41 protein-coding genes, 1 tRNA gene and 2 pseudogenes (2 of these 44 only partly in view) are annotated in these 57671 nt (G+C 53.9%); 32 read left to right on the top strand and 12 right to left on the bottom strand.

The features are described 5' to 3' along the window. From AC0V61_RS09960 to AC0V61_RS09975, 4 genes are all read left to right on the top strand, one after another. On the top strand, nucleotides 1–440 hold the 3' portion of the coding sequence (locus AC0V61_RS09960; protein ID WP_486157118.1) for an RES family NAD+ phosphorylase. It extends 43 nt beyond the left edge of the window; the window shows 440 of its 483 coding nt (coding positions 44–483); the start codon falls outside the window, past its left edge; its stop codon occupies nucleotides 438–440. Nucleotides 441–718: 278 nt separating this feature from the next. Next, a complete protein-coding gene (locus AC0V61_RS09965; protein ID WP_486157120.1) occupies nucleotides 719–1663 on the top strand; it encodes a DUF2493 domain-containing protein in 945 nt (314 codons plus the stop codon). Between the two features lie 216 nt (nucleotides 1664–1879). Further along, nucleotides 1880–2149, top strand: a complete 270-nt coding sequence (locus AC0V61_RS09970) for a hypothetical protein (RefSeq protein WP_486157122.1) — start codon at nucleotides 1880–1882, stop codon at nucleotides 2147–2149. Nucleotides 2150–2472: 323 nt separating this feature from the next. Further along, nucleotides 2473–2883 carry a single-stranded DNA-binding protein gene (locus AC0V61_RS09975; protein ID WP_486157124.1) on the top strand — a complete coding sequence of 137 codons (411 nt, stop codon included), beginning with the start codon at nucleotides 2473–2475 and terminating at the stop codon, nucleotides 2881–2883. A gap of 63 nt (nucleotides 2884–2946) precedes the next feature. On the opposite strand, the gene AC0V61_RS09980 is transcribed toward AC0V61_RS09975, so the two are convergent. Beyond that, on the bottom strand, nucleotides 2947–3213 hold the full coding sequence (locus AC0V61_RS09980; RefSeq protein WP_486157126.1) for a DUF6437 family protein: 267 nt from the start codon (nucleotides 3211–3213) through the stop codon (nucleotides 2947–2949). 343 nt (nucleotides 3214–3556) lie between these two features. Between AC0V61_RS09980 and AC0V61_RS09985 the strand changes: the two genes are divergently transcribed. The 3 genes and pseudogenes from AC0V61_RS09985 to AC0V61_RS09995 form a co-directional block, all read left to right on the top strand. After that, complete coding sequence (locus tag AC0V61_RS09985; protein ID WP_486157128.1) at nucleotides 3557–3778, top strand: hypothetical protein; 222 nt, start codon at nucleotides 3557–3559, stop codon at nucleotides 3776–3778. Nucleotides 3779–4471: 693 nt separating this feature from the next. Next, nucleotides 4472–4801 (top strand): hypothetical protein, encoded by a 330-nt coding sequence (locus tag AC0V61_RS09990; RefSeq protein WP_486157130.1) that lies wholly within the window; start codon nucleotides 4472–4474, stop codon nucleotides 4799–4801. Next, nucleotides 4791–6536: pseudogene (locus AC0V61_RS09995) on the top strand (type IV secretion system DNA-binding domain-containing protein); the annotation flags it as partial. The gene AC0V61_RS09990 and the pseudogene AC0V61_RS09995, both read left to right, overlap by 11 nt. Before the next feature lie 69 nt (nucleotides 6537–6605). On the opposite strand, the gene AC0V61_RS10000 reads toward AC0V61_RS09995, so the two are convergent. Next, nucleotides 6606–7874: an IS110 family RNA-guided transposase gene (locus AC0V61_RS10000; RefSeq protein WP_486157132.1), complete on the bottom strand. Its 1269-nt coding sequence runs from the start codon at nucleotides 7872–7874 to the stop codon at nucleotides 6606–6608. A gap of 66 nt (nucleotides 7875–7940) precedes the next feature. On the opposite strand from AC0V61_RS10000, the pseudogene AC0V61_RS10005 reads away from it, so the two are divergent. After that, a pseudogene (locus AC0V61_RS10005) lies at nucleotides 7941–8627 on the top strand (AAA family ATPase); the annotation flags it as partial. Between the two features lie 43 nt (nucleotides 8628–8670). Further along, entirely contained in the window at nucleotides 8671–9969 is a 1299-nt protein-coding gene (locus tag AC0V61_RS10010; RefSeq protein ID WP_486157134.1) for an AAA family ATPase, read from the top strand. A 150-nt stretch (nucleotides 9970–10119) separates the two neighbouring features. Here AC0V61_RS10010 and AC0V61_RS10015 read toward each other — a convergent pair whose 3' ends face one another. Beyond that, entirely contained in the window at nucleotides 10120–12498 is a 2379-nt protein-coding gene (locus AC0V61_RS10015) for an ATP-binding protein (RefSeq protein ID WP_486157136.1), read from the bottom strand. A gap of 353 nt (nucleotides 12499–12851) precedes the next feature. Between AC0V61_RS10015 and AC0V61_RS10020 the strand changes: the two genes are divergently transcribed. The 6 genes from AC0V61_RS10020 (at nucleotide 12852) to AC0V61_RS10045 (ending at nucleotide 25678) form a co-directional block, all read left to right on the top strand. Beyond that, the gene (locus tag AC0V61_RS10020) at nucleotides 12852–14738 is read left to right on the top strand and encodes an ATP-dependent nuclease (RefSeq protein ID WP_486157138.1); all 1887 of its coding nucleotides are present in this window, start codon (nucleotides 12852–12854) and stop codon (nucleotides 14736–14738) included. After that, complete coding sequence (locus AC0V61_RS10025) at nucleotides 14725–16542, top strand: UvrD-helicase domain-containing protein (protein ID WP_486157140.1); 1818 nt, start codon at nucleotides 14725–14727, stop codon at nucleotides 16540–16542. Before AC0V61_RS10020 ends, AC0V61_RS10025 begins: the two co-directional genes overlap by 14 nt. 119 nt (nucleotides 16543–16661) lie before the next feature. Beyond that, a complete protein-coding gene (locus tag AC0V61_RS10030) occupies nucleotides 16662–19898 on the top strand; it encodes a helicase-related protein (protein ID WP_486157142.1) in 3237 nt (1078 codons plus the stop codon). Beyond that, complete coding sequence (locus tag AC0V61_RS10035) at nucleotides 19895–20575, top strand: DUF4391 domain-containing protein (RefSeq protein ID WP_486157144.1); 681 nt, start codon at nucleotides 19895–19897, stop codon at nucleotides 20573–20575. The genes AC0V61_RS10030 and AC0V61_RS10035 overlap by 4 nt, the downstream gene beginning before the upstream one ends. 10 nt (nucleotides 20576–20585) lie before the next feature. Then, on the top strand, nucleotides 20586–22550 hold the full coding sequence (locus tag AC0V61_RS10040; protein WP_486157146.1) for a site-specific DNA-methyltransferase: 1965 nt from the start codon (nucleotides 20586–20588) through the stop codon (nucleotides 22548–22550). 5 nt (nucleotides 22551–22555) lie between these two features. Then, entirely contained in the window at nucleotides 22556–25678 is a 3123-nt protein-coding gene (locus AC0V61_RS10045; RefSeq protein ID WP_486157148.1) for a restriction endonuclease, read from the top strand. 67 nt (nucleotides 25679–25745) lie between these two features. Here AC0V61_RS10045 and AC0V61_RS10050 read toward each other — a convergent pair whose 3' ends face one another. Next, on the bottom strand, nucleotides 25746–26381 hold the full coding sequence (locus AC0V61_RS10050; protein WP_486157149.1) for a S24 family peptidase: 636 nt from the start codon (nucleotides 26379–26381) through the stop codon (nucleotides 25746–25748). Nucleotides 26382–26475: 94 nt separating this feature from the next. Here AC0V61_RS10050 and AC0V61_RS10055 point away from each other — a divergent pair, with 94 nt between their 5' ends. From AC0V61_RS10055 to AC0V61_RS10090, 8 genes are all read left to right on the top strand, one after another. Continuing rightward, nucleotides 26476–26967, top strand: a complete 492-nt coding sequence (locus AC0V61_RS10055) for a hypothetical protein (RefSeq protein WP_486157151.1) — start codon at nucleotides 26476–26478, stop codon at nucleotides 26965–26967. Further along, nucleotides 26960–27196: a helix-turn-helix transcriptional regulator gene (locus tag AC0V61_RS10060; RefSeq protein WP_486157153.1), complete on the top strand. Its 237-nt coding sequence runs from the start codon at nucleotides 26960–26962 to the stop codon at nucleotides 27194–27196. The genes AC0V61_RS10055 and AC0V61_RS10060 overlap by 8 nt, the downstream gene beginning before the upstream one ends. Before the next feature lie 174 nt (nucleotides 27197–27370). Continuing rightward, nucleotides 27371–28870, top strand: coding sequence for a B12-binding domain-containing radical SAM protein (locus tag AC0V61_RS10065; protein WP_486157155.1), 1500 nt, complete (start codon nucleotides 27371–27373; stop codon nucleotides 28868–28870). Then, complete coding sequence (locus AC0V61_RS10070) at nucleotides 28867–29841, top strand: ABC transporter substrate-binding protein (protein WP_486157157.1); 975 nt, start codon at nucleotides 28867–28869, stop codon at nucleotides 29839–29841. The genes AC0V61_RS10065 and AC0V61_RS10070 overlap by 4 nt, the downstream gene beginning before the upstream one ends. A gap of 1 nt (nucleotide 29842) precedes the next feature. After that, entirely contained in the window at nucleotides 29843–30724 is an 882-nt protein-coding gene (locus AC0V61_RS10075) for an ABC transporter permease subunit (protein WP_486157159.1), read from the top strand. Next, nucleotides 30721–31416: an ATP-binding cassette domain-containing protein gene (locus tag AC0V61_RS10080; protein ID WP_486157161.1), complete on the top strand. Its 696-nt coding sequence runs from the start codon at nucleotides 30721–30723 to the stop codon at nucleotides 31414–31416. Before AC0V61_RS10075 ends, AC0V61_RS10080 begins: the two co-directional genes overlap by 4 nt. Continuing rightward, nucleotides 31409–33874, top strand: coding sequence for a hypothetical protein (locus AC0V61_RS10085; RefSeq protein ID WP_486157163.1), 2466 nt, complete (start codon nucleotides 31409–31411; stop codon nucleotides 33872–33874). The genes AC0V61_RS10080 and AC0V61_RS10085 overlap by 8 nt, the downstream gene beginning before the upstream one ends. Next, nucleotides 33867–35339 (top strand): hypothetical protein, encoded by a 1473-nt coding sequence (locus AC0V61_RS10090; RefSeq protein ID WP_486157165.1) that lies wholly within the window; start codon nucleotides 33867–33869, stop codon nucleotides 35337–35339. Before AC0V61_RS10085 ends, AC0V61_RS10090 begins: the two co-directional genes overlap by 8 nt. On the opposite strand, the gene AC0V61_RS10095 is transcribed toward AC0V61_RS10090, so the two are convergent. Together AC0V61_RS10095 and AC0V61_RS10100 are read right to left on the bottom strand one after the other, a co-directional pair. Then, entirely contained in the window at nucleotides 35320–35514 is a 195-nt protein-coding gene (locus tag AC0V61_RS10095; protein ID WP_486157167.1) for a hypothetical protein, read from the bottom strand. The genes AC0V61_RS10090 and AC0V61_RS10095 overlap by 20 nt on opposite strands. A 288-nt stretch (nucleotides 35515–35802) precedes the next feature. Further along, a complete protein-coding gene (locus tag AC0V61_RS10100; RefSeq protein WP_486157169.1) occupies nucleotides 35803–36870 on the bottom strand; it encodes a hypothetical protein in 1068 nt (355 codons plus the stop codon). A gap of 753 nt (nucleotides 36871–37623) precedes the next feature. Between AC0V61_RS10100 and AC0V61_RS10105 the strand changes: the two genes are divergently transcribed. Beyond that, nucleotides 37624–38010: a hypothetical protein gene (locus AC0V61_RS10105; protein WP_486157171.1), complete on the top strand. Its 387-nt coding sequence runs from the start codon at nucleotides 37624–37626 to the stop codon at nucleotides 38008–38010. A 562-nt stretch (nucleotides 38011–38572) separates the two neighbouring features. Here the strand turns inward: AC0V61_RS10105 and AC0V61_RS10110 are convergent. The 6 genes from AC0V61_RS10110 to AC0V61_RS10135 form a co-directional block, all read right to left on the bottom strand. Next, entirely contained in the window at nucleotides 38573–40705 is a 2133-nt protein-coding gene (locus tag AC0V61_RS10110; RefSeq protein WP_486157172.1) for a GmrSD restriction endonuclease domain-containing protein, read from the bottom strand. A gap of 15 nt (nucleotides 40706–40720) precedes the next feature. Further along, entirely contained in the window at nucleotides 40721–45676 is a 4956-nt protein-coding gene (locus AC0V61_RS10115; protein WP_486157174.1) for a DUF3320 domain-containing protein, read from the bottom strand. Next, a complete protein-coding gene (locus AC0V61_RS10120) occupies nucleotides 45673–46251 on the bottom strand; it encodes a hypothetical protein (RefSeq protein ID WP_486157176.1) in 579 nt (192 codons plus the stop codon). Before AC0V61_RS10120 ends, AC0V61_RS10115 begins: the two co-directional genes overlap by 4 nt. A gap of 999 nt (nucleotides 46252–47250) precedes the next feature. After that, nucleotides 47251–47484, bottom strand: coding sequence for a GntR family transcriptional regulator (locus AC0V61_RS10125; protein WP_486157178.1), 234 nt, complete (start codon nucleotides 47482–47484; stop codon nucleotides 47251–47253). A 72-nt stretch (nucleotides 47485–47556) separates the two neighbouring features. After that, a complete protein-coding gene (locus tag AC0V61_RS10130; RefSeq protein ID WP_486157180.1) occupies nucleotides 47557–48363 on the bottom strand; it encodes an alpha/beta hydrolase in 807 nt (268 codons plus the stop codon). Nucleotides 48364–48496: 133 nt separating this feature from the next. Continuing rightward, nucleotides 48497–51082, bottom strand: a complete 2586-nt coding sequence (locus tag AC0V61_RS10135; RefSeq protein ID WP_486157182.1) for a TonB-dependent receptor — start codon at nucleotides 51080–51082, stop codon at nucleotides 48497–48499. Between the two features lie 97 nt (nucleotides 51083–51179). On the opposite strand from AC0V61_RS10135, the gene AC0V61_RS10140 reads away from it, so the two are divergent. From AC0V61_RS10140 to AC0V61_RS10175, 8 genes are all read left to right on the top strand, one after another. Then, nucleotides 51180–52118, top strand: a complete 939-nt coding sequence (locus AC0V61_RS10140) for a helix-turn-helix domain-containing protein (protein WP_486157184.1) — start codon at nucleotides 51180–51182, stop codon at nucleotides 52116–52118. Between the two features lie 349 nt (nucleotides 52119–52467). Further along, nucleotides 52468–52541, top strand: a tRNA-Gly gene (locus tag AC0V61_RS10145). A 50-nt stretch (nucleotides 52542–52591) separates the two neighbouring features. Beyond that, entirely contained in the window at nucleotides 52592–53743 is a 1152-nt protein-coding gene (argE, locus tag AC0V61_RS10150) for an acetylornithine deacetylase (RefSeq protein ID WP_486157185.1), read from the top strand. Nucleotides 53744–53801: 58 nt separating this feature from the next. After that, a complete protein-coding gene (locus AC0V61_RS10155) occupies nucleotides 53802–55454 on the top strand; it encodes a M1 family metallopeptidase (RefSeq protein ID WP_486157187.1) in 1653 nt (550 codons plus the stop codon). After that, nucleotides 55432–56253 carry a hypothetical protein gene (locus tag AC0V61_RS10160; protein WP_486157189.1) on the top strand — a complete coding sequence of 274 codons (822 nt, stop codon included), beginning with the start codon at nucleotides 55432–55434 and terminating at the stop codon, nucleotides 56251–56253. The genes AC0V61_RS10155 and AC0V61_RS10160 overlap by 23 nt, the downstream gene beginning before the upstream one ends. Then, complete coding sequence (locus tag AC0V61_RS10165) at nucleotides 56253–56741, top strand: DUF6702 family protein (RefSeq protein ID WP_486157191.1); 489 nt, start codon at nucleotides 56253–56255, stop codon at nucleotides 56739–56741. Before AC0V61_RS10160 ends, AC0V61_RS10165 begins: the two co-directional genes overlap by 1 nt. Beyond that, a complete protein-coding gene (locus AC0V61_RS10170) occupies nucleotides 56742–57593 on the top strand; it encodes a purine-nucleoside phosphorylase (RefSeq protein ID WP_486157193.1) in 852 nt (283 codons plus the stop codon). Beyond that, nucleotides 57590–57671, top strand: partial view of an amidohydrolase family protein gene (locus tag AC0V61_RS10175; protein WP_486157195.1) — the 5' portion only. It continues 1262 nt past the right edge of the window; the window shows 82 of its 1344 coding nt (coding positions 1–82); its start codon is at nucleotides 57590–57592; the stop codon falls past the right edge of the window. The genes AC0V61_RS10170 and AC0V61_RS10175 overlap by 4 nt, the downstream gene beginning before the upstream one ends.

The raw sequence follows: 57671 nt of genomic DNA on the forward strand, positions 1-57671 counted from the left end.
CGGCCATCGCCGAGACCGCCTATTGGCGGCTGCGCTTCTTTAGTCGGTCACCCGGTTTTGCGCCGGGCAATCGAACGAGCGAGCATCTCAGTTTCTCTGTCCCCGTTTCTTTGACGCTACTGGTCGACACAACCAAACCGCCGCTCGTTCGGAACGCCAAACTCTGGCTCGATCCTGACGATTATTCGCACTGCCAAGAGCTTGCTGCCTCTGTCCGTGAGGCAAAAGGGCAGGCTATCCGCGCACGCTCAGCGCGTGATCCGGAAGGTATCAATCTCGCCCTTCTTGACCCTTCCTGCTTCGCTAAGGCTGAGCCTGATCACGGCCGCAATTGGCATTTGCGGCATGAAGGTGACCGGCTCACTGCCATTGCTGCCTTTCCTCATGGCGAAGTGCTCAGCTTTACCCCTGATCAGTTTGACCTTGCTGGTCCGACCTGATCGGCTCACTGCTCCTCTCCATATCTCTTCGCACCCTCGTGCCTCTTCCCGCGAAGGGCCTATTCGCTAGTCCTTCGTGCCCTTGGACCGGTCAGGCATCATCGCAACCCGCGCAAGGCTGCGGCCCGTGTGGCCCGCGCCAGCCTTGCCTTGCGAGGTTTCCCGCTGACGCGGTGCGATGCTGCCTTATCCCGGATCCTCTTGGGGCACGGCGAACAGGCCCTTTGCGGAAAAGATCTTCTGTGAGGCTTGGCGCCTCATTTCAGGAGAACAATCCCATGTACGACAATCTTGCGTCCCAGCTGGCCGGACTAGACCCGTCGGGTTTCAGCATCGCTCCCGCACCCTTCAACAATGCAGATTTTCCATCAGAGGCTGCCTCGCAGCAAGTGCTCGAAGCCGTGTGGTCCGATCTCTTTGCTCTGTTTGCAGATACGGCGCTCGAGGCGGATGCAGAGGATTTGGCCTGGGGTTTTGTGAATGTGTTTCACCGGGCCGCTATGCGCAAGTCATCACAGCTCGACCGTGCGTCTGATGAAATCCGGGCCTTGATTGCATCCGCGGATGGATCGGAGGTTCACTCTTCCAATCTCGAAGAACAGGTGCTGCGCGCGCAATCCGCCGATGCAAGCATGCAGGCGTTCGAGTGTATGCGCGAAGTCGCCGCATGCCTCTACCGCGATGAAACCGGGTCATCATGGAAGCCTGTGGCAGGGTCGCGAGCCATGCATTCGAAAGCTCTTACATCAGCCGTCATCGATGGGCGGGATTTCTTACGCGCGCGCAATGAACGCCGAATATCCGCGCATTCACTGGAAGGTACTCCGGTCGTGTTTGCGGGTGGCCGCAATCGCTTTGATAGCGATGTCGAGGCCAAGACTTATGCTTCCAATATCTGGGCAACGCTCGACAAGGTTCGGGACGTCGTTCCTGATCTTTATCTCATTTACGGCGGTGATAGTAAGGGCGCCGATCGCCTTGCTGCATCATGGGCTGAACGCCATGAAGTCCAGCAACTCACCTTCTCCCTCGATCGCAAATTGGGAGCGCGTGCAGGCTTTAAACGCAACGAGCAAATGCTTGCGATTGGGCCTCGGTACGTCATTGCGTTCCCTGGAAATGGTGTGACCGAGCGTCTCGTGATCGAAGCCAAGAAGCAGCGCGTTACGGTCGTTGATCGTCGCGGCCCTCTGGGTACTTCGCTCAAGCGGTCAAGCCAATGAGGCTTGCCTCTCGAGACCTCGGGCTTTAGCCACGGATTGCTATCACGCGCGAGCCAAGTGCGCTGAAGCCCGGGAACTCTTTGCAACGCTGCCTGCAGCCAGACTCTCTGCGGATGCAGCCTGAGTTGCGCTCCAATGCCTTTGTGGAATTGGCGAACGAAGGTGTTATGAGGCAAAGGCTTTCCCGCCCAGTCGTTTGAGCTTAGAGTTCACCTCATGCAACTCTATGATCTTCTGCAGCGCTACTTCGCCACGCACGACATCTCTTCGATTTCCCCTGACGCTTTGTCCGCTGGCATCGAGCATTGCCGGGTCGATTTTGGCCTGACGAAGGATCGCGGCAAGCGCTTTGCTCTCTGGGCGCTTTTGCACATGCTCGGGGCCGCGCCCGACCTTGATGTGGCATTCGAGAACGAAGAAGACCGGGAAGCGGCGCGCAACTTTATGGATCTCCTAGCCGAGCCAGCAGACCACAACAGTGAGTAGCGCGGAGGTTAGTCTAACTGCCTCCACCATTGACGCCAAAACCATCCCGGCTTTTTGGCGCGAACATCCTTTAAATCAGGTCAGCTGAGCCCAGCAACCCGTTCCTTTCCGGCCGTGTTGGCGTGACCCTTTGCGCGATTGCGGACGCAAAAGCGGTTCCCACTTTTGCTGCAATCGCTTGGGCACGCCTGCCCGCACCACCCGTCATAAACAGGTTCCCCTTGAAGCTTCGCTCCTGCGGTGCAGTTCTCCCATGCCCTGCTTCTTTGGTTGTCTCGCAAGCCGGAGATGGTCTTCGGCTCAAGCAACTGAAGGACCTTATCATGACCAATATCGCAATCCTTACTGGCCGCATCGCCCGCGATCCTGAAGCCCGTGAGACCAAAGGTGGCACCAATGTTACCGGCATCACAGTCGTCACCGATCACCCCGCTCGGGACAATGACGGCAAGACCTACAAGGATGGAAATGACTACACCGCCAAGGAAAACGAATTCCACCGCGTCACTTGCTTCAACGGACTTGCCAAAACGGTCGAGCAATATTGCTCTAAGGGGCAGCTGGTCAGTGTGCAGGGTCGCATACATTACACCCAATGGGATGATAAGGATGGGGTCACGCGCTACGGCACCGAGATCCTCGCCGACAAGGTTGATTTCCTCTCGCGCGGTAATGGCCAAAGCGACGAAGCCGGCGAGAACGATGACAACAAGGATGCCCCCGAGATCGACTGATCTCGATCATTCCACTCCTCACGAAAGGGCTCTGTCCTAACCGGACAGGGCCCTTTCTCGTATTCACTGTGATTGGCTTTGAACTTTGCGTGATGCGGAGGCTGGCTTTTGAACCAGCCGCTTTATGGCTTCCTCTTCACCGAGTTTCCCGAGCTCGCTTGCATTTTTCGAGAGGCCCTTTTTTGAGAAGGCCTCTAACCCTGTTCCAAGGATAATCCGGCCCAGTTCGAGAGAGGCTTGCTCTTCAAGTTCTTGCTTGCGTTTGTCCAAGGCAAGCCGGTCAGCTTCAAGCTTCTTGAGAGCGGCTACAGCGTTTCGTTTGGATGGCATTGGGGTACTTCCTTCGTCCCCAATTCTGCTCCTCCCAGCGGAAGTAATGCATTCAAAAGGTGCCTGTAGGAAAGTCCAATCGACTCTCGAAACTGGCGCTCTTGGCAACGAGCGGGAGACGGTTTGCTCACGAACCTTCCAAGGGTGATGGGAGCGCAGTGTGCGGGTCAAGGACGGCAGGGTCCCACCATTTTGCCTTTCTCTTCGCTGACGCTTCGCTTCGACAAAATCGTTGCCCCTACCGCCGCCTTGCGGCCGCTCTTTGAGCGGTCCTGTGACCCACAATCTGCGCGCCCATCCGCCTTCCACCTGTCGTTTCACAGACACGCATCAGGAGGATACCATGACCGGATTTACTAGCGCTCATACGAACTCGAACAGCTACTTCGAAGCTCTTGCGCTTGCCGAGCAGCGCGCGCTTCACAGCTTCTTTGACCAGCACATCATTGCCGATGACGAGCTTGGTTACATTGCTCTGGATGAAGGCGACTACAACGCGCTGCCAGATCACTTGGCAGGCCGGGTCGTGCACACAGTTCACGGGGCTATGCTCGATGAGTTTTAGGCCCCGCTCCAGGGCAGGAGCCCTTATCGGCTCCTGCCCATTCGTCTACTCGCATGAGGTAGGTAGAGTAGATAAACGGAGCGGCGCTTGTAGACGCGCTCGGTCCCGCATCGCATTTAGCGATGCTCCTGCGGGCGCGGCATTCTTCGATCTGGGCACCGCATGCACTCCTGAGCGCCGACGGGTCGAAGCGGCGCGAGGCTGACGGGAGCGACAGATCCCGCTCCCTTGCCTAGCACGCGCTTCTTAGCCGTCAGCTTATCAGGGGTGCGTCTTGTTGGGGGATGCTTGTCATTGAGCCGGCTTTCGCAGATCAGTTCGGCGGCCTGATCTGTTGCTCTCGCTCCAACGGTTTAGGTCAGGCGATGACCCGTCGAAGTCAGTCTCCGTCGGCACTGGACTTGGACCTCGCAGTGGGAAAACGGTAGCACACCGTACGCAGCGGGTGCTGCAAGGGAAGAGCTCAAAAGCATAGAAATTGCAGTGGATTAGAAGTCACTTTCTCGAAGTGGAACTTCTGAGTGAGGAGCAACTCGGTCGAGGATTTGGCTGAGTTGATTCGTGTCGGATTTCGATAGTCAGCTGAAAAGCTTCGAGAAAATCCTGCTTTCCTACACCCTTGTGACCGACTTAGAGTGGCTCTCGCCTTCCGCAGGGTGAGCCAGGTCCTTTCGTGAAAAGGAACTTGGATTCATGTATAGAGACATTCGTCTTCAAACCTACGTTACACCTCTCATCGCCGAGTGGATTAGGTCCCAGGCTGACGAGCGTCGGGTTAGCACAAGCATCGTCATTGGCGATTGCATCTTCGATGCGTGGCAGCGCGATACCGAGACCGATCTAAAGACACCGGCGAGTGATCCGGTGCGCCAGAATATCTTCATCACCGTCGCGTTGGATGCGCTGCTCACGCACCATGCTGTGCCCGATTTACGTGAGCAGACGGTCGCAGCCTACCAACGTCGCTTGGAGCGTTTGGGGCTTGTTGCGCCGCGCCCACAAGGGGGCAGCGATGAAGCATAACCTCGTCAACTTCACTCGCGGAAGCCAGCTGCTTGGCCACTTTGGTTTTATGTTTGCAGCGGGCCTTAAAGGCCCTCTCATCATCACCGTGCTGGTCATTCTAGGACTGATCTATTGGGAGGTCATAAGCAGCCTCACTGACCACCAAACCTACCTAGTTTGGATGCATATCTACTCCTCCTTCTATGCCTTTATGGAGTTCGATCCTGATAAGCTTGTGAACCTCACCTTGGCGGACGGAAGCCTTGTCGCATTCCCGATTGGCGTGGTCACAGACTACCCGCCGATGAAGGAGGCGATGACTGCTTTTGAGGCAGCTGTGAAAGCCGCGCTCGTCACATCGGTTTGGGTGCTTTTACCCGCCTTCATCGCCTTTTGGTGGGTGGCCGAACACTTCGGTTGGCGCTCGAAACAAAGGAAGCATGTGCGCGGCGCATCGCTTGCCAGTCTGGCGGAACTGGAACGCGAAATCGACGATTACAATCGGAGCGAGCGCGCACGCGAATACGGGCAAAATCTGGGTTGGAAGTGGCGGCTTGCAGGCAGCAGCGCGCTCGCTTCGGCCGGGCTCTATAGCCCCGCGCATCTGGCGGGCGTAAGCTGGCCTTGGCGCAAAGAGCAAAGCCACACCATGCTGGTCGGAACCACCGGTACAGGTAAGACTGTGGCCCTCTTCGAGCTTCTTTCTGAGATCAGAAAGAGAGGCGAACGCGCAGTCATTTTTGATCTGACCGGCGCCTTTATCGAGACCTTCTTTGACCCTGCATGCGATATCATTTTGAACCCATTGGACGCGCGCTGCCCAAGCTGGAGCGTCTTTTATGATTGCACTTCGCGCGCGGAGTTTCATTCAGCTGCAGAGTCGCTTGTGCCCCATGATGGCGGCGGCCCCGAACAATTCTGGGTGCTCGCCGCGCGCACGCTCTTTGTCGAAACCTGCATCAAATTGAAGGAGGCTGGGCGCGGCACCAACACGGCGCTTGCCGATGAACTGATGAATGCAGATCTGTCCGATCTGCACCGCTTGGTTGAGGATACGATGGCTGGACCGATCAGCACGCCGGCTGCAGCTCGCATGGCGGAATCGGTGCGCGCGGTCTTCAATGTGAACGCCAAAGCGATGCAAATGTTGCCTGAGTCAGGCAAAGCCTTTTCGGTTCGGCAATGGGTCAATGGCGAAGGCAAGCCGGGCTCCTTCCTGTTCTTGTCAGCGCGCTATGTGGATATGAGCGTGCTCTCGCAATTGCTGACGCTTTGGCTCGACACAGCAATCAACACTCTGATGACCGGACGCCGCACGCGAGATCTGAAACTCTGGTTTTTGATCGATGAATTGGGCGCGCTTCATCGCATGCCTTCGCTTGAAAAGGGCCTTCAAACCGCGCGCAACTTTGGCGGTGCAATCGTCACCGGTGTCCACACCTTCGCCAAGCTCAAAGAGGTCTATGGAGAGAACATGGCGATGACCTTGTCCTCGCTTGCCAGGACCAAGCTGATCCTTGCCACCGCTGACCGAGAGACCGCCACATGGTGCTCCGATATTATCGGTCACCGCGAGGTTCGCGAGATGGAAGAGGGCTATAGCTATGGCTACAACAACGCTCGCGATGCGGTCAGTCTGAGCCCGCGTCGGCAGGTTGTCCCGCTGCTTCTTCCCGATGAATTTATGGGCCTTCCCAGCCTTGAAGGCTACATCAAGTTCCCGGATGGATTTCCGGCTGCGTTAATTCTGCTCGCTACACACTCGAAAGGTCATAAATTTTTTCTGAGGCTTAAGATTTCCGAACGGGGCTGGCTCACCTTCCTAGAGCGAGATCAACGTCTCAGGTGTAGGATCTGAGTCCAACCCCGCCTCCTCCAAGCGGAGGATCTCATTTGTCTTATGAAATGGCTCAAAGGCTTGGCCGGTCTTCCACATGCTTAACAGGGTCACGGCCATTCGACGAGCTACAGCGATACGAGCCTTGGTGAAACCAATTCTCTTTTCTAGCGCCTTGCCCCAGTTTCGAATGCTATTCTCGTCCGCAGACTTGGTGAGCATGACCGTCGCTGCCATCGCAAGATTAGACCGGGTCATCTTATTGCCAAAACGACCAACTCGTCCCAACTGCGTCGTCTTACCCGATTGGTACAAGGTAGGGGTCAAACCCAGATATGGCCCCACATCTCGATTGCGGACAAAGCGCCATGGATCACAGACCGTTGAGTAGAAAGAAAGCGCGGTCAAAACTCCGATGCCGGGCATCGTTTGAAAGGACCTGCACGGTTCAATACTGGAAGCCAGACGACGTAATTTTTTATCAACGATCGCCACCTGTCGGCGCAAGTGGTCTGCAGTTTCAACAAGTGGTGCTAATTCAAAGTCTGGCTTCTCACGAGGCCTACAATTGTGAGCGAGCAAACGCCCGACTCTCTCTTCAACATTGCCTGGGGTCCTCGTTGTTGCCAACGACATGCCATAGAGGCGCAAGATGGATCTAATGGATGCATCCGTTCTAATCTGACTTATGATTAAACTCTTGCGCATGTTGAGCTGCGCCTGAATCTCCTGATGCTGGAGCGGCTTTACGTAGCTTTCTGTTCCAATCTTGTTCCCGACAAGCGCAAACTCAGCAAGTCCGCGGGCGTCATTCTTGTCAGTCTTGTTCTTGCGAACGGCTAGGAAGCTTCTAGCAGTCCTCGTGTCGATAACATGTACAGGCATCCCACGCTCTCTCAAGAACCGCACTATGTGGGCCCCAACACCAGCTTCCATTACTATTCGCTGTGCCCTTTCAACGCCGAAGACTCGGAGGACATCATGGATCGCACCTGGATCGGACGCCTTCATGCATTCGAGCAGACGTTGCCCCTGATAATCCACTATGCAGATGGCCGAGCTTTGATGGCCGGTATCAATACCGACCCAGTAATCACATCGCGGCTTCACGTTAAACCAACAGACGATTTCACTGAGAACATAGCAACTTCCCTTCTGCCACGCCAAACTACGCAAACCTAGCGGAACACGATTTAGCACGCGAATCGGGAAGCACCGATTGAGGATCGTGATACGCTTGGCGGCACGTGGCATGAGACAGCGCAGTTTATTGGGCTCGATCTAGATCCCTTAGTAGGGCACGCGCGATTGCGCTCTATGATGCCTGAGAATCCGCTTTCAGGATTTGCATCTCTGGTTGAATGGGGCCGCGCTTGGCTTGCCAAGTTTGCGAGCCATGTTCGAGGGGAAATAGAAGATCCTTTGGTGCCCGCCTCGGTGCTTAAAAAGGACAAGCAGACGATTGCCGCCGCGCAGGCGGTTGCCTCAGCCGTGCGGCATTTGTCGCAGCGCGAGGCCGCATTTGAACGCGAAGCGCTCTACAAGGCGGCTCTCGATTTTGGCCTACCAACAACGATCGGAGCAGTGGAAACGCGAACCCGCGCGCTTATCAATTCTGGACATCTTGTCGCAGGACGCGGCGAGCATCAGGGCTGGCTCGCTTCACGCGAAGCGATTGAGACCGAGCAACGGATCATCGCCGCGGTTGAAACAGGAAAAGGAGAAGTTAAGCCCGATCTGGGTGCTGAGGAGGCTGAGACCCGTGTCCAGGCCTCAGCCGAGATAGGACACGGGTTTAGACTGAACCAGGGGCAGCTGTCCGCCGCACGTCTGATCCTGACTTCATCGGATCGAACTGTCGCGATCCAAGGTGTGGCGGGCGCTGGCAAAAGCAGTGTGCTGGGGCCGGTCGCGAAAGTACTCGGTGAAGAAGGACGACCCGTCATCGGCCTCGCGATCCAGAACACCCTCGTGCAGATGCTGGAGCGCGATACGGGTATCAAATCGCAGACGCTTGCCCGCTTCCTAGGCGGCTGGAAGCCTCTCCTTGATGATCCCTCCAGTCACACTCTTAAAGCTGAAGCCAGTGCAAGCGCTCGAAGGAAGCGTTCTGATCCTCGACGAGGCTTCCATGGTTGCGAACAGCGACAAGGAAAAGCTCGTCAAGCTCGCCAATCTGGCCGGTGTCCATCGGCTAGTGCTTATGGGCGACCGCAAACAGCTTGGCGCTGTCGATGCGGGCAAGCCATTCGCGCTCTTGCAAAAGGCCGGCATCGCACAGGCCAATATGACCACCAACCTTCGCGTACGCGATCCTGTTGTTCGCGAGGCTCAGGCCGCTGCGCAGAAAGGCGATGTGCGAGCAGCTCTAACTAAGCTCAAACCCCATACGATCGAGGCGAAGGGCGATGGCGCGATTGTGGCTGCCGAGCAGTGGCTTTCGCTAAAGCCAGAAGATCGAGAGCGCACATCGATCTATGCCTCGGGACGTCGCATTCGTTCTGCCGTCAATGACGCGGTACAAACAGGTCTTCTTGTAAGCGGCCAGATCGGGCCCGGGAAAGCTCAGTTGACGGTGCTCGACCGTGTGAACACCACTCATGAAGAGCTGCGCCATCTTGGCGCCTATCAGGCAGGCCGCATTCTTGAGGTTTCCAGACGGCAGAAGACACTTGGCCTTATGCCGGGACAATATCGCGTCTTAGGCAGCGATCCGAAGCGCAAGAAGGTCACGCTCCAAAATGCGCGCGGAAAGACATTCAGCTTTGATCCTGCGCGGCTAAGGGCAGACAAGGCCAATGACAGCCTGGCTCTCTTCAAAGACCGAAAGCTCCCAATCCACGCGGGCGATAGAATTCGGTGGACGCGCAATGATCACAATCGTGGGCTTTTCAACGCCGACCGGGCAAAAGTGATTGCGATCGATAAAGGCAAGGTCACAGTCGAGACCTCTAAGGGCGAGGAAGTGACGCTCGGAAAAGACGATCCTATGCTTAAGCGCATGGATCTGGCCTATGCGCTAAACGCTCATATGGCGCAGGGGCTCACCTCAGATCGCGGAATTGCCATTATGGACAGCCAAGAGCGCAATCTTTCAAATCAAAAGACGTTCTTGGTGACCGTAACTCGCCTGCGCGATCATCTCACCTTGGTCTTGGACAACACCCAAAGTCTGACTGCAGCCGTGGCTCGAAACAGAGGTGAAAATGCCTCAGCGCTCGAGGTAACATCGCACCTTAAAGCGGCGGCAACGAAGGGCGGAGATGTCTCGCGGGAGGCTGCAAGCGAGAAGAATGCGGGTCAGGAAGTGGAGCGGATTAAGAGTAAGTCGCTTGATCGGGGGATTTGAGCGGCTTTCAAGCTTGGCTTCAACTCCAGTAAGAAGGTCTTGCAAAGGCAAGATAGAAGAAAATTAGTCGCTCGTTCTACTGCATCCTAAGAAACGAAGCTCTTGCCGCTTTTGCTCAGTAAGGCCGTATTCAATCCGCGTTCAAGGGCTTCATGCCATCGAGAGATCGAACGCCGGCCGGACCAGCTCGTCGCGCAAGTCACGTGCCCATTTTGCCTTAGAGGGTTGGGATTCTAGCAACCCGAGCTGCGTAAGCGCTATTAGGATACGGCTGAGTAGTGCTGCTGACCCCTGCTCGCAGGCTTCCACAAGCCAGCTATCGGCGTCTTCACCATGGCGATCGAGGAACCGGAAGATCGACCAGGTGATGGGCTCGATAATGCCTTCTTTGCTGCATACCAGGCTCGCGCCGTCGGGAGCGTCATGTAGGTGCATGCCCGAGCGATCCGGATCAATGACCACACGCCTTAGCGGGATCGGGCTGGTGCCGACCAAACCCAGCACGGCTGCGTCAAACAGACCGACCACACGATCTTCATCGACCGAATATGCACCGATCGGGACTGAGGCGAGATGCGATAGCATTAGCCAAGCATCGAGATCGCCATAAGTAACGCTGATCTCCTCAGCGGGCAATTCCAGCCGATGCGGTGAACCACGCGCCTTCAAAAATGCGCTACCATCGCCACGAACGGTCATTTCGAGGCTGCCGATCTCGGGCACCCATAGCATCGCTTTCGTTCCCGCTTTGAGGGGGCGGATGCTGGGCCGCCGATCGAGAAGGTGATTTATGAAGGGAAGCGGCAAACCGGACCTTGCCTGTGCGGTTTCGATCAGCGCCTGCGCCCCGATCACATCACCCATTGGTAAATCGGTGCAGACCCGAACGAACCACTGAGCTGCTTCTTTATCTTTGTCTGCGTCGATACGCGTGCCGAGCTCAGCTGCTATCTCTCTTGCTACTTCCGAGGCTATCAACTCGGGCATGCGCCCGACCAAGAGCGCGCGATTACTGCTATCGAGGGTCGAACCAAGCAGGCCAGACTGGGCCATCGCTCTTAGGTCCTCTTCCTCGGCGTATTCGCGCAGCACTTTCTTTCGCACAAGAAAACTATGTAGTGCGCGTAGCCGAAGATCGGGGCTGCGGTCATTGCGTTGATAATCCTCGATGACTGTGCGAGCGAAGGTTGCTGCTTGCTCAATCAAAGGATCCAGGACGAAACGCTCGCGGGTATAATCAAAAATCCCTAGGCTTAGCAGTGGTGGCAATATTGCAGTCGAATTGTCTGGCCTGTCGGGTGCTGTCGCCACGCCCGCAACCATAGACTGGAGAAGCCATGGCTGACGATATTCCTCGGCTCGATCCGCACCATGCATGAACTCGGCGCCATTTTCATACATTACACGCCGAGCCTGATCGAACTCCTGATCGTCGAGGTTTTCGACCGAGACGCGCGTTCCCCGTCTAGCGAAGACGGTTGGCTTGCGGCGCGTTTCCCCCATCCACAAGCGATCGATCACCGCCGTATCGGCTTCAATCACAAACTTCAGGCACTGTCCGCTCGACTGGGAGGTTAGTGCCTGGAGTTCTTGGCGAATCGCGTCATGCTCAAGTCCAAGGCCATCGACTACAATGACCAACTGCGGGCCACCTGCATTACCAATGGACTGCAGCCAATTCCGTGCTTCTTCGGAGGATATCCGCCAGCCCAAAGCCGAACTCAAAATGCGGGCAATCTCATCTGCGATGCCGACCGCGGCATTGCCCGAGGCTTCAACGAACAAGATTGCCATATCGGTCTCATTGCAAGTGACGAGAGCTAGTTCACCAGCTACGTGTGACTTCCCCGTGAGTGGCTCCCCTTCGATCGCGACGACACGCCTACTCTCGCGCAACGCCTTTCGAACCAGTGCTGTAGCCTTGCGTGGAATATGGAAGCCGTTGGTAAAAGTTGCGAAATGATCATCCCAGTCGCCCGAAAGCGCCTCGAGGCTCTCCCTACTTGCAGCCCGCACCGCTGCCATCCAGACGTCTGAGCTTGGACCCATCAGCGTCTCTATCGCGCTCTTCAGATCAGATTCGGCCACTTTCAGCGCGTTACTAATCAAATTGGAGAAGGCAGCCTCATCTCGCTCGCCCGCGTTCAAAAGTCGGCCACAATGAGACGCATAGCAGCGCGTTTCGCTGCCGTTCGAGACAATAACGAGAGGGGGGCTTGGATGAAGCACTCGTGCGTATGAAAGGCCCTGCTCAACATCATCAGCGGTAAGACTTGCACCAGGCCGCTTAAGCTCAAGGATTGCGATGCGCTCATCTCCTCGTTCAATCAGCATATCGACGCGGCCTTGGCGGCTCGAGGCCTTGGTGCCGTTGATCTCTACAGACTTGTGGCCAAGCTTAAACGAAAAGGTGAGCTGATGCCGGATTGCCTTACGATCGAGCCAAGGGACGGCGACCTTAAGAGCCTCATTTGCATGGGCTTCAAGCTCTGCCTCGGTCATTTTTGTTGTTGTAAGTTTGGCAGTCATGGCCGACTTCTACACGATTGAATGGCAGTTTTCATTATTTGCGGCCAAGCGCCCACTGCTTCGCCTTGACTTCTAAAATTTGAACACCTCACCTTCAAGAAATTAGGGCTTCAGAATTGAGGCCAACAAAGAATATCAAACGAATATTGTGGTTGCGTCGTCAGTTTTAATATCTATTCGATCTTACTATTGCCGGTCTTGTGAGGTAGGGTGTCGCTATAAGTATCGGGAATCCCAGCAATCAAGCCCCTCAGTTCTAATCTGCGAAACCGCCTAGCTTCGGAAGCTGCCAAATCTCGAAACGTGCTGGTATTTGAATTCTACTACACCATTATTTTCTTGAGGGAATGCCCATGAGAGCGTGCCGGATCGATATCAGCCATTTTCGAGGTATCAAGTCCGCAACATTTCTGTTGCCCAGACATGGCGTCCTCATTGGCGACAACAACACGGGCAAGACCAGCATTCTAGAGGCTTTGGATCTGGCCCTTGGCCCAGACCGCTTTAATCGCTTTACACCAATCGACGAGCATGACTTTTTTCAGGGGAAGTACCTGGCCAAGTTGCCTGAGGTTGAAACTGACCAGGATCAGATTGTGGAAAGCCAAGCCGCTGAGCCAGCCGAAGCCGCAGTGGAGATTGCCGAGACGGCCGATGCTGTTCCAGCGGAAGCACCTCGGATTGAAATCGAGGTTGCTATCGCTGACCTCTCAGAAGACCAGAGGGCTCGCTTTGGTGACTATGTGGAGTTCTGGGACGCGGAAGCAGATAAGTTTTACGAAGACCCAAATCCCGAAGGTGTTGACCCGGACCACATTACCGAAGCGCTCCGCGTCACCTTCCATGGCTGGTATGACGCTGATGAAGACGACTTTCAGGGGAAGACCTATTTCACCCGCAGCTTGAACGAGACAAGAACACCTGTTGAGTTCCGGAAAAAGGACAAGCAGATATGCGGTTTCCTCTACCTTCGCTCTCTACGCACCGGAAGCCGCGCTTTGAGCTTGGAGCGAGGCAGTCTCCTAGACATCATCCTTCGGCTCAAGGAGGTCCGCCCGCAGATGTGGGAGGACACTATCGACAAGCTTGCAGGTTTTACTGTCGCAGCAGAACCTGAGTTGGGAATTTCTGGGATTTTGGAGAGCATCAATGCGGCTCTGAAGAAATACGTTCCCAAGGAATGGGGCGTTGAGCCTCACCTCAAAGTTTCAAATCTCACGAGGGAGCATCTCCGGAAGGTCATCACAGCATTTATCGCTACAGGAGAAGGCGATCATGCCGCACCTTTCTATCGGCAAGGCACTGGCACCATCAACATGCTGGTTCTCGCTATGCTGTCACAGATAGCTGCTGACAAACAGAACGTCATATTCGCGATGGAAGAACCCGAAACGGCCATTCCTCCTTATGCCCAAAAGCGGATTGTTCACGAAATTCGGTCGCTTGCTTCACAGGCTATTTTCACGTCCCACTCTCCTTACGTTCTGGAAGAGTTTGCACTCGATGAGACTGTCGTGCTCGGTCGAAACGCAAGCGGCGAGCTAAGTCGGCAGTCCATTACCTTGCCTGCAAATTTGAAGCTCAAAGCCTACCGGCAAGATTTTCGAACGCGGTTTTGCGAAGGCCTACTGTCGCGGCGTATCCTCATCGCAGAAGGCGAAACTGAAACTACCGCTTTCCCCGTGGTCTGCCGCCGATTGGCTGAACTGAATCCGACTAGTTATAAATCGCTGGAGGCACTGGGCATTTGCACTCTGAATGCTGGGAGCGACTCTAAGATCGCCGGCATGGCCAAACTGTTTGTAGACCTCGGCAAGAGTACTTTTGCACTCTGTGACAAACAGGACGCTGCCGACCAGGCTGCTATTGAAGCTGAAGTCGATCTGCTTCTGATGCATGAGAAAAAGGGGATCGAAGCCCTGGTGCTTGAGGGGACAACGGACGCTGCCCTTGAGCGTTTCGCCGCTACATTGGAGTGGCCACCGCACTTGGCTCAAAAACACCCAGCTCCAATTGCGGACAAACGCAAGGCTCTCTCTGATTATTTTGCATGGGCAAAAGGCAATTGGGGACTAGCGGACTTCCTTGCTCAGTGCACAGAGGCCGAGATTCCAGAATGGTTGCGCGAGGCTTGCAAAAAGCTGATGGAGGTTTGTGAGCCTGCGTCTGACGAGGACGAAGCAGGTGCTACTGCCGATAATCAACCCGAACTCGGGGTCGCCGCCGATGGAGCTGACTGAGAAGCAGCTCGAGGTTTTGGCCAGTAATGGGCAATTGCTCGTCACTGGCGGACCGGGCTCCGGCAAGACAACGATCTCGATCTTGAAGGCTGCCCTGCTTGCTGAGAGTGAACTGAAGCCTCAGCAGAAAGTGCTTTTTTTGAGCTTTGCACGCGCAAGCGTCTCGCGTGTCGTCGAAGCTATTGAGCAGGAAAAGAGCATTGCGCGGGAGGCCAAGCGACAAATTGAGGTCGAGACCTACCATTCTTTGTTCTGGCGTATCTTAAAAGCACATGGATACCTGATCGGTTTACCGCGCCGCTTGGATATTCTCACCCCACCTGTCGAGGCCATCACCCTTTCTGACATCAGGAATGGCTTTGACGCGGACAATAAGCTCTCGGCTGAGGAGAAGAAGAACAAAAAAGACGCGGAAGAATTGGAAAGGAAGCGGCTGGCCACTGAAGAAGGCCGCATTTGCTTTGATCTCTTTGCGCCATACGTTGGTGATTTGCTCCATGGGAGCAATAGACTACGTCGCCTCCTGGCAACCATGTACCCCACCATCATTCTCGATGAGTTTCAGGACACGAATGCTGAGCAATGGGAGGTCGTAAGAGCGCTCGGTGATTTTTCGAATCTCATTGCCTTGGCTGATCCTGAGCAGCGCATCTTCGATTTCATCGGAGCCGATCCCGAACGGCTTGACCATTTCCGGGATGCCTTCAATCCCACAGAGATTGATTTCAGCGATGCCAATCACCGTAGTGAGGGAACTGACATTGCTAAATTTGGCAACGATGTGCTCTCCGGACATTTCGGCCAAGAGAATTACGAAGGGGTCGATTGTCTCCTATTTGAACCTTACGCCGACCAAGCAATGACGGCGCTAGTTACGAGCGTCTACAAGGCTCGGAAACGCTTGATCGATGCTGGGAGAATTGACTGGTCGTTGGCTGTCCTCGTTCCCACCAAGAAGATGACGCGCCTCGTCTCCGATAAGTTTCGTGAACCTCCGGCTGGGATGCAGGCCATTTCACATAGTGCTGTCATTGAATTGGAAGGCGCGATCCTTGGTTCGGAGATCATCGCCCACCTGTTGCAGCCTCAGGGGGCGGGCTCCTCTGACGCCTTTATCGACCTGCTTTGTAACTACTATCAAGGAAAGGGGGGTGACAAACCTACTAAGGGCGCGCTCAGGGAAGCCGTTGGTTTACGGAAGGCCTATGCAAAGTGGTGTGCAGCGATTGCTTCAGGGACGAATCCTCCAGGCAATAGTGTCCTAAAGGCTACGTTCGAGGTCTACGAGGAGGCGCGCGCCATTGAGCTAACTGGTGATCCGGACAAAGATTGGCGTGCAGTCCGCGCAGCACTGGAAAAGGGCGCATGTAAACGGCTCAAAGAGATAGGCGCGGAGGTTCGAAACATCCGTCTCTTAGAGAGAGGGACGCAGCTAAGAATGGAGCTTGCTCAAGATTGGCGTGAAAATGGCTGCTACGCAAACGCGTTGGAAGTTGTCCAGCAAGCTTTTGTGCAGGATCATTTTGCCACAAGCTCGAAGCCAGAAACTGGGGTGGTCGTGATGAATATGCACAAGGCCAAGGGCAAGCAGTTCGATGAAGTCATCATTTTTGAAGGCTGGCCCCGGATTGCGAAAGGCAAAATAGTTGCCAATGTCGATCGCATTGTTCGCGGCAATGAGCGTGCTGAGGTCAACGACGGATCACGACAAAATTTTCGTGTCAGTGTTACGCGGGGGCGCACGCGAACGACGATCTTGACACCAAAAGGTGACCCTTGCGTACTATTGCTTCTGGAAACCTGAAATCGCATCTCCCCCGCTCTTGACTTATAGAACGCCATACGTAAGCGGCCAGCTTCTCTCGCCATCGAGAAATAACGGCCTCTATTGCGAATTTGCACTTTTCACGCTCTAGACAAGCTATGGAAATTCTTGACAATATCAGCACATTATTTGGCGATGACCTGCAAAAGGAATTGGCCGACAAGAATGTGGTCAAAATTGTTGCAGCTTCGTTCTCAATGCATGCCTTTGCTGCATTGCACAATCAGCTCGACGAACTGGACAGCTTTAAATTTGTATTCACTGGTCCGTCTTTTGCTACCGACGGCGGCCTAAGCCAGAACCGCCACCGAGAATTCATCATTCCCCCTGTGATGAATCGCCGTGACCTTGCTGGAAGTCCATTCGAGATCAGGTTGCGCAACAAGATGACAACCCGCGCATTAGCGCGCCAATGCGCAGACTGGATCCGTCAAAAGGGCACTTTCAAATCAAACCCAAAAGACCCAGTCCCGTCTTTTCTTTGCGCGAGTGGAGCAAGTTCGGATGCTCTCTACACCGGGCTTCATGGCTTCACCACTGCGGATCTAGGCTACCAACCTAGTAATCTAACAATGATCAACAAGGTGAAGAACGAAACTGCCGTCTCTCGCTACGGCACCCTTTTTGATCAGCTTTGGGCTGAGCCTGATCGTCTTGAAGATGTGACAGATGCGCTCTGCCGGCAGCTCGAGCAGGCCTATGCAGAAAATGCTCCCGCACGCATCTACCATTTGATGCTGTCGGTCATCTTTCGGACCTTCTTGGAAGACATAAATGAAGACCTTTTGCCGAATGATCGCACTGGCTTTCGAGACACGAAAGTCTGGGACACGCTCTACAAATTTCAGCAAGATGCAGCGCTAGGTCTCATCAACAAGCTTGAGACCTTTAACGGTTGTATACTTGCTGACAGCGTTGGCCTGGGTAAGACCTTCACCGCACTGGCGGTCATCAAATATTATGAGCTCCGAAACAAGTCAGTGCTGGTTCTCTGTCCAAAGAAAATCGCCGACAATTGGCTGACATACAACAAGAACCTCACGACCAACATCTTGGCTGAAGACCGGCTGAATTATGATGTTCTCGCTCATACCGATCTGTTGAGAACCAAGGGTCATTCGATGGGCATGCCGCTCGATCAGGTGAATTGGGGCAACTACGATCTGATTGTGATCGACGAATCTCATAACTTTCGAAATGACGATGCGACCGCTGCTCAAGGTGAGGCAGAAACACGCTACCGAGCTCTCTTGAACAGGGTCATACGCGCCGGAGTGCAGACCAAGGTTCTGATGCTATCGGCAACCCCAGTGAACAATCGCTTTGCTGATCTTAGAAACCAGCTTGCGCTCGCATACGAAGGTGACAGTCAGGCTTTTGCTGAGAAGCTTGGCACAAGCCAAACCATCGGAGAAATCTTTAGGCAGGCGCAGCGCGCTTTCAATGAATGGGAGGAGCTTCCGCTCGACGAACGTTCGCCTCAAGCTATTCTTGACCGCCTGGATTTCGCATTCTTTGACCTGCTTGATAGCGTCACAATTGCTCGGTCTCGCCGCCACATCACCACCTATTATGACACCGAAGAGATCGGCGGGTTTCCTCAAAGGCTCAAGCCTGCTTCCTTTCGGCCAGCTCTCACGGATCAATCAGGTGTCCCGACTTTCAATGAGATTTATGATGAGCTGAGCAAGCTGAACTTGGCTGTTTATGCACCTCTGACCTATGTCCAGCCGAGCCGAAAGGATAAGTACTCTCAGTATGATACGACCACCGAAACCAATGTACTAAGAGGCACTGATCGAGAAAATTCGATCAAGGCGCTCATGCGGGTGAACCTGCTCAAGCGATTGGAAAGCTCAGTTGAAGCTTTCAGACTTACGCTTTCAAGGCTGTCAGCCACCCATCATGCGACCCTAGAAGCAATTGCCCAATATGAAACCGGCGCCGGCGCCGGTTATGCCTATGGGATAGAGGATGCTGACGACAACGATGATGTCCCCACCGAACTCGAACGAGGGCAAGTGCGTGTCGCGCTGGAGGACATGGACCTTCTCTCGTACCGACACGATCTAGAAGGTGACCTTGCACTCATCGACGGGCTTCTGGCTGAGATGGAAATGGTCAAACCAGAAGATGATAAGAAGCTTCAGCATCTGATCGACTTTATCCAACGTAAGCGCGAAGAGCCGATAAACGAAGGCAACGGCAAGCTGCTTATCTTCACCGCATTCTCAGATACGGCTGAGTATCTTTACGATCAGATTGCTCAACTTATTTCAGATGCGGATGGACGGCATTCAGCTTTGGTAACGGGCTCTAGCGGCCCGAAGACCACTCTTGGCCATGGCTTTGATTTCAACGCTGTGCTGACGCTCTTTTCGCCGCTTTCAAAGAAGAAAGCGCAGATTGATCGACTTAAGGACGAGGCGCGCGAGATCGATATTCTGATTGCGACAGATTGTATTTCTGAGGGTCAGAACCTTCAGGACTGCGATATGGTGGTGAACTATGACATCCATTGGAACCCGGTTAGGATCATTCAGCGCTTTGGCCGCGTTGACCGTATCGGAAGCAAGAACGACTGTATCCAGCTGGTCAGCTATTGGCCTGACATCGAGCTGGATGACTACATCAATCTGAAGGATCGCGTCGAAGGGCGCATGGTCATTGCCGACCTTACTGCGACAGGCGATGACAACCCGCTCACTGCGCGCGAGAACGATGTTGAATACCGCCGAGAGCAGCTGCGGAAGATGCAGGAAGAAGTCGTCGACCTGGAGGATTTGCGGCAAGGCGTCGGCATTACCGATCTTGGCCTCAATGACTTCCGCATGGATCTGGTCAGTTGGGTTCGAGACAACGGCAGCCTCGATGATGCCCCGCTCGGGATGCACGCAATCGTCCCGGCTGGCCCTAAGCTACCTCCCGGCGTCATTTTCTGCTTGCGCAATCTCGATGCTGAGGCGGAACTTAAACAGCATAACCGCCTCCATCCATTCTACTTGGTCTATGTGAAGGACGATGGCGAAGCGCTCATTCGCCACACTGATCCCAAGCACGCGCTCGATATGCTTCGCGCCGCCGCTCGTAATCGCGCCGAACCCGATCCCGCTCTCTACCAGCCGTTTAACGAAGAAACAGACGACGGGCGCAGAATGGAGAAATACTCTGATCTCCTGAGCGATGCCGTGCGCTCCATGATTGAGGTGAAGGAAGGGCGCGATATTGATAGCCTCTTCAACACCGGGCCCACCACCGCGCTTGTGGGTGAGGTCGCAGGTATTGACGACTTCGAACTGATTGCCTTCCTTGTCGTTCGCAACGGCGCTTCATGAGCACTTTGTTCGCATGGCCGGCCGCAGCCAGGGTTGAAAGCCGCGTCCCCAAGGATCGCCTTTTCCGAAGCGCTGGCGGCGGGAAAACCATCCGTTCGCTTTACGACGCGCAGGTGGAGCGCATTGACTGGGCGTTCAAACTGTTTGAGCGCAGCGTGAACTTGCCTGCCGCCGGGGGCGTTGAAGAGATTGAGGTTTTTCGCCTTACCCTTCGCAGTGATAGGGTCGACGACCGTGTGCTTGCTCACATAGATAAAGCTATTCCGCACCCAATAGTCTTCGAGCTGGTTCGTAAATCGCCCGATGGGGACGAGCTCATGACGGCGGCGGCATACAAACGCCGCAGCGAGGTCGACAAAGCGCAGGCCGTGACGCTCGAACATTGGCGCGGGCAATGGGTGTCATCGGAGCAGCAGCGCTTACCTCTGCCTCAAGTGGCAAGCCTCGAAGGGCTCTATGCCGGACTATTGCGTTCGCTTTGGCCGCATGAGGCGCGTGGGGAAGAAACCTTGCGCAAGCACGCTGAACGCTTGAGCCAAATCGCTTCGCAAGGCAAAGCTGTCGAGCGGCTGCAACTGAAGTTGCGCCGTGAGGGGGACTTTGCCCGCAAGACCGAGATCAACCGTGAATTGCGCGCAGCACAGGCTGCGCTGAAAGAACTGACTGCCAAAGAATGATAAAGACACCATGACCATCGAGAAACTGGACGCATCCACACCCGACCTGAAGCAGCAGAATATCGAGCGGTTGCTTGAGCTGTTTCCCGAATGCCGGACGGAAGGATCGCGCGAGGATGCGCCCATGGTCGATTTCGACCTGCTGCGGCAGGCGCTGTCCGATTATCTGGTAGAAGGACCGGCGGAAAGGTACCGGCTCGATTGGCCGGGCAAGCGGCAGGCGCTGCTTACCGCCAATACGCCGATCGACAAGACGCTGCGTCCGATGCGCGAGGAAAGCGTGGACTTCGACACCACGCGCAACCTGTTTATCGAAGGCGACAATCTCGACGCGCTCAAGCTGTTGCAGGAGACCTATCTCGGCAAGGTCAAGATGATCTACATCGACCCGCCGTACAACACGGGCAAGGACTTCATTTACGAAGACAATTTCTCTCAAAGCCGAGAGCAATACGAAGAGGGGAGCGGGCAGCGTGACGAAGTGGGCGGACGTCTTGTCGCCAATCCAGAAAGCAACGGCCGTTTCCACTCTGATTGGCTGAGCATGATCAAAGCTCGCCTCAAGATCGCGAGACGGCTCTTGTCCGATGATGGATGCCTCGTGATTTCTATCAATGAGAAAGAAAAATACAATTTGCGATTGGCATTGGTCGAAGCTTTTGGCGAACAGAGTATCATTGCCGATATCTGCGTAATCAGCGGAGCAAATCAATCAGGAGACGGGATCCTAGTACAGAAGAACTATGAGTCTCTTTTCGTTGTGGCAAAGGATGACTGTCAGCTCTTTGTGAACCGTATTGACGAGGTGCGGGGCAGCTTCAGAAACCTAAACGACGCGCCTACGCCTTTTTCGACGCGCCCTGATATGGGCTATACCATCTACTATCACCCTGAGAAAGAAGACATCCGACCCGTATTTGATTACGACAAATCCCTCATCGGAACCAACGACCCCGACCAGGTATATACCAACGACCCCGACCTGATTGCAGCTGGATACGTTCCCATTCGACCAGGCTTTCGAAACAACCGGATGCATCGTTGGCGGTGGGGTTTCGAGACATTCAACGAGAGGAAAAATGAGGTCGTCATCCGCGGTGATGACGATGGCTATCAAGCTGGATTTGTTCAATCGGGGCTCAATCCACCCAAGAATGTTTGGAGCTTTGGCGGCGGGGCGGCGGACCTATCTGCACTCTTCGATGGCAACAAGGTGTTCGACTATCCGAAGGGCGTCGCTCTGATGAAGGAGATAATCTCGCTATTCGGGGTGAAGCCAAACTCCGAAAGCCTGATCATCGATCTTTTTGCTGGGACTGGATCATTAGGCGAAGCCCATTGTCAGTTGGCCGCTGGCAGTCTCAACATCCGGTTGGCGAGCATTCAGCTCGCTGAAGATATTGAAGACGAAGACGTAGTAGAAGTAACAGGTACAAAGACTCTTGCTGAGCTTGCACGTGAGCGTATCCGAAGAGCGGGATCGAAGGTCATCGAAGAGAGACCAGACCTCGAAGGCAATCTCGACATCGGCTTCCGTGCCTTCCAAATCGACCGCGGCAACTTCGTAGACACCAGCGTCACACCGAAGGAAGCAACACAGGAAGCTCTCGCAGGCACGGTCAGCCATATCAAGGATGACCGCAGCGAAGAGGACTTGCTGTTCGGCGCGCTGCTGCGCTGGGGCGTCGATATCACTCTTCCGATCGAGCGGCGCGAGTTGGCTGGACGCAAAGTCTGGCTTGTGGATGCGCCCGAAGACGGCAGCGCAAAAGGCGCTGCATTGATCGCATGCTTTGCGAGGCCTGATGGCCAGGGCAATGGCGGGATTGATACGGACCTGGCTGATGCTATGGCCGAACTTGCTCCCTTGCGTGTCTTATTCCGTGACGATGGCTTTGCTAAGGACGCCGCAAAAGAAAACGTCCACAGTCGCTTCAAGCAGCTCACTCCTGATACTCAGGTTCGGGTGCTCTAAGCGCAATGACAAAGCAGATATTCAAACCACTCGATTATCAGGCCAAGGCCGCACAGGCCGTGGTTGATTGTTTTGCCGGACAGCCGCGCATTGAAGGCGTAAGCTATCAGCTTGACCCAGGCAAAGACGCGGACGCTCAATCGACCATGTTTGAAGAGGGTCTGCGCAATGCCCCGCTCAAGCTGTCCGATGCTGACGTGCTTGAGAATATCCGCAAGGTCCAGCTTGCACAGCACATCACCCCTTCAAGCTCGCTCGAGGCTAGCAAGGCCGCGCCTCTCAACCTTGATGTTGAGATGGAGACAGGGACGGGCAAGACCTATGTCTATATCGACACCATGTACCGGCTCTTTGCCGAATATGGCTGGTCGAAGTTTATCATCATCGTACCGAGCATCGCCATTAGAGAGGGCGTAAAGAAGACGCTCGAGGATGCCGAGGAGTGGTTTCACTCGCTCTATGGGCACAAGATTCGGCACTTTGTCTATAGTAGCGGGCAGCTCAACAAGCTTACCTCGTTCAGCGAGGATGGCGGGCTGCAATGCATGATCATCAACACGCAGGCTTTTACTGCCGATGTGCGCGCAGCCGATACCGGTCGCGGTGCCGGGCGGATCATCTTTGACACGCCGGACAGTTTCCAGAGCCGCCGCCCGATCGACGTGATCGCTGGCAACCGACCAATCCTGATCCTCGACGAGCCACAACGGATGGAAGGTGCGAAGACGCAAGCCGCGATGACGCATTTCCAATCGCCACTCGCCTTGCGCTTCTCAGCGACGCACAAGACCCGCTACAACCTCGTGCACCGCTTGGATGCGCTCGATGCATACAATCGCAAGCTGGTGAAGAAGATTCAGGTGAAGGGGGTAACGACTAAGGGCCTGCCGGGGCTCGATGGCTATCTTTACCTCTCAAACTTTCGCACCTTCACCGATGGGCGGAAACCCGAAGCTCGCGTGATGATCGAGCATGGCCTCAAGGGCGGACAAGTTAAACGCAAACCAGTCTGGCTGCGCGACGGGGACAAGCTAGAGGAGAAATCCGGCGGGCTGGCCGAATATGCGGGCTACACCGTCTCCAATATCGACGTGACGCAGCGGACAGTCGAATTCACTAATGGCGAGCTGCTCGAAGAAGGTCGGGTTACTGGAGACGCCAGCGAAGACGCAGTCCGCAGAGTGCAAATCCGCGAAACGATCCGAGCCCACTTCGAGCGCGAGCGATTGCTACATGCGCGCGGTATCAAAGTGCTCTCGCTGTTCTTCATCGACGAGGTGGCGAAGTACCGTCTCTATGGCGAAGACGGTGAGAAGGAGAACGGCCTCTATGCGCAAATGTTCGAGGAAGAATATCAGCGCGCGCTCGATGAGCTGAAGGAGCTCGACACGACCGACCAGGCATGGCTCACCTATGTGAAGCGCGACCGCCCGGAAGAGGTGCACGACGGGTACTTCTCAATCGACAAGAAAGGCCGGATGGTTGACCCAAAGGTCAACAGGACTGGAGATGAGAAGGGTGAGGCGAAAGACGAATCCTCTTACGACCTAATCCTGAAGAATAAGGGGCGCTTGCTCTCGCTCGACGAGCCGGTTCGCTTCATCTTCTCGCACTCGGCACTGCGCGAAGGTTGGGACAATCCTAACGTCTTCACAATCTGCACGCTCAAGCAATCAGACCATGAAATTGGCAAGCGGCAAGAAGTGGGACGCGGCCTCCGCATTAGCGTCGACGCGCATGGTCACCGCACAGACGATAAGAGTGTAGTTCACCAGATCAATGTTCTGACTGTCATCGCATCTGAGAGCTATGACGACTTCGCGAAAGCGCTCCAGGACGAAATAGCTGACGCGCTCAAAGGACGGCAGCGTGAGGCAACCGCGGCCTATTTCCAGACGCTCTCAATTAGCACTCCAGCGGGGTCTCAAGAGGTTTCGCAGGCAGAAGCAGGTGAGCTCGAATACTGGCTAATCGGGGAGCGTTTCATCGATCCAGCTCGACATATTACCGCAAAGTGGCACGAAACCCGCGACACCATTGAGGAGGCTGTCACTGCGGGAGCAGCAGGTAAGATAGGCGAAGCGTCGAAGGAAGCTCAGGCAATTTGGGAGAGGTTCCCGTACACCCTTCAAGAAAATGCTGCTGAATATGTAGCGCTGGTCGACACAGTCTTCGACGAGACAGCTCTTCGCCGGATGACGGGCAATGGCCGCCGGACTGTAATGCCCGAGGTTCGGCGTAAGAACCTCGAGAAGGAAGCTTTCCTAGAGCTCTGGAACAGGATCAACCAGAAAGCCGTCTATTTCACCGACTTCGACACAGAAAAGCTCATTGCAAGCGCTATTGCTCGGCTCGACAGTGATCTAACTGTCGACCGGCAAAGGATTATCGTGACGGGTGCAGAGCTCGGCACAGGGATTGGCGTTGAGGACGTTCGAAGTCGATCGGCCTTTCGAGAGGAAAAGTCGCGGTCTGAGTACCGCGAAGGTGCTGTCTCAAGCGATGTGCGCTTTGACTTGATAGGCCAGCTTGCCTCTCTCACGCGCCTCACACGTCGGACTGCTGGTCAGATTTTGACCGGTATAAATGCGAACACCTTTGCAATGTTCGGTCAGAATCCTGAGATGTTTCTCCGAAAGGCCGCCGAATTGATCCGTAGGCAGAAAGTTGCTCTGGCGATTGAGACCCTGAGATACGAAAAAACGGGTCAAACGTACGATGTCTCGATCTTTGAAACCGATCGATACGAAATACCATTGGACACCGCGCTTGAGGCATCGAACCATGTCTACAACTATGTGGCAGTCGATTCAAAGAATGAGCGCAGTTTTGCTCAGGAACTAGAAGCTGCAGAAGAGGTGATCGTTTACGCGAAGCTTCCCCGGGGTTTTATGATCCCGACCCCAGGCGGCAGCTATAACCCAGATTGGGCCATAGCCTTGGAGTTTGAGGGTGAACGGCAAATCTACTTTGTGGCTGAAACCAAGGCTGACACTAGCAAAGAGCAACTTCGACTTTCCGAAGAACAGAGCATCGATAGCGCTGACAGGTATTTCCGTGACGTCTCGTCAGAGGTTCAGTTCAAAAAGATTGAAGGCTATGATGACCTCTTGGAGGCCATTCGCTAGGATTTGGATCGATAGTTACGAAAAAGGGTTGCGGTCAACATAGCGCCTTACTTGCGCCGATCGCTTCTCACAATGCCCGCCCAAACCAGATAACCCGTCCGATCACGTCAACACCTTCGCGATCTACATCGTTCCAAGTTGGGTAAGCAGGGTTGTCACTGGAAATCGTGATCTGCTTGGCGCCGGGCTTGAGCGAGATCCGCTTCACGACGAGCGCATCGTCAGAGCGCAGCACATAGATCCCATCGCGTAGTCTTGAACCATGGTCCGAAGCATCAACGAGAACTTCGTCGCCATCGCTCAGCGTTGGCTCCATGGAATCTCCCAATACACTCACGATTGAGAGGCTTGCGCTCTTGGCTCCAGTCAATCGGCGGAGCCATTTCTCGTCAAATCCAAAACGAGTGTAGCTGGTCTCATTGGAAGCGACAGCGCCAAAACCAGCCGAGGCATCAACGTCGAGAACAGGAACTTCGATCATTCCGTCCATCGGTGTTTGGGCGGGGCCGCCTAGTCTTTCTTCATCGACTCCAAAGAAGCTGGCAAGCGTCTTGCGATCCTGAGGATCGAGCACCCGGGGAGACCCGCGTTTGATGAATTGCTGAATATAGCTTGGGTTGCGTCCAAGCAGCCTCGAAACCGCCGCGTAGCCATATCCTCCCCGGGTGATCAGCCGCTCGAGCTCCTCTCTGACATGTTCCATTTCTTTGGTCCTTCGGGATCGATCGTAGGATTTCTTCCATCCCACGCCGATAGCCCGATTCTGACAGCAAGACCGAAGAGGAAAGGAATCGGTAATGACCGACATGGTGCAATTCTCCGAAGAGCAGACCCGTGCTGATTTGGCGCGGCTGCTGACCGGAGCAGTTGAAGCAAGCGGACGCACGCGCCGCGATATCGCCTGCGACGCGCAGATCCACAAAGATGCCTTGCGCAGGGTCCTAACCGGAAAGCGATCAGCAACTTTGGGGGAAGTATCGCGGATCCTTCTGGCCAGCGGTGTGCGCCCGCAGCAGGCCCTGACGATGTTTATGCTCACAAATGCCGACCAATCGGCTGAATGGCAGGGCACGGAGATCGGCCAGTTCGTGGAGGACTTCCTTACCGCCCTGCCTGTTGCCTTGGCCTGCGAGCTTGGAAGCCGCTTGCAGGATGTCCGCCCACGCTGGGCCAAAGGCACAGCGTATCGTGTGGCGCGACTACTATCTGATCACATCGACGAGCTGGAACGGAAGGATGTGCTGCTTGGCCATGAATTCGCCGAGGTCGAAGGAGGTCAGCATGGGTGAGCAGCCCGGAAACCAGCTGGCTGGGCCACGGAGGGTCACGCGGCTTATTCGACTGCCTGAGGTGATGAGCCGAGTCGGACTCGGGCGCTCCACGATCTACCGTTGGATGAGCGAGGGAAAGTTTCCAAAGCCGGTGCAGCTGGGTAGGCATGCGGTGGCGTGGCAAGAAAGCCAAGTGGAAGATTGGATACTAGCTCTGCAAAACAGCAATTTGAAAACTGACCCTTAGAATCTTCCGACCAAAGCCCGGAGGGCTATATTCTAAACGAGGCAAATCCCAATGGGATGTAAGGAGCATAAAGGTAATAAAATCAATCTACTAGAGCTTTCCCTGTAAGGCCTATGTAAGGCAAAGGAAGCTGGTTGGTGTACACTGGCTTCTCAACCTTCGCTCTGGATCCTTATGAATATCGCCAAACTCTACTTAATCATGCCACCGCAGAAAGGGCTGCTCGCAGGGTTCGCGACTGGCCTGCTTTCATTGAAGCGCCATTTGTCAAATGTTGCCCCACAACAAGCGGTAGAGATCGTCGATTTTTCTGATGCCGAGATCAATGATGCACTGCCATTGCTTGAACGTTTGGGCGTGCCAAAATCCGGAAATTTTGTCATCGGCCTGACTACGACAACCGCTACATACCAGTCTGCGCTGAGTATTGCCAAGGCAGCTCGAGGCTTGTGGGGTAATAGGGCAATAATTCTCTTTGGAGGGCCTCATGCAAGTGCCGACCCTAAGACGATTATCGAGACCCACACGGGTATTGTAGATTACTTGATTGTCGGTGAAGGAGAGCGAGCAATTGCGGAATTTCTTCAGTCTTGGCCAGACATCGAGAGAGTGCCTGGGCTAGCTTTTAGCAAAAAAGGCAAATTCACGAAATCCAAACCTCCACTTCCTCTAGTTGAAGCGGAGCTTGATCAGCTTACGTTAGACGATGAGTGGTTCTCAAAGACCGGACACCCTGGCAAATTTGACTCCTTCACATACGTGAGTGCTCGGGGGTGCCCATTAAGTTGTGCGTTTTGCGCAGTTTCAAACCAAGCAATTAGGGCCAAATCACCTGAGATTTTTCGCGAGGAAATCGCGAACATTGTTCGCCGGGGATATCGGCGCATAGCAATTGAAGATAACTTCTTTGCTCATTCGCCCGCTAGGACCGCGGCTGTGTGTTCTGCCCTTGAAGATCTTCGTTCCGAGCTACCCGACTTTGAATGGGATTGCCAAACCCGGGTTGAGGCTGTGGCGCGCACTGGCACTGCACAAAGGTTGGCTGATGCCGGATGCTCCGCAGTCTACGTAGGGGTAGAGGCTTTGGCTCCAAACGCGCTCAAGTTTCTGGGCAAAGCAGTCAACGAGCAGCGATATCTGGACTTGATCTTCAATAGAGCTTTGCCAGCTCTCTTTGATGCCCGTCTTTCTGTGCACTTGAACATACAGTTTGGCTTGCCTCGCGAAGCTGGAATATATTTTGAAGAGACATTGGCTCGCCTCCATCAAATCGCCGATCTAAGTCTTTCGCATGGTAGCGAGGTCACCATTTTCCCTCAGCTCTTTGTTGTTTACCCAGGGACTGCGCACTCAACTCGTTTCATCACCTCTAATACGCTTTGGCCAACAGTTTTCGAGGACTTTACAAAATGGGAGACGAAAGAGCTCGAGCTAACCCATTGGATGGGGCGTTATTTTGCCCATGGCGTCGGAGGGATCCCTCTCGGTCTCCTGAACCGAGATGCCTTGGAGAATAGAAAATTTCAAATTGAAGTTGATAGGCTGCTGGAAATTGAGCGCCGCTTGTTCGAACTAGAGAGTCTTAGTGGCTTGAATATCTTCTCCTATTCATCTCATTTGGTCGAAAGCCGTCCCGCAAACAAAGCTTTGAAATTGGAAAGGGAAGTCTCATGAGCCGGGCCTATTTTATTCTTACACCCTTATTGCTCTTCATGAGCTTGAGCGCTTGCACACCGTCTTCTCAAGAAGAGGACCTCCCAGAAGTAGTCATAGCTACCCTTATGTCGCACCCCGCATTGGATCAGGTGCACGAGGGGGTGCTTGAAGGCTTGGAAGAAGAAGGTTTTCAGGCGGGAGTCGATTTTACGCTAGTTGAGCGCAATGCGAATGGTCAGCCCCAACTTGCTTCAACGATAGCGAACGAGATAGTTGTTTCAGAACCTTCGCTAATCATCGCGATTACGACCCCGATGGCTCAGGCCGTTAAGGCGAGATGGAGCGGCCCACTGGTTTTCGGTGCAGTAACCGATCCAATTGGTGCCGGTCTTGTTGAGAACCTCGACGGAGCGCAAAATGTTACAGGCACAAGCGATGCATGGCCTTATGAAGACCAACTAGCTCTTATCAAAGAGATACAGCCCAGTGTTCGCAAGCTTGGAGTTCTCTATAACCCCGGCGAGGCGGCCTCGCAGTACGGCATGGTGCAGATTCGAAAATTCGCACCGCAATATGGCTTAGAGTTAATCGAGGTACCGGTTAGTTCTACAAACGAAGTCGCCACCGCCGCTCGATTGGCTGCGCAAACAAGCGACGCTCTATTTTTGTCAAGTGATAACACCGTAATCTCGGGTGTTGCTGCTGCCTTTCAGGTATCTATTGCAGAAAAAGTTCCGCTCTATGTTGGCGATAGCGGCACCGTCGAAAAGGGCGGCGTTGCTGCAGTGTCGGTGGGCTATCATGAGCTAGGCCTTGAGACAGGTCGCCTTGCTGCTGCATCATTGAGAGGCGAACGGTCGCTTCCTGTCATCATGGCAGAAGGGACGGACACGATTGTAAATTCAAGGGCGGCTGAGCTCATGGGTCTTCAGATCCCCCAGGCCGTCTTGGAGAGATCGGCGACTGTTGTCGACACCATTCGGGATTGATATGAGCGATCCCGTCGGAATAGTGACTGCAACCTTGCCGTCTGGTTTGTTACTTGCGGCTGTCACTTTAGCTTTGGGCGCTTCCTTCCGTCTGATGCGCTTCCCGGACTTAACCGTCGAAGGTTCTTTTCTGATTGGTGGCTCAGTCTGGACGGCCTGCCAAATGGCCGGGATGCACACTTCGGCAGCAAGTCTGCTCGGATTGCTCGCTGGAGCATTGTGTGGCTCGTTAACCGCCTTCCTAAGCAGGGCATTGGGGGTTGATCGTTTTTTAGCAGGAATACTCGTTGCCTCAACCTGTTACTCCCTTGCCCTGATCGTCCTACAGACATCGAATATGGGCCTTTACAATTCGCAGGACGTCTTCTTTCAAGGTTTTGATCTAAGCGGGTCTCCAGTCGTTTTCGCTATGTGTCTGGTCGTAGCTTCATCAGCAGTTTTTTTTCTATTTTTCAGGAGGCAGTTGGGCGTAAGGGCGAGGTTCGCAGCAATTAACCCGACTTTTCTTGACGGAGTTGCTGGCAAGTCGTTGATCTATCTCGTCATCGGTCTTGCGCTGACAAATGCAGCAGCTGCTGCGTCAGGAATGGCATTTGCTAGATTCCAAGGGTTTGTCGACGTCGGGATGGGCGCAGGAATTCTAATTGTCGCGCTGGCCAGTTTCGCGATCGGCGAGACCGTGGTTGCCCGACTTCCAATCAATCTCGTTAGCCAAACGATTCTAGCTGCGGTCATCGGTTCAATTTTATACCAAATTGCGCTGGGTTTCGCATTGGCGTTAGGCGTTCCCGCAGCACTTACGAAACTCGTAACCGCAGTTTTAGTCTTGATCTTTCTAGTGCTCAATACGAGGCGCGAAAATGCGCCAGAGAACCAGTTATGAAGCGGCCTAAGGAGCCTACAATCTCAATCTCGGGGGCCTCAATTGTATATCGACAATGGGGTGCAGAAGTTCACGCGCTTCGCGATGTAAGCTTGGAGATAGGCGCCGGATCTTGGTCTCTTTTGGTGGGGCACAATGGGTCAGGTAAGTCGACGTTGCTTGGAGCGCTTTCGGGCTCATGTGAACTCCAGACAGGTGCGATTTCCCTATTTGGCGAGCCGATGAGTGCGCTTTCAAAATCGAAAAAGGCATCGCTGATTTCAATGGTGCACCAGCGACCAGAGGAAGGGCTGGGCATTGGAATGACAATCGCGGAGCACGCAATTGCCTGTGGGATCTCTCCAACGAAGTTCTTTGAGCGCCTAAGCGAATTCAAGCTCGATGACGCATTTCCGTTTCTAGAAGCGGCTTGGGATAGGCCGATCGAAAGTCTTTCCGGTGGTGAGCGTCAAGTACTAGGAATTGTGCTTCAGCTCCTCAGATGTTCACCGATCCTACTTCTTGATGAAGTCTTTTCAGCTCTAGATCCTAAAAGAGAACAGCAGATCATTGAGGCTGTTAAAATATCCTCTCAATCGAGCACAATTTTACAAGTTACACATCAGCCTGAGCGCTTGCTTGGACTAGTCGACAAAGTTGTCACTCTAGAATCCGGCTCAGTGCGAAGTGTGGAGGAAGTCGATCATGCATGATGATAATGAACGTGAATTCAGAAGGCAATATATAGCTGACTCGATTATTTCGAGTTATTTGGCGTACGATTGGCGTGAAGTAGGTTTCTATCCAATACTCGACCATGTGTCACTTCTCTTTCAATGCTCTCTGGACATCAATGTCGCTATTATCAGTAACGCAGAGACCAACGTCATATTCTCCAATAGTTGGCTAGAAGGAAGTCGGGAGCAAGCTCAGGAGCTCCTAGATGATCAAAGCTCGCGAGAACATTGCGTTAATTTACAGGATCCAAGTGAACCAGACATAATGATATTGATTCTGGTCCGTCGGATTGTCGAATCAGGCAAAGAAGGAAGAGCAGATTGCGAATTCCTCGACGCGAAAGAGATCGCGGACCTCGAGAGCCTGTTTGACGAGGTCACAAAAAGCAAAGATCTGAACGTCTTCCAGATATTCCGAAAGGCTCCCGTTCACTCCAATCAGTTTGATCCTCATGATGGAATGCTCCACGATCCTTCGGTTAAGGACTTACTTAAGCCCCGCGAAGTCAATGAGTTGTGCAGTGCTTTGTCTTCCGAGCTAGACGCACTATTTGAAACCTTCGCTGTCACCCGCAAAATCAGTCATGCCGCTATCGGCAAGTCGATGCGCAATGTGTTCTGCGCGGTCCGCTACGTCGCTGAAGGCACTAAGATTCGACGCGAGAAATTTCATTATGACGCCCAGTTACTGCTTTCGAAATCACAAAGGTGTGCGGTTGATCAAGTGGCAGAGTACCAACGCATATCAGCGAAGGTGAACATGAGTCCGCCGGGACTACTTGAGCAACCTCTTCACGAGAGATCGCGTTCTATCGCTGATTCAATTTTTGAGTCGGGGATCGTAGAATTTCCAAAGGAGTCCGTTGGTGCGGGACGAGATTCCAGTATGGATTACAAAAACAAGGTGTCCACAGAACGAGCGCGTCGCGAACTGGAGAAGGAATTTCTCGACGGGTTTGGCAAGCAATTGATCCACGTCCCTGTTCATATTGGTGGCATCCCGTGGGCGGTCTTCATTATTGTGCTCCCAACAGACGACGACGCGCGTAAGTGGACCAACGTTGCTCGGCTCTACCGTGCGTGCGTTCCTCTGCTGGCGGACGGCCTCCGTAGAATTCTCAGACGCCAATTTCTGAGCAAGATTTCCGAGATCGTGGAGCACGAGACTGGAAAGCTCTATTTGGAGAGGCTTGCGGTCGCGGATATAATCGCTCCGCTTAACGCCGCAATAAAACGCTTGGGCGGGTTCTTCCCCTACACGGTGCCCGAATTCTATGAAAAACAGGACGGCGACAGGGTCAAATTTGTGCTACCCGGGGACGGCGAAACATTCGACTTTTGGGCGACGTTGAGTACTCCCAACCCATTTGCGGCATTTCACAAGAGTCTTCCTCACGACAACATCGACAAAGACAGACATGACATCGAGAACGCAATACAGATTGGGGTTAATCGTGCCTATGCAGCTTCCGCTGAGAGGGCAAGTATTCGCGGAAGCTTTGGGCGCACATTAGCTCACGATGTGAAAAATTCAGCCAGCGATATAATCGCAAAGCAGAGCAAGGCACTATCTGTATTTCAAAGAAATAAGGATCTTCGAAATAAATTTTCTAGAGCCTACATTGATTTACAGAAAGCACAGATTAGAACGACGGTATTATGCTCTGTTTCGATGAGTATACAGACCTTATTCTCGGACGGAACCGAGCTATCGAGGATTGGGCATCGACGTTTCAGAAAGTCTGAGATTGAAACATTCTGGTCTGCTATTACGAGATTGCTGCTTGAACTGAGCTCGGCTTCAGATGCCAGTATTCCAACTGAGGCAAATAAGAACCATGGTTTTAGACTAGTGCTTGCTCCGACGATCAAGGAGTTGTCGGAGTTCTATGATCAGCATCAATACTCTGAAAATGGCATTGCGTATCCAGATGAGTGGGAAGTTGGATCCTCAGTGGACTACAATGGCCTGTTTGCTTCTGCACTTCATGCGTTGCAAGTGAACGAGAATATCAAGGATGGCGTGCTTGATCCACGAATGGGCTTGGCATTGTCTATGCTCTCCGAGATCATCTCCAATATCCGACGGGGCGCAAACATAGATCTTTCTGAATCGGCGCGCGATATTCTTGTCGCTTCGGAGATATGCTGGGAACAGGGCGTTCCACATCTCTATTTGCAGCAGGTCCAATGGGAAAACGCTGATACTAGTTGGGTGCCACCCGAAAAACTTCCGCCAGGGATCGCGAGGACGTTAGCGATCTTTGGTGATGGCCCCGGCGGACTGGGAATCATGACCGTTAAAGTCGCCAGTGAGGGTGGATGCAAGAATGGGTCATTCACTACAGACGATGGACTTAAGCGACACTCCTGTTTCGCTTTAAAAATCGGCCTAGGTCTACTCCAACTTAAAGAGGAGGATACGCGTGAGTGAACGCCTGAAAGTCCTTTTGATTAATGACCTGATAGAAAGTGTTAATCCCTATGATCTGTTCTTTGAAATTGAACAGGTCGACGGTCCCAGCAGTGCGCAAGAAGTGTTTGTCGACACATTAAAGTCCGGGCGCCCTTTCGACATCATCGTATGTGACGTGAACTTCAACGAGTCCCGAGAATTGCAGCCATATCGAAAGGATCGAGGCTTTGACGACAAAGGACTCTTGCCATTAGGACCAGTCTTGGCACTGCCATTTCTTGGCTTCGCTTCGACAGTGTTTGTTCCCTACTCTAGTTATTGGAGCACCTTGGGGCACTTAAGAAGCAGAGACCTTACCCTGCTCAGCGCGCTCGGTTTTATCGAGGCGAAAAAGAGCGGCGAGAAAGTCTCACTCGAAAGGTTAAGTCTTCAGCTGGACGAAATGGCTGATGAGAAAAAGAAGGGGAAAGCGAAACCAGTCGCTGCCGATTTCGCGACAGCTTTGACGCAGGGGCTACAAGCCTATCGTAAGCAGTTATTGCTTGACCCACTCAAGCTGACAAATGTTGAAGACTTGTCGGGCCGCTTGCATAGCTTGATCAAGCAAGGTGAATGGCCCCCATCAGACTTTTCTGTGACGCTGACGGCCGCTGAGTGTGGTGAGGATGTTCCAGCAAGTCCTTACCTACCGCACGACCTCTTGAGAGACGATCTTGGTCCCTTTTTTATTGAAGAGAAACGACCAGACGCGCGGAGAGAAATCTCAATTGCGTCGCTCTACGCTGACCAATTTTTGGCTGGTCTTGATCCAACTGACATCGCACGATCAAAGGACCCAGACGTCCTGTGGAGCCAAGCCCAGAAAACGATTTTCAGCGATCTGACCAAAGCAGAGCCAAATGCGGGCGACGTAGTTGAACGCATCGCTCGAGAAGTTGCAGCGACTTTGCAACACGCCGATGTTGAGGCTTCCATAATGCACATCAAGTCCGCAATTATGGAGCGGAAACATGAGCGGGCGCGGAGCCTGCCTAACATCGATGCAGACTTTATTCTCCGGTATTGTGTTTTGTGCGCCTGGGTGGCTGCGTGGCATAACGTCGATCGGAAGGTCACACAACACTCAACGAAGGTAACCGCGACAACGAGAAGGACACTTGGTTTAACGGGACGGAATCCTAACTCGGCAAATGGAAAGAATCACAACCCCACCAATGCTTACCATAGGCTGTTTATGACTTCGAAAAGGCCGAAAACATCTGCCACAGGCGACGTCACATGGGCGCGTCCATTCAGACCCGATAGGGTTGGAGTGAAGCGATGGAACCTGGAAGAGGACGCGCCCGCGGATCTGACAGAAAGAGACCTCAGCGTGATCCACGTTTTCGCAGAGCTCGCTGAGGCCGATGGTGGCTTAAACTGGGCGATCGGGCATGACGGCGAACCGCCAGCCAAATGGATGATTAAGCAACCGTGTGGATAACGATGTCGATTTGCGACACATAGTAATAAGTGGCCAAAAGAGACGCAATTTCAATCATCAAAATCACTTGCTTGCCGACGAAAATGGCCGCAGTTGGGATTTTGGCTGTTACCCATGTGAGTGCCTTGAGCAAGCTCATGGCCATCGCAATTATCGCCGAAATCAAATTATTCATGGTGGATAAATCCTTTGTCCTTAGGGTTGTCTGCAGACCAAGGGCCCCCTGGGTGGTGTGGGGGTAATCCTTGGCCTCGGCGCTAATTATATCCGATATCGGAACGCACCCCTTCCATATGGCTTTCAGTTGGATACCTCGGCAGGAACTGGACAAACGCGCCTAAGAAGAACATCAATGAAGCACGACTGTCCTTAGGGCTGTCTGCGGTTTCCTGCGTCGCGTGGGTGGTACTTCGTGGCGCAGGGAACTCTCGCCTTCGGAAATGGGCTCAACACATTGCGGTTCTCATGAGCTGGGGTTTGTGAATCCTAGATCATCGTTTGGCCCAAAGACATTTGATTGGGCGAAGTGGCTCTGCATTCCCTCAGCAGTCAACAGTGTACGTGTCTCTTCCACACGACATTCAAGCCAGTACCTGAATTCGTCGACCCGGGGTTGGTCTTTCTCGGCCCCGGCAACAGACATCTTAAGAAGCGTATCCATCCTATCCAGTCGTTCGAGTCCGTCCAAAAGTGTACTCAACGCCTCCACTCGACGTTCCTCAACAAACCTGTGCTTTGTCTCTCGCTGACGACGCAGACGTTGCTTTTCGAGCTCACGGGCTCTTTCATCATCTTGCCGTTTCCGCTCATTCTTGGCGGCGGCGACCACCGCGATGCCAATGGCGATCTTGTCGACAATGTTCTCTAGCCGCTGCTTTTTGCCATCGTTGAAAGAGCGGCGCGGGGAGGCGTGGCGATAGTATCTTGAAGGCTCAAGTGAGATCGAAAGCTTGCCTGTGAGAGTGTAATCCCAATCGGCAAAGGTTGGGAAAGGATCGTTGTGGGCATAACGCCAGTCGCTTCTTTCCAAGCGCTTTTGCCAAGCGGCTTGCTTTGCCTGCTCGTTCTTGGTCAGTTCATGCTTTCTGCGCGTATATCCCTCTGTCAGCTCAAACTTCACCGTCTGCGTTCCATCAAAGAAGCAACTCGGACCGCTGTCCTTTGTGAGTTCGAAACCTTGAACTCGCGCTGCTTTTTCCAGCTTTGGCAAGAACTCTGCCGCTCGACTGATTGACTGTTTCGAGATGCGACACGGAATTAAGCCATCCTCATGAAGGCAGATCAGCCCTTGATCATTGGGTCTGCCGCGACGCAACGCCGCCAAAGCGCCTCTGACAACTTTGCTGGCGTGCACTGATGCAGAAGCTGGTAATCCCTTTTCCAATCGAGCCTTTTCTTCGGCTAGCTCGATCGCTTTCGTCTTCCAATTTGCCTCGCTCGCAGATCGAATAGTGATCGTGATGCGAGAGTCATCTTCAGTCTCAGGCAGCGGGATCTGTTTGACCGGCTTGCCGGCTGCTTTTTTGCCCACCACCCTAAGGGCGGGTTGGGAATATTGTGTCTGCGACACGTCTTGTGGAGCGCGACGTCAGACACGCCGATCTCTTTGGCAAGATGGATCATCGGTCTTGACCAGACTAGGTCGTAAAGCTCGCGCCGCGTAAATCTGGTACTCATTTGTTCCTCCATCCTAAACTAAGACCGCCTTCCTCAGATTCTGAGGCGCCCGTTACAAGCGCACCTAGTGCAGAAATGAAGGCTCTTGACCCACTCGATGGCTGGACAATCCCAGCGCCACCAAAGGACGACTGGACGAACCGATTGCAATTACAATGGCGCGATCTTCAACCAGCGACTACGAGCATAGTGAGAGGTCTGCGTTGGTTTCGGTGGCTTCCGAAAATGAGCCAAATTCCGGCAGATTTCGACAATGACGGCCATTGAAATTATTGAGGAATTTGTATGTTCGAGTCCCTAATATGTACTCGAACCAATAGCTTATTTGGGATTTGAGGTCGTTTTGGGGGCTTTTTGAGAAAGCCACTTTCATAAATGACTGATTCAAATAGAAAAATGACCCTCAGAGTGAGTCCTCTTCTGGCACCAGCCTTTGCTGTGATTCTGAAAACGCTGATAAATCGTTTGAAAGACGGTCCTCATCCAGCATTTGCTCCAAACATCTGCTACATCATAGCAGCTTACGAACCTCCAATTCTTCCCGTAAACGCGACGCTGATTGAAGCGGAGGTCGAGGAAGCCCGTAAAGCTTCTGGTAACGCCTTTGATGAGATGCCTACTCGACCCTACGGACGGTACGGCAGAGCACCCTATCTCGTCAGTGCAGCCGTTATCGCTGGGCGAAGCTTATAAGCTCTACATGGACGATCCGACCCACGAATGGTCCCTTGCTGTTCGTCAAGGATACGCGGCGTCTTGGAGCTTTGTTTTCGCAGTTATTGGCAAGCATCAACCTGTGGAACTGGTTGGGCGCACTGAGTGCTGTACACTGCTCGAAGTCCTCCTTTTTCTGCCGTGCAAGGCTGCCAAACGTTCTCCCAAACTCACCCCAACGCAAGCTGTGGAACGCCCCAAAGGTGATGTCGATATTGTCGTGATCAGAGCTGCAAACGCCAATGCCATTTTGGGCAACTTCTCAAGTCTCCTGAATTGAGCTGTCTACGAAGAACGTCTCGCTAGGGGTCCAGCGGGGGAACTGTGTCTACCTGACGCCGCCGCAAAGTGGGATACGCATTTGCTGTTCTGGCGCGACCAATTGATGCGCATCTTCAACGCATCGCAATATGTAGGCCGCCAAGGTGGTGGTCGCGGTTTCAAGAAGGACGGTCGTTATCGCCCTCACAATGCGCTAGCGCGCTGTCATCATTAACCCGTTCGTGTGGCCGGCTTGCGCCTATGGCATGATCCATTCGTGCTCTTAGCATCCCAGCTGCATCAAACTCGGTCTCTTATGACGCATTGACCCTTAGAGAGGCCATTCGCTGTCATATGCGAGTTGTTACCATTTCACGCCAATTCCATCTTAAGCTCAAGCCTTTGAAGCCTCGCTCCGTTTCCGCTTGCCATTTGGGCGTGTGAAACGGAACGCACACCAAGGAAATGAAACGCGATGGGATAAGTTTGATCTCAGATCGATTTGGCTAAGCGCTCGCAAATCTGCCCCTGACAAACACCTCAAAAGTGAGCGAGTTCGGAAATGGTCGTTCACGAACCGATCAACCGAAGCGCTTTTTTAAGAAGTCTTGGACTTCACTCATGGGCATCTCTGGTGAAGAATTGCCGCTGCGCACATAGAGTTTTTCAGAACCCAATCCATTCTTGTCTTTGACGTTGAGCACCAGCATCGTGCTCGAGGGCTTTACGTCGATCTGGCACACCTCTGCATCTCCGACTGTTGGGAAGGTAATCTTGAGCGATGAAGCAACGAAGCTTTGCCCAAAAGCAGTTGAAAATAAGTTGCGCAGATGGAGCTCAAACCCATCCTTATCAGCGTCCTTTAGCGACGCGTAATCTGGATCCAAGCCTACAGCTTCTCCGTGATCACTAACGCCAATCAGCAAGGTTCCGCCGCCAAAGCTATTGCCAAATGCCGCCACGGTTTTGACAACCACCTTCTCTAGATCCTTATTGATCTTGCCCTCGCGCACATCCCAACGAAGCGTCTGCTTAAACTCAAGCTCCTCACTTTCTCCCTCCTCGATCATTTCTTCAAGGGTTACGGGAGTTTCAGCCGCAGTAGTATCGGTTATAGCGGCAAGAAACATGTTCATCTCACTTGCAAGCGTTTCGCGTCTTGCTTGCAAGAATTTTTCGTAATTCTCCACCTCCCAAAGCTCTGGATCCTCTGGAATGCACTGGCGGGCTAGGGCCTCTGGGTTCTTGTCAGATATCTCTGCCAAGTAGCTTTCAGCAGTCGACGCACTTTTCGTTCTGTTCGCAATCTGGGTGAGGATCGCGCGGTTCACAAACTCTTGCGCCAAAGCGTATTTCAATCGGTTTCCTTTGCCGTACCCCGCGTCTCGCAGACGAGAAAATGGAAAGATATGGTCGTTCTCCAACTGGTACTTCTTGCCCATCGGATGCGAGAGCTTCACTCCAGTAGTAAGGCACGTTGCCCCCTTGCTCTTGAAGTACCAGCGCATCATCGAAAAGTGAGGATGCGAGATTGCTCTACCGACGAATTCGCTTGGAGTGATCTCTAGAGGGCGTTCATCAGCAATAACCTGCAGCAACTCATCGAATGGCTGATCGGAACTCTCTAGGACACGTAAGTCCCGATCAAGCTTCTGCGGGAGCTGTGAGACATATCGGGTGCGGATTTGCGAATAATAGAACCATTTGACCAGTTTCTTGATCTGCAGCTCGCTCAGCTCACACTTCATCTTGTAGCAGTAAGCAATGATTGGGATTAGCGCATAGATTGAGTTGATTTCGGCAGTGTGATCGATATGTGCGTGATCACGCAGGATGTTCGCGACATAATCAAGTGTTTGCGCCTCGAGCATGGCCCATGTCTCTTGCAATGGCTCGCAATTGCTGGCGTCGTGCAACAGTTTCATGTTCGAGCCAGCATTGTGCCGACACGCAAGCAGCGCGTAAATTACAAAGTCCAATTTGAACACGAACCCACGTTCAGCAAGCTCGGCAAGCTTTGCTTTGAATGTGTCGCGCGCTTGGGGCCAATACCCTGAGATTTGTGCAAGCGCGAGTTCTGCATCCGTTAGCGAAACACCGCTGGCGTTTACTTTATAAAAGATGTCGATGGCTTCTCGGATTGTCGCTTTGATCGGAATGGTTTGCTCAGGGAATTCCCGATCAAGAATGCGTTCAATCGCTTTGATGTTGCCTGAAATCTTGCGGGCGAGTTGCTTGTCTACTTCAAATCCTTGTTTCTCCAGCGCGCTAAAGATGTCTTGATCCCAGATCTCATCGCGAAACACATTTGTCAGGTTCTGCCAGCGCGGATCGCCCTGCATTTTGAGCTTTTTGTAGTATTCATGCTCCAACGTCTCGAGATTAACATAAAGTCCCCGCGTATCGTTCAAAATCTCTGGCGGCGTATAGTATGGCGGCAGCTCACCCCTGATAAGCATATATAGTGTGGTCAGCCGCTGCTGCCCGTCGAGAAGGATGCGGACAGCACCTTGCTTCTCGTCATATTTGTGGGGTCCTTTGAGCTCGGGTGGCTCATTTGTTTCCCATGTGAGCATGGTTCCTGTTGGATACTCTTTAAGAAGGGAGTCGATTAGCTGTTTTGCGTCATCACGTTTCCAAACATACTCGCGTTGGAAGGCGGGAACAAACAGCTGTTTCTCATCGATCTTGTCGAGTGCGACGGAGATTTTCATCATCTACCCTTTTGATTAAATGCGGTCAGAGTTCGAGCTCTGTGAATTGTGCAAAGCGACGCCTTCCTCAAAACGTGCCCGCAAATCTGGTCCAACGCGTCTAAAACCAAGTAGGTGCGCGGCGGAACGGATTAGTTCCTCGCCTGCTCCGCCTGCGTTGTCCTCCTCAGCCAATGCAATCGCTGCAACGACTTCGCTTAGACAAAGATGCTCGGCTTTGAGAACGGATCCTTGTTCGTTTGATCGGTCGCGGATGGGCGGATTTTCTCGCTGTGCCTGAACCGTCCAAAATCCATCTGCCTCTTGGAGGCTGTCTGACGATTGCCTCGCCCGTCTAAGCGCTCTCGCTGCCAGGTCAGCGATACGTGCGCCGGCCCTTTGTTTGCCAAAGGCCTGAGCAACTCTTCGCGCCACAACGTGTTGATGAATTGGCCCCTCGGCCTCGACTATGTTTCCGGCCAATTTGGCTAATGATGCTAAAGGTACTTCGCGGGGTTCTCTGAAGTAATCGACTTCCAACTGTGCACGCTGATAAAGCGGCATTTGTCTGGGCTCAGCGTCGGGGATTTTCATCGTGGCGATCTCTGGCTTCTCCTCCACGATGACATTCGACGCGTGGTTCGAACCTGTGACCTCAATACCCTCAAGACTTGCCACTTTAGCATCGTTTAGGGCTCCGCGAAGCCGGTCGATTTCAGAGGCCCGATTGTAGAACCAATCGGTGCTCCAAATCCTGTGAAAGCGCCATCCAAGATGTTCAAGGACACCTTGGCGAAGCCGGTCCCTTTCCCTAGCCCAAAGCGCCGAGTGGTATGTTGCGCCGTCACATTCAATGGCAAGAATGTAGGTTCCGGGCCTGTCCGGGTCGCGAATGCCCAAATCGATCTTGAAGCCAGCAGAGCCAACCTGATTATCGGCTTCAAACCCAAGCGAGCGAACAACATTGGCGACGTCTTCTTCAAACGGAGAATCTGCATCTTCACCGGTGACTTCTGCGTCAGAAAATGCCCCGGTCTGCGCATATTCGAGAAAGCGTTTAAGGACTTTTGGGCCCACTTTGCTCGTTTTTGATGTATCGATTGCCGATGGGTCAAAAGAGGCAAAAACTTCGCATTTCAGCCTTGCCCGAGTAAACAGCACATTGAGACGCCGTTCACCGCCCTCAAGATTGACCGGTCCAAATGACATGCTGGTTAGCGGGCCATCGGGAATGATCGGCCCGTAGCCAACGCTGACCAAAATCACGTCTCTTTCATCGCCTTGGACGTTCTCAATGTTCTTTACGAAGAAATCTTCGGCTTTGCCTTCGCGCATGAAGTCATCGAGTGTCTTGTCTTCTCGTCGGGCGAATTCGAGAAGTTCGTTGAGGGTGTTCTTTTGCGCCGATGAAAATGTGACCACACCCAAAGACGTTTTCGGGCTGGTGCGAGCGTGCTCGCGAATACGCTCGACAACTGCCCCTCCTTCGAGGCGGTTGTCACGCCGCCCCCCTTTATCATAGGCTCCTTTGACGCGGGTGAAGCACAAGCCGTAATCGGGGTCATCTTGCAGGGGAGAAGGGGGGAGAATGAGCCCGCCTTTGTAGAACTCACCATTGGATACGGTAATTAGGGAGGGATCGCGCGAACGGTAATGCCACTCGAGCATTCGAGAGCCCAACCCGCGAGCCTCGCAAAGCGTGAGAACGCTCTCCAACTCGCCAAGACTTGCCGCTCCATCAAGGAGGCTCTCGTCTTCTTCCTCATCATCCAGTCCGGCGCCGTCTCCAAGAAGGCGATCAAAGAATGAGGTCGGGGGAAGCTGCTTTTGGTCGCCAACCACAACAATCTGTTTCGCTCTCGCGATGGCACCCAAGGCATCTTCAGGCCGCACCTGACTGACCTCATCGATCACCAGAAGATCAAATTCATGAAGGCCCGGTTCGAGGAATTGAGCGACCGAGATCGGGCTCATCAGCAAGACCGGCTTGATCCTGCGCAAAGCCGTAGGGGCTCTCGTAAAGAGTTTGCGCAAAGCCATATGGGCACGCTGTTTTCCAAGCTCCCCACGGATGACACGCATTTCACCTTGGGCGCCTGTGGGAACCTGACCTAGGTGTTGGGCTCTGATGCTCTTTACGTTGTTCGCAAATTGCTCTTTTTCGAGTTTCTGGAAATCGGCAACCAGCTCGTGGCGGTTCGTGCTGCGCAAATCCGATAGGGCATCGTCTTCACTAAGGGCGCGGCCCCACAAACTTTCTGATCGCGCAAAATCGAATTCTTGGAGCGCCGCGTCGGCTTTCAATTCGCCGCTTAGGAGCGCCTTGCTGATATCGGAAAAACCAAGCGTTTCGATCCGATGAAGCAATTGCTGGAACGTGGCCCAATCGTCATATTGTGTGACGGCATCGCGCATCCCTGTCAGCCGATCGAGGAGTGTCGCAGTCTGCGTGTTTTCCAAACCACCTTGCCCCAATTGGTCCGTAGCTAGACCAATATCCCCAAGAACGACTTCGATCGCTTCGCGCGCATACTTTGTCGCTTGCAAAAGTTCGCGCAAAGCATCCTTCAAGCGGCTGTGAGTTCGCGCGACTCCAATTGCCGTTTCGGGCCTTAATTCGATTTCGCATGCCGAGACGTTTTCTGTCCAATTAGCCGCGCCAGCAATGGTGACGAAATCTGTCCGTGCGCCGCGCCAATGCTCCTTGAGTTCGCTGGCACAATAGGCCTCGTCTTGGGACCACGCGGTGTGACTGGCTTGCACCTCGAGTAAATCATCGAGCAGCGCCAACCTATCAGCCGCCGTCTTCGGCAGTTTGTCGCTCAGCAGCCCGCCAAGTTCGCGGGACGCAGATCGGTAGGCGGAACCCCATCGCGTCAAGAAAGAACCGGTTCCCGCAGCAATGGGACCGCGCAAGTGAGCACACGGCGTATCAAAGGCTGCTTCAATGAAATTGGGCCGCGTTTGATCGTAAAGCTCACGCCACTGCGCGCCTTCATCCAGAGTTTCCATAAGCCGGGTGCGGTTGGCCGCTGACAACAGTAGTTCTAGTAGGTCATCCTCGCAGGCAGGCACACCCTCGAGCCGCGTTGTGGTATCCTGCAAGACTGCAACATTTGCGATTGTGCATCGCTCCTCCACTTCCAAAAGGCCGGTCACAGATACATGGGCTTCTTGCAGCGTTTGAAGCGCTGCAATCGATTGACCGAGTTTGTGCTCAAATCGCTCAAGATCGACCGGCTGGAGACCAAGGTTCGTGATACCCGTAAACGGGTGGCCCTCGATGGTTCCAAGCTTCGGAGTAAGCTCGCCAATGCTTGTCAAAGCGCGCAGAAGCTCTTGCTCTTCCCCCGCATCCAATTCGGGCAATCGATCATTTTTAAGTTGCGGCGGTTCTGCGCCTTTGCCTTTGAAATACGCCTGTTTCGCAAGAGCATCAAAGGGTGACTTTCCTGTCTCACCGATTGGGCGATGCAGGGCCTCCGAAAAGCTATTCAGGCGATCTCTAGCGTCCCTCAGGTCTGTTGGATCATCAGACATATTGGGGATGGCTTTTGCTGAATTTAGGGTTCTGGCAATCTCAGCAAGAACCGCTTTCTTATTTGAAGCCTTGGAGTGCAGCTCCAGGCAGATGTCTTGCAAGCCAGTTTTGACCAACCTGTCATGCACAACCGACAAAGCGGCCATTTTCTCAGCGACGAAAAGGACCGTTTTGCCTTCGTGAGCGGCCGCCGCGATGATGTTGGTGATGGTTTGCGACTTACCAGTCCCTGGAGGACCTTGCACAACTAGATTGCGCCCCTTCCGGACCTCCTCGATCACCTTGGTTTGTGAGCTGTCCGCATCGACAACATGAAAAATCTGTTCTGGAGGTAGCACGTCATCAAGCCTGTCATCAGGCGAGAACACCGGCTCTTCTGGCTCAAAGCCTTCGTGCAATAGCCCATTGACCAGAGGGTGGTTTTCAAGCCTGCCCTCCGGCCATCTGTCGGGGTCAAGGTCCAGAAACATCAGCAGCTTTGCAAACGAGAAAAATCCAAGCTGCATCCCGTCCCGGTCGACGGACCAACGCTCGCGGCCGCCGATCATCTCTTCAACCAAGGCAAAGTAGTCGGAGGGCTGCCAGTCCTTCTCGACATCAATCTCTGGCAATTCCATCCCAAAATCGGTCTTGAGCCGCTGTGCAAGCGGTAGATTGGTTACGATATCATCGCCTCGCGCCTTGATATCGTAAGTCGAGCTGCGCTCATTCCGGATGAGCTGGACGGGGAGCAATACAAGTGGAGCCTCGCGCTTTACCGCCGATGATTTGTCTTCATACCAAGTCAGAAACCCGAGCGCCAAATAAAGGATATTCGCGCCTTGCTCTTCCTCTGCCGTCCTTGCATCTCTCGACAGCTTAAGCAGGCGCTTTTGCAAAGCGTCAGGGCCAAGCCTCACCTCAAGCTGATTGTCGTCAAAGCGCCCCTCATCAAAGCCCTCTTCACCGGCATCGACGAACGTTATCTGATCAGCATCGGCGTCCTTGTCTTTCCCGATGGCGAGAAACCGCATCTTCTTTTCGGATGTTAGAAAAGCAAAAACGCTGTCAGATTTTTCATTAACAATATTGAGCGTGTTTGCGCGTTTGTTTGCGCGGTTAACGTGGACGAGCCGGTTGCGGGTTCCTGTCTCGACCAAACGTTTGCGGGTGTCATCAAACAGTTTTCGCAATGCGGGGTTGGGGGCTTTCGGAGCCTTTGTCTCATCAGCTTTGCGCTGCTCTTCAGCGGGGGTATAATTGCCGTTGGAACTCTGTGCTGAGCCTTTGATATCCTGTTTGCGAAGTGTCAGAATTCTATCGCCTGTTTTGGCCTTGAGTGCGGTTGCAGCCTGCGTGCTACGGTGGGAAAGTTCGCTTCGAACCAAATCCAACTCCGGTATGGAGTTCCAATTGCGTCTGACCCGTGCGGAGAGCTCTTGCAATGTTTCTTGGAGTAGCGGGCGGGTCATTGGGCAAACCTCTCTTGGTTGAGCTTTGAAGGCCGGGCGAGGGTTTCATCGTCCGCAAAAACGCCACTGGGAACATCGTCGCCCCATCCATAAGCCTCCGGCCCGCTGTTCGGCTCAAGAACGCGTAAAGTGCGCAGCCACTGGGAAAGCAGTGAAGTCTCACGCGCCGCCTCTTCGGCGAGTATTTGACGAGTTTGTGCAGAGTTGAGGCGCTCTGGCTCCTCAAAGCAATCGCGCAGTGGATCGCGGGTCGCCCCATCAAACAGGTCGTCGAGCGCAAATTTGGCCACCTCCTGCACGGTATCGGTCCAGTTGGTGTGGATACGAAAGCTATCCATGTCGCTGATGAACAAGAGCAGCGGATTGTTGAGAGCAATCGCGTATTGCGCAAGCTGGGCAAAGGCGCGTTCGAGGTTTTCCCTCTTGCGTCTATACTGCCACGCAGAGCTATCTTTGCGCCAAACATCCGCCCAACCGTCACCGCCGCCGGTTTTGCTTGCACCCGTTTCAAGCGTGAACCACTCGCCTTTGAGGTCAATGGCTCGCCACTCCGGGATGAATTCAAAAGATGTCATACAAATTTCATGAGTAAGGCAAACCAATGAAAAGAGAAGTGTTCATCCAGTTTTTGAGGCGTTTAACCACATTTACTTATTTGGGCGGAATGGGTATTTTGTATAAACATACCGCTGCAGACGTGTTTCATTGATTAAGTAAAGCGCGAACTGTAAAAATTTTTAGTAATAGCACATGGGTGTGCCATTGTTTGGGCTTTCAGCAAGCACTGATGGAAGTGTTGCGCTGTTGTGCACCGACAAAAGCTCGAATGCTGTGTTGGAACGCGAAGGATTGGTTGGTTCGCACAGGACATATCGGCGAGCTTGAGCACTTCGCCCGGTCATTTTGATGTGCGAACGGTATTGATTTGTGCCAATTGCGCAGTGTCGACTTTTGACTGATCGAAGCTGAAAAGCATCCATTACATTCAGGACCCAATTGCGGGCGTGAGAATTGAACGTGCATGCGACCTGCTCAGCGGCTGTTCCGCATTGCGCCTTCGACAGGTTTGATCAATTTTGGTCTCCTGACAAGATCTCGAAATCTGTCGCGAACGAGAAGCGCTCATCATACTGGTAATTCGCGGAGACTTCGAAAACTTCATCGAACTCGTTTCTATAGCAGCGAACGACGCGAAGAACCGGATTGGTTGGCTTTTGAGACATAATGTTTGCGGGGCATAGCTCTGGCGGCACAGCTTGTATGAATTGAGCGATGTTAGCGGTATTGAACCCTTCCAAATCAGAAACTTGCCGAAACAAAGCGCCGCACCGCAAGTCGAGTTTATCGACAATGCTGGCATGTCGGCTTGGGAGCCAGGCGATGGTTGCTTGGACTAGGCTCAATCGATCATCCGAAACTCTTTGACCGGAAAGGACAATCCACTTCGATGTCGACCTGATGCCCAACAACTGCTGGATGTCCTCGGGCAATGGCTGTGGAGGCAAGGTTTGAAACGACCTTTGTCGACCGGTCGCATAGGCAAAGATATCGTCGTAGCTGCCAATCGGTTGGCGCTAAATTCCCTTGCGCCTGCTTATGGAGGTGACTGTCGTACCGGCGCCCTGTCTTGCTTCAATAAGTCCCTCAGATGTCAGCAGCCCAAGCGAGTTGCGCAATGTGCCGCGGCTCACGCTATACTCTTCACACAATTGGCTCTCAGTCGGGAGCTTGGAACCTGGCTCAAGTTTGCCAGCTTTAATCGCCTTTCGTAGGTCCGAGGCGATGGTGCGAAAACGCGAGTTCGTCATTGGGCAAATTCGCAAGGCCCCAACAAGATTTCGATTGCTAATCGGTGTCCATTGGGGCTTTCACCAAATGGTTTAGCTGCCCACATTTATAAGAAGGCCTGCGGTTTCCTTGGGCGCAAGGATCATAGCGTCATGGCCCGTTTCCAATTCCATGTAGTGCCAGCTTGGATCCTCTCGGATTGACAGTGCAGCTGCGCCAATGCTGGAATTCTCGAGCGGCGGTGAAGTACACAAAACGAATGTTCTTGCGAGGTCCGAAGAGCCGCCATTTTCCAGCGTGAGCGGGTCAGTCCACGTTCTGATGGGATGCGGTGTCAGGTTTGCCTCCACCCATGCGGTGGCCTCAACATTCTCCGGGGGTATGCCAAATGCCATGGCCGGCAATGGCTGCATTGCAATGCCGTCGGGTGCAAGCGCCCTCAATTGTTCCAGAGCTGCTGCCACATTCTCCGCGGTGGAGTCAGGTCCATAGTCCAGAAAACTCTGCCCGCTTTCATCCGGCGTGCCCGCATCGAGATACACGATGTGATCGATGCGATGTTTCAGTCGGTCAGCAACGCCGGTTATGACCATGCCGCCATAGGAATGACCAACCAACACTATGTCGTTCAAACCCTCGTTCTCAATGAGAGAGACGATATCTTGGACATGCGTATCAAGGCCGACGGACGCATCGAGAAGATCGCGGCGCTCGGCTAGACCGGTCAGGGTCGGCGTGAATACGCGGTGTCCCTCGGCCTCAAGCGCCTCTTTTACATATTGCCAGCACCATCCACCGTGCCAGGCTCCATGAACCAGAACAAAGGTCAGGCGCCCGCTGTCTTCGGTTTGAACAGGATCTTGGGTGGTAGGCGAGTTTGTGCATCCTGTGATTGCCACAAGCGCTCCTGTCGACGCGGCTAAAAGAAGCCTGCGCGTTATCTGGGTTTGAGACACCCTCATGCGATGCACCCAACCTGCGAGTATTTAGCGGGCCGGTCGCTGTAGGATGAGACACTCATTGCGGCGAAGCTCAAAAAGACTGGAGCAAACGCACCCCAAACTGTCGGCGATCTCTCAAGCCAATGCGATTGCCTATCGCGTTGAAGTTGAAGAAACCTCCTGGAGCTGTTCGAACGTCAAAGCTCGTATCAGCGAAGGTTTGAACAGAGGCAGGTGCGTCTTCCTCAAGTAAATTGGTTACGAAGACTTCGATCGTCGTGTTTGCGCTCGTAATACCGGTGCGCAGGTTCAGGTCGATCGCCTGCTCAACCTCGGTGAGGTTCGCATTACTGGTGTAATACGTGCCTGTGTAGAACAAATCCTGACGCAGATACCAAGTGTCAAAAGCACCAAGGCTAAGCGGCTGCTCCAAGGTCGAGTTCAAGGAGAAGCTAAACGGCGGGAATTCTGGCGCTTGTTGGCCGACGGGGCTTTCGTTGGGACCAAAGACCAGCCCAAACCTGTCTGTGCCGCCAGCCTCTGGGAATGATGTGATCTCAGAATCGATATATGCGAACGAGCCGCCGACCGTGAATTCGTCCGATACTCGCCAACTGGCGTCAATCTCTATCCCGAAGATATCTGTTGTGGCACCATTGCCTGAAAATGTGACCGTACGGCGAGGGTTTGCTGCACCGGGTCGGTTATCAGGCGCTGTCTCAATCGCGACGAAAATCTCATCAGAGCGCTGCATGTAAAATGCGGCAAGATTGATAAAGCCATTGCCGCCATCGAACGCCTGCTTCCAGCCGAACTCGTAATTTTCGAGTTTTTCTTCGCCAAACACTGATGACGCCGTGGGAGACCGCGAAAGCACATCTTGCAGGGCTGCATCGTCAAGCTCTGCCACCTCAGGGTTGAACCCACCCGGCAGGTTGCCTTGGCTGTACGTCACGTAGAATGTGGTATCAGCGGACGGCTCCCAGCGCACAGTGGCGCGTGGCAGGAAGTTTGTGATCGTCGCAGGAGAAAGCCCTGGCACCGATTCATTGACCGCTTCGCTGATGATCGTGTCTTCTTGATAGCGCCCGTCAAGCGACACGCTGATCGTGTCTGTCAGTTCGTATTCAAGCGAGCCAAAAAGACCCCACGTCTCTGCACCAGACACAAAAGGCGTCGATCTAAAGCCGTCGCCAAACACGATTGGGAAGAACAGGTTACTCGCGATTGATCCAAGCTCTCGCACTTCGACATCGACATAGCTGCCGCCCACGGACCAAGATAGGCGGTCCTCGAACGCTGTACCGCGAAGTCGCGCCTCGACGGACCAATCAACGATATCGCGACCAGTGAACGTCGTGAAGGAGTTGTCTGGCGTAAGGTCCAATTCGGTGAACAAGCCGAATGCCTCATCGCTATACCCACCCAAGGCGACAAACGTAATGTCGTCGCTCAGTTCGTATTCTAGGTTGGCACTGAACCTGATCTCCTCGAGGTCGAGGCCAAAATCGTCTTTCTCAAAAGGGCTAAAGGTCAGTCCATTAGCCAGCACATTGGTGGCTGGATCGAACCGCGGATCGTTCATTACGTTGTTTCGGAATGCCTCGATAAGCGAGAAGTCGGTGTTGATCCCGATTTCGCTTGCGGGGATGTCTCCACCATCAATCGTACCCTGAAAAATTGAGTTGGTGCGCCCAAAAAATGGTTCAGCTTCGCCAAAGGGATTGTCCGCGCCTGTGCGCGCTACACCTGGGCTGCATTGCGTGTTTGAGCTGGGCTGAACAGTTGGAGCACCTGGGATTGGATTGCAATTGGCGTCCAGCAAGAACCCGCCGAAATTGTGTGTTGCTGGCCCGAACGCGCCACCGATGAGCGCCGAAACCCCGTCGTGCAATTCGCGGTAGGATCCGCGTACCTTCAAGCGGAAACGGTCGTCGGGCGTGAAGAGCAACGTGCCGTTGATGTTCCATTGCGACTCATCCCCTAGTTTCTCACCTGGAGCGGCAAAGTTGTCATAGTGACCGCCAACATCATCAAATCTGCCGGCCAGCCTAAACGACAGGACACCCGGAATGATCGGCCCTTCGACACCAGCAGCGATCCGATATTCATCGCGCGTCGCAACAGTGGCATCAAGGTCGAAGCGCAGTTCGTCGCTGGGATCCTTGGTTACATAATTGATTGCACCAGCAAATGTGTTCCGGCCGTAAAGAGCGGATTGCGGTCCTTTTGTGACCTCGACACGTTGCAATTCGTTGACGCCGATTGTCTGGATGCCGCCGAATACGGCAATACCGTCAAGGAACACAGCGGCGGTCTGTTGCAGACGGCTTCCGCTTTCCAGAAAGATTCCACGAAAACGCGGGGTTGTATCGACCCTGGCATTGTTGTTGACGCCTGAATTGAACGACTCGACGAAAAGACCCGGCGTTGCCTTGGAAAAATCAGTGATGTCATCGAGGCCCGCTGCCTGAAGCTCACCTTCTGAGAAAGCGGTGATGGCCAATGGTGCGTCTTGAAGTGTTTCTTCACGCTTTCGAGCGGTGACGATAATGACGCGCGAGTCTTCTTCACTGGCTGCATCTGCTGTATCAGCATCCTGTGCCATCGCGGGCATTGCTGTCCCAGCTGTAAGAACTGCCAACGCGGAAACACTGCCTAAAAATCTGATGTTCACGAGCGCTTCCCCTCACTGTTGCGCAATTTGTCCGGACACATTACACGCTGACATAACGCAAATACGCTCAACTTCATGAGCCAATCGGAGGCATCAGGTGATTGAAGAGACTCTGGACGGTGCGGGTGATCGGACACTTGAGCGTCAGGAGCGTACAAGTTCTGCATTGGCATCGACTGGCGTGAAGCAGCCTTTGGTTGTCACGATCAATGGCGCTTGGCCAACAACTATCGCAGTTGTAGACACAAGCGTTGGCAGCGGCGAGAAGGTGCTGCGCGACCTGTTCGAGGTTTTCATTCCAACCCGGTCGATTGAACTTACCGAGGTGTCCGGCAAGCTCGACCGAAGATCGTTCAACTATCGCAAAGGCATGGTCGCGTTCGACCCACCAGGCGCTGAATGGACGATAGAATGGGCAGGCAAAATCGAGGGAGTTTGCTTCTATTTTGAGCCGCGCGTGATGGAGCGGGCTGCTGCCATGATGTTCGCAGATCGGCCCGAAGAATTGCGATGGCGATTGGCTCTTGGAGACGATGCTCCGACAATCGCCCACCTTGGCCTCGATATCGCCAGCCAAGCGCTAAGCGGCTTTCCGGTGGGTAGGCAGCATGTCGATGAACTGATCCGATCCCTCTTGTCGCTGACCGTTCGCCGTTACAGCGAAACTCCCAGCCGCCGATCAGCCTATGTCGGCGCGATAAGCCCGCAAGCACTGCGAGCGCTAAATTTTATAGAACTGAACCTCGCACATCGCTTCACAATTGCAGACGTTTGCGAACACAGCCTGTCTTCGCGAGCCAATTTGAACCGTATATTCCGCAAGGAGATCGGAAACAGCATTTGGAACCATGTACTCGAACGAAGACTGGCAATGGCTGCATCGAAACTGATCGACACCGCTGATGACGTTGAGGCCATCGCACGAGGTTGCGGATTTGGGTCACGCGGCAATTTCGAGAAGCAATTTCACGCACGTTTTCACCAGTCACCGGTCCGTTTTCGGCAACGATTGCTTCCAGATGCGAACAATCCATAAGGCTTGCTCGGATCGTCCAAGCCTTCACCTTGACCGCAATGGCCTTGAACAAAGCTTGCTTCTAGGCAGTAAGATGAAGCCTGCTAACGCCTTGGATTGAGGAATAAAGCCGACAAATCTGTTTGCCGGATTGCATTCTTGGGCTCTTTTGCGGGCGGACCGATCGAGCCAATTGTGAGGCTCTTTGATCGCGATTGGCGTGAGATTGACGGTTGGACTGTGTTGCTAGCAAACGCGTAAGAGATATTAGGAATAGTGATCTTGCGATCGTTTTGATAATTAGGTTGCCGGTTGGGGGGCGCGCCATAGTGTAGTGTCGCGGCCCAATGATTGGCCAAGCCTTTGAAATGCGGGTGTAGCTCAATGGTAGAGCAGCAGCTTCCCAAGCTGATGACGAGGGTTCGATTCCCTTCACCCGCTCCATATCCCACAAAGGAATGGAAGCAATTCTCGAGGCGCGCTAAGCGAGGGGCATGACAAACCTCACTAAAACTCGCGCTATCCTCGATCAATTGATTGCCTTTGATACCACTTCGAGAAATTCCAATCTCGAGCTCATCGAATGGGTGGAAGACTTCCTCGCGGACCACGGCGTGAGCGCTACCCGCGTTGCCAACGATGAGGGCACCAAATCCAACCTCTTTGCAACTGTGGGCAATGCAGTCGAGGGAGGAGTGATCATGTCAGGGCATACCGATGTGGTCCCTGTCGACAATCAGGATTGGGTCAGCGACCCATGGGTGACGCTAGAAAAAGAAGGCAAGATCTTTGGCCGGGGCACGTCGGATATGAAGAGCTTCATCGCTCTAACGCTCGCCTTTGTGCCTGAGTTTGTAAAAGGTTCAAAGCCAATCCATCTCGCGATCAGTTACGATGAAGAGGTGGGCTGCCTTGGCGCGCCTGCGATGATCGAGCAAATGCGGAAGGGCGTACCCACACCGCGCCTTGCTCTGGTGGGTGAACCGACATTGATGAAGCTGGTGAGCGGGCACAAGGGGATCAGCGTCTTCAAGGTCACGGTGACCGGGGCCGAGGCGCATTCCTCCTTGGTCAACCACGGTATCTCCGCCAATGAGCACGCAGTCGACCTGATGCATTTGCTGGTAGAGCTTTCGCGCGATCTCAAAGCGAATGCCGACCCTGATTGTGGTTTTGATCCCCCGCACCCAACGCTCACCATTGGCGTGATGCAAGGGGGAGAGGCGGCGAATATCCTTGCAGGGCATGCAGAATTTCAATTCGACCTGCGTTGTCCGCCAGGCTTTGTCGCAAGTGAGCTTCTTGGGCCCTTCAAAGCGCGCTGCGAGGCGCTTGATAGCGAGCTTAAGGCACGCTTCTCTCAAGCTGGCGTCACCTTCACCAAGATCGCCGATGCTCCGCCACTTGGCGACGCAGGTAGTGAGGATGCGATTAGCTTTGTCCAACGTTTAACAGGCGAGAACTCAGAACCATCCAAGGTCTCCTACGCCGCCGAAGCAGGGCAGTTTCAGCGAGCCGGCTTCCCCACGGTCATCTGCGGCCCCGGCTCGATTGAGCAAGCCCATCAGCCCAATGAGTGGATTGCGGTAGAGCAATTGGAGAAGGGCGTGCGCTTTATGGAGCGGCTCGTTGAGGAATTGCGATAGTCAAGTGAACCATGTACCCGACCGACTTACTGACTCGGAACCAAAAGGAACCTCTCCCTTGCGTCTTCTAGCCTTTCTCGTCGCTCTTTTGCTTTCCTCTCCTGCTTTGGCTCAGGGTATCCAGCAAACCAAGGGTGATTTTGAAGACAAATTTCGTCAGCTCGATGAAGTGTTGGCCGACCCCAATGTCTATCGCAACGCGAGCGGGGCGCCGGGGCATCAATATTGGCAGCAAGAGGCCGATTACCGCATCAATGCGACATTGGACGAAAATGGCCGCCGCCTGACCGCGCGGGCCACGATCACGTATAAGAACAAATCGCCCGACACATTGCCGTGGATATGGATGCAGCTTGATCAGAACCGTTTTCGCACCGATTCAATGGCGGAGCTGACCGATACATTCGGTGGGCCCGGACGCCGAGGCCCTGCGCGTTCTTTGGGCCGGGGCGACAGCCCAGCGCGCCTTTCGCTGGAAGAAGTGCGCCGCCAACAAGCGCTCGCAGACAACACCTATGGTTATGATATCAGCCGGGTCCAGCTCACCAGCGGGCGCCGCCTTGATCATACGATTGTTGGCACGTTGATGCGCATCGACCTCGCCACGCCGCTACGCCCCGGTCAAAGCGTCAGCTTCAACATCGATTGGGCGTATAACATTGTCGAAGAGAACGTGATCTTTGCGCGCTCTGGCTATGAGCACTTCCCCGATGACGAGCGTGAAGGGGGCAATGACCTCTTCTTGTTCGCGCAGTGGTTCCCGCGTATGATCGCCTATTCGGACTACGAAGGCTGGCACAATAAAGAGTTTCTGGGACGCGGCGAGTTTACCCTCGAATTTGGTGACTATGATGTCTCGATGACGGTCCCCAATGACCACATCGTGTCCTCAACCGGTGTCCTTGCAAATCCAAATGCGGTTCTCACCGCGACACAGCGTCAACGCTTGGCGCAGGCGCGCAACAAAACCGATGAGCCGATGTTCATCGTGACGCCTGAAGAGGCGCTTGCGAACGAAAGCTCTAACCCCACGGGCACAAAGACTTGGCGTTACACCGCGCAAAATGTGCGCGATTTTGCTTGGGCGACAAGCCGCAAGTTCATATGGGACGCGCAGGCGCATAAGCAGCCCGGTGCTGAGCATGAAACCGTGATGGCCATGTCATTCTGGCCCAAAGAAGGCGGGGAGCTGTGGCGCAAATATTCGACCGCTGCCGTGGTCCACACAATGAAGGTCTATTCGCGCTATTCCTTCGATTATCCTTATCCCACGGCGCAGTCGGTGAACGGGCCTGTGGGCGGCATGGAATATCCTATGATCACCTTCAACGGCCCGCGCACGACCTTGCAGGATGATGGTACGCGGACCTATTCCGAGAGTGAGAAAATCTTCCTCATCGGCGTCGTCATCCACGAGATCGGCCACATCTATTTCCCAATGGTGGTGAACTCGGATGAGCGTCAGTGGACGTGGATGGATGAAGGGATCAACTCCTTCCTCGATAGCGTTGCGGGGTACGAATGGGACCCCGATGTCCAATGGACCCGCAGCCTTCCGCGCGACCTCATCCCCTATATGACATCGAGCCAGCAGGTCCCGATCATGACGCAATCAGATCTCGATCCTGAACATCGGTCCGAACGCATACGGCAAGCCATCTGCGGCATATCATGTCCTTCGCGACACGGTGATCGGGCGCGAACGCTTTGACTTTGCGCTTCGCGAATATGCGCGCCGTTGGAAATTTAAACGGCCAACCCCGACCGACTTCTTCCGCACGATGGAAGAGGCCTCGGGCACCGATCTCGATTGGTTCTGGCGCGGATGGTTTTACACCACCGACCATGTCGATATCTCTCTCGACACCATTCACAAGCTGCGCATCGACACGCTTGACCCAGAGATTGATCTGGCGCGCCGCCGCCAAGAGCTTGCCGATGAGCCAGAGAAGGTTGGCGTGCGTTTGAACCGGGAGCAGAACCTGCCGATCTGGGTGCTTGAGAACCCGGGTGTCACTGACTTCTACGATGAGAACGACCGCTTCACCGTCACCCCGCGCGATACGAAGAAGTACAACAGCTTCCTTGATGGGCTTGAGGGCTGGGAACGCCAAGTCTTCGACCGCGCCGTTGAAGAAGATGCGAATTACTACGTTCTCAACTTCTCCAACATTGGCGGTTTGGTGATGCCGATCATCCTTGATCTGCACTTTGCGGATGGCACCAAAGAACGGCTGCATATCCCAGCGGAAATCTGGCGCCGCAATTCGCGCAATGTCTCCAAGTTGCTCACTTTCCCCAAAGGCAAGGAGCTGACCGAGGTCGTGCTCGATCCTGATTGGGAGACGGCGGATGCTGACATCAACAACAACCACTATCCGCGCAAAATCATCGATAGCCGGGTGGAGGCGTTCAAGCGTCCTGATCCAAGTTCGCGCGCGGGCCGTGACCTTATGGCTGAGGTGCAACAAGGCGCAAAAAAAGAAGCCGAGAAAGAAGGTTCTGAGTAATGCTACGCTGGATTGCTGCTATGTTGATACTGGCGCTTGCTGTCCCAGCGGCTGCGCATCAGCAAAAGGCAGCGATCACCACGGTGGAGCACAACCCTCGCTCTGGCATGATCGAGGTGGTACACACCATCCCCTTGCATGACGCCGAACACGCGCTGCGTCATCAGGGGCGTAAGGGCGCTGACCTTCTTGGCGACATTGAAAGCCGCCGTGCTTTTGCGCGCTATGCGACTGAGCGTTTCTCGATTGCTGCCGAAAGTGGCCCACTAAAATTGACCCTGCTTGGGACCGAAGTCGTTGGCAATAGCCTGCTGATCTATCAAGAGGGCGTGTCGCCCGGCGAAGGGGCGGTGCTGACCATCCGCAGCCAGGTGCTGACCGATATTTGGCTGCGTCAGGTCAACAGCGTCAATGTTGGACGCGGGACTTCTCCGGAAACTCTGATCTTTCGCGGCGGTGACCGGGCAAAGACGGCGGTGCTCAGATAGATGACTAAAGCTTTGGGGCAGCGCCTTGACGAAGCAGCCGCTTTTATTCGCGGGCGCACCCAGTTGGTGCCGCACATCGCGCTGGTGCTCGGCTCTGGGCTGGGTGATCTGGCTGAAGCTATTGAGGGCTCGGCCATACCCTATAGCGCCATCCCGCATTTCCCTGCGTCCACTGCGCCCAGTCACAAGGGCGTTTTGCATATCGGTGAATTGGCGGGTGTCCCGGTTGTTGCGATGCAAGGGCGGATGCATTTGTACGAGGGATATGCCCCGCAAGATGTCGCTTTTCCGATGCAGGTGATGGCGCGTCTGGGGGCAAGAACTGCCCTTTTGACCAATGCAGCTGGCGGTATTCGCGAAGACTATAAGGTCACTGATCTTGTGCTGATTGAGGACCATTTGAGCCTTGCAGGGCTTTCAGGCCGTGATCCATTGCGCGGACCCAATGATGATAGCGTGGGCGAGCGCTTTATCAGCATGAACAACGCCTATGATAAGGACCTTCGGGCAGTTGCTTCGAGCGTTGCTGGTGAGACGGAGTTGGACCTTAAAAGCGGCGTCTATGGCTTTGTGACGGGGCCCAGTTTTGAAACCCCCGCAGAGATACGCGCGATGCGGACCCTGGGGGCTGACCTTGTGGGCATGTCCACGGTCCCAGAAGTCATCGCAGCGCGCCATTCGGGAATGAAGGTTCTCGCGATCAGCACTGTCACAAACAAAGCGGTAAGCACATTGGACGACACGCACATTACCAACGCCGAAGAAGTGTGGGAAGCAGCCGACCTTATCCGCCCCAAGCTTGCAGGCTTTGTGAACGCGCTTCTCCCGCGAATTGCCGGGGATGCAGAATGACCCGCGTCGATACGCTGATCACCGGTGGCCATGTCCTCATGATGGACGCGGGCTTTACCGAATTTACCGATGGCGCGG

This window comes from Erythrobacter sp. JB1-4, from assembly GCF_057365025.1.

Coding starts and splice junctions, on each gene's coding strand:
- AC0V61_RS09965 (WP_486157120.1), top strand. CDS start 719: ATGTACGACAATCTTGCGTCCCAGCTGGCCGGACTAGACCCGTCGGGT.
- AC0V61_RS09970 (WP_486157122.1), top strand. CDS start 1,880: ATGCAACTCTATGATCTTCTGCAGCGCTACTTCGCCACGCACGACATC.
- AC0V61_RS09975 (WP_486157124.1), top strand. CDS start 2,473: ATGACCAATATCGCAATCCTTACTGGCCGCATCGCCCGCGATCCTGAA.
- AC0V61_RS09980 (WP_486157126.1), bottom strand. CDS start 3,213: ATGCCATCCAAACGAAACGCTGTAGCCGCTCTCAAGAAGCTTGAAGCT.
- AC0V61_RS09985 (WP_486157128.1), top strand. CDS start 3,557: ATGACCGGATTTACTAGCGCTCATACGAACTCGAACAGCTACTTCGAA.
- AC0V61_RS09990 (WP_486157130.1), top strand. CDS start 4,472: ATGTATAGAGACATTCGTCTTCAAACCTACGTTACACCTCTCATCGCC.
- AC0V61_RS10000 (WP_486157132.1), bottom strand. CDS start 7,874: ATGCCACGTGCCGCCAAGCGTATCACGATCCTCAATCGGTGCTTCCCG.
- AC0V61_RS10010 (WP_486157134.1), top strand. CDS start 8,671: ATGATCCCTCCAGTCACACTCTTAAAGCTGAAGCCAGTGCAAGCGCTC.
- AC0V61_RS10015 (WP_486157136.1), bottom strand. CDS start 12,498: ATGACTGCCAAACTTACAACAACAAAAATGACCGAGGCAGAGCTTGAA.
- AC0V61_RS10020 (WP_486157138.1), top strand. CDS start 12,852: ATGAGAGCGTGCCGGATCGATATCAGCCATTTTCGAGGTATCAAGTCC.
- AC0V61_RS10025 (WP_486157140.1), top strand. CDS start 14,725: ATGGAGCTGACTGAGAAGCAGCTCGAGGTTTTGGCCAGTAATGGGCAA.
- AC0V61_RS10030 (WP_486157142.1), top strand. CDS start 16,662: ATGGAAATTCTTGACAATATCAGCACATTATTTGGCGATGACCTGCAA.
- AC0V61_RS10035 (WP_486157144.1), top strand. CDS start 19,895: ATGAGCACTTTGTTCGCATGGCCGGCCGCAGCCAGGGTTGAAAGCCGC.
- AC0V61_RS10040 (WP_486157146.1), top strand. CDS start 20,586: ATGACCATCGAGAAACTGGACGCATCCACACCCGACCTGAAGCAGCAG.
- AC0V61_RS10045 (WP_486157148.1), top strand. CDS start 22,556: ATGACAAAGCAGATATTCAAACCACTCGATTATCAGGCCAAGGCCGCA.
- AC0V61_RS10050 (WP_486157149.1), bottom strand. CDS start 26,381: ATGGAACATGTCAGAGAGGAGCTCGAGCGGCTGATCACCCGGGGAGGA.
- AC0V61_RS10055 (WP_486157151.1), top strand. CDS start 26,476: ATGACCGACATGGTGCAATTCTCCGAAGAGCAGACCCGTGCTGATTTG.
- AC0V61_RS10060 (WP_486157153.1), top strand. CDS start 26,960: ATGGGTGAGCAGCCCGGAAACCAGCTGGCTGGGCCACGGAGGGTCACG.
- AC0V61_RS10065 (WP_486157155.1), top strand. CDS start 27,371: ATGAATATCGCCAAACTCTACTTAATCATGCCACCGCAGAAAGGGCTG.
- AC0V61_RS10070 (WP_486157157.1), top strand. CDS start 28,867: ATGAGCCGGGCCTATTTTATTCTTACACCCTTATTGCTCTTCATGAGC.
- AC0V61_RS10075 (WP_486157159.1), top strand. CDS start 29,843: ATGAGCGATCCCGTCGGAATAGTGACTGCAACCTTGCCGTCTGGTTTG.
- AC0V61_RS10080 (WP_486157161.1), top strand. CDS start 30,721: ATGAAGCGGCCTAAGGAGCCTACAATCTCAATCTCGGGGGCCTCAATT.
- AC0V61_RS10085 (WP_486157163.1), top strand. CDS start 31,409: ATGCATGATGATAATGAACGTGAATTCAGAAGGCAATATATAGCTGAC.
- AC0V61_RS10095 (WP_486157167.1), bottom strand. CDS start 35,514: ATGAATAATTTGATTTCGGCGATAATTGCGATGGCCATGAGCTTGCTC.
- AC0V61_RS10105 (WP_486157171.1), top strand. CDS start 37,624: ATGAGATGCCTACTCGACCCTACGGACGGTACGGCAGAGCACCCTATC.
- AC0V61_RS10110 (WP_486157172.1), bottom strand. CDS start 40,705: ATGAAAATCTCCGTCGCACTCGACAAGATCGATGAGAAACAGCTGTTT.
- AC0V61_RS10115 (WP_486157174.1), bottom strand. CDS start 45,676: ATGACCCGCCCGCTACTCCAAGAAACATTGCAAGAGCTCTCCGCACGG.
- AC0V61_RS10120 (WP_486157176.1), bottom strand. CDS start 46,251: ATGACATCTTTTGAATTCATCCCGGAGTGGCGAGCCATTGACCTCAAA.
- AC0V61_RS10125 (WP_486157178.1), bottom strand. CDS start 47,484: ATGACGAACTCGCGTTTTCGCACCATCGCCTCGGACCTACGAAAGGCG.
- argE (WP_486157185.1), top strand. CDS start 52,592: ATGACAAACCTCACTAAAACTCGCGCTATCCTCGATCAATTGATTGCC.
- AC0V61_RS10165 (WP_486157191.1), top strand. CDS start 56,253: ATGCTACGCTGGATTGCTGCTATGTTGATACTGGCGCTTGCTGTCCCA.
- AC0V61_RS10170 (WP_486157193.1), top strand. CDS start 56,742: ATGACTAAAGCTTTGGGGCAGCGCCTTGACGAAGCAGCCGCTTTTATT.